52 protein-coding genes and 3 pseudogenes (1 of these 55 cut by a window edge) are annotated in these 57358 nt (G+C 71.1%); 23 read left to right on the top strand and 32 right to left on the bottom strand.

What is annotated here, in order from left to right; translation table 11 throughout:
• Positions 1-965 carry the 3' portion of a vWA domain-containing protein gene (locus G401_RS45745; protein ID WP_051366670.1) on the top strand. Its footprint begins 280 nt before the window's first position, so only the last 965 of its 1245 coding nucleotides appear in the window; its start codon lies off the left edge, out of view; the stop codon is at positions 963-965.
• A gap of 17 nt (positions 966-982) precedes the next feature.
• Here the strand turns inward: G401_RS45745 and G401_RS0114535 are convergent, their stop codons facing one another.
• A complete protein-coding gene (locus G401_RS0114535; RefSeq protein ID WP_051366669.1) occupies positions 983-2110 on the bottom strand; it encodes a DUF3103 family protein in 1128 nt (375 codons plus the stop codon).
• Between the two features lie 379 nt (positions 2111-2489).
• The gene (locus G401_RS0114530; RefSeq protein ID WP_027343067.1) at positions 2490-3200 is read right to left on the bottom strand and encodes a hypothetical protein; all 711 of its coding nucleotides are present in this window, start codon (positions 3198-3200) and stop codon (positions 2490-2492) included.
• Positions 3201-3313: 113 nt separating this feature from the next.
• Here G401_RS0114530 and G401_RS0114525 point away from each other — a divergent pair, with 113 nt between their 5' ends.
• Positions 3314-3781, top strand: coding sequence for a hypothetical protein (locus G401_RS0114525; RefSeq protein WP_027343066.1), 468 nt, complete (start codon positions 3314-3316; stop codon positions 3779-3781).
• A 45-nt stretch (positions 3782-3826) separates the two neighbouring features.
• Here the strand turns inward: G401_RS0114525 and G401_RS0114520 are convergent, their stop codons facing one another.
• The 4 genes from G401_RS0114520 to G401_RS0114505 all read right to left on the bottom strand — a co-directional run bounded on the left by G401_RS0114520 (position 3827) and on the right by G401_RS0114505 (position 7913).
• Entirely contained in the window at positions 3827-4861 is a 1035-nt protein-coding gene (locus tag G401_RS0114520; RefSeq protein ID WP_027343065.1) for an NAD(P)-dependent alcohol dehydrogenase, read from the bottom strand.
• Positions 4862-4924: 63 nt separating this feature from the next.
• Entirely contained in the window at positions 4925-5596 is a 672-nt protein-coding gene (locus tag G401_RS0114515; protein ID WP_051366668.1) for an HAD-IA family hydrolase, read from the bottom strand.
• Between the two features lie 104 nt (positions 5597-5700).
• Entirely contained in the window at positions 5701-6765 is a 1065-nt protein-coding gene (locus tag G401_RS0114510; RefSeq protein WP_027343063.1) for a Gfo/Idh/MocA family protein, read from the bottom strand.
• Positions 6762-7913 carry a DegT/DnrJ/EryC1/StrS family aminotransferase gene (locus tag G401_RS0114505; RefSeq protein WP_027343062.1) on the bottom strand — a complete coding sequence of 384 codons (1152 nt, stop codon included), beginning with the start codon at positions 7911-7913 and terminating at the stop codon, positions 6762-6764. The genes G401_RS0114510 and G401_RS0114505 overlap by 4 nt, the downstream gene beginning before the upstream one ends.
• A gap of 268 nt (positions 7914-8181) precedes the next feature.
• Between G401_RS0114505 and G401_RS0114500 the strand changes: the two genes are divergently transcribed.
• Positions 8182-8595, top strand: a complete 414-nt coding sequence (locus tag G401_RS0114500; protein WP_407636874.1) for a type II 3-dehydroquinate dehydratase — start codon at positions 8182-8184, stop codon at positions 8593-8595.
• A gap of 60 nt (positions 8596-8655) precedes the next feature.
• On the opposite strand, the gene G401_RS0114495 is transcribed toward G401_RS0114500, so the two are convergent.
• Positions 8656-10560 (bottom strand): hypothetical protein, encoded by a 1905-nt coding sequence (locus G401_RS0114495; RefSeq protein ID WP_027343060.1) that lies wholly within the window; start codon positions 10558-10560, stop codon positions 8656-8658.
• Between the two features lie 183 nt (positions 10561-10743).
• Here G401_RS0114495 and G401_RS52690 point away from each other — a divergent pair, with 183 nt between their 5' ends.
• Both G401_RS52690 and G401_RS52685 read left to right on the top strand, forming a co-directional pair.
• Positions 10744-11031 carry a hypothetical protein gene (locus G401_RS52690; protein ID WP_051366667.1) on the top strand — a complete coding sequence of 96 codons (288 nt, stop codon included), beginning with the start codon at positions 10744-10746 and terminating at the stop codon, positions 11029-11031.
• Between the two features lie 122 nt (positions 11032-11153).
• Positions 11154-11555, top strand: coding sequence for a Clp protease N-terminal domain-containing protein (locus G401_RS52685; protein WP_051366666.1), 402 nt, complete (start codon positions 11154-11156; stop codon positions 11553-11555).
• Here G401_RS52685 and G401_RS45735 read toward each other — a convergent pair.
• Positions 11502-11975 carry a hypothetical protein gene (locus G401_RS45735; RefSeq protein ID WP_034591700.1) on the bottom strand — a complete coding sequence of 158 codons (474 nt, stop codon included), beginning with the start codon at positions 11973-11975 and terminating at the stop codon, positions 11502-11504. The genes G401_RS52685 and G401_RS45735 overlap by 54 nt on opposite strands.
• A 55-nt stretch (positions 11976-12030) precedes the next feature.
• Here G401_RS45735 and G401_RS0114475 point away from each other — a divergent pair, with 55 nt between their 5' ends.
• Positions 12031-12387, top strand: a complete 357-nt coding sequence (locus tag G401_RS0114475; RefSeq protein WP_027343058.1) for a MerR family transcriptional regulator — start codon at positions 12031-12033, stop codon at positions 12385-12387.
• 15 nt (positions 12388-12402) lie between these two features.
• On the opposite strand, the gene G401_RS0114470 is transcribed toward G401_RS0114475, so the two are convergent.
• Complete coding sequence (locus G401_RS0114470; RefSeq protein WP_027343057.1) at positions 12403-13872, bottom strand: catalase; 1470 nt, start codon at positions 13870-13872, stop codon at positions 12403-12405.
• Positions 13873-14302: 430 nt separating this feature from the next.
• Between G401_RS0114470 and G401_RS45730 the strand changes: the two genes are divergently transcribed.
• Positions 14303-17377 carry a galactose-binding domain-containing protein gene (locus tag G401_RS45730; RefSeq protein WP_084557194.1) on the top strand — a complete coding sequence of 1025 codons (3075 nt, stop codon included), beginning with the start codon at positions 14303-14305 and terminating at the stop codon, positions 17375-17377.
• 133 nt (positions 17378-17510) lie between these two features.
• Here G401_RS45730 and G401_RS0114460 read toward each other — a convergent pair whose 3' ends face one another.
• Together G401_RS0114460 and G401_RS52680 are read right to left on the bottom strand one after the other, a co-directional pair.
• Positions 17511-18386 carry an ROK family protein gene (locus tag G401_RS0114460; RefSeq protein ID WP_027343056.1) on the bottom strand — a complete coding sequence of 292 codons (876 nt, stop codon included), beginning with the start codon at positions 18384-18386 and terminating at the stop codon, positions 17511-17513.
• Positions 18383-20839, bottom strand: coding sequence for a BTAD domain-containing putative transcriptional regulator (locus G401_RS52680; protein ID WP_027343055.1), 2457 nt, complete (start codon positions 20837-20839; stop codon positions 18383-18385). The genes G401_RS0114460 and G401_RS52680 overlap by 4 nt, the downstream gene beginning before the upstream one ends.
• 408 nt (positions 20840-21247) lie before the next feature.
• Between G401_RS52680 and G401_RS52675 the strand changes: the two genes are divergently transcribed.
• On the top strand, positions 21248-23380 hold the full coding sequence (locus G401_RS52675; protein WP_027343054.1) for a HelD family protein: 2133 nt from the start codon (positions 21248-21250) through the stop codon (positions 23378-23380).
• Here the strand turns inward: G401_RS52675 and G401_RS0114445 are convergent.
• Entirely contained in the window at positions 23358-23774 is a 417-nt protein-coding gene (locus tag G401_RS0114445; protein ID WP_027343053.1) for a hypothetical protein, read from the bottom strand. The genes G401_RS52675 and G401_RS0114445 overlap by 23 nt on opposite strands.
• Positions 23775-23784: 10 nt before the next feature.
• The gene (locus G401_RS0114440) at positions 23785-24687 is read right to left on the bottom strand and encodes a ParA family protein (protein WP_027343052.1); all 903 of its coding nucleotides are present in this window, start codon (positions 24685-24687) and stop codon (positions 23785-23787) included.
• A 289-nt stretch (positions 24688-24976) separates the two neighbouring features.
• Between G401_RS0114440 and G401_RS45715 the strand changes: the two genes are divergently transcribed.
• On the top strand, positions 24977-25168 hold the full coding sequence (locus tag G401_RS45715; RefSeq protein ID WP_051366665.1) for a hypothetical protein: 192 nt from the start codon (positions 24977-24979) through the stop codon (positions 25166-25168).
• Positions 25169-25386: 218 nt separating this feature from the next.
• Here G401_RS45715 and G401_RS0114430 read toward each other — a convergent pair whose 3' ends face one another.
• The 11 genes and pseudogenes from G401_RS0114430 to G401_RS0114380 form a co-directional block, all read right to left on the bottom strand.
• A complete protein-coding gene (locus tag G401_RS0114430; protein ID WP_034591791.1) occupies positions 25387-25797 on the bottom strand; it encodes a hypothetical protein in 411 nt (136 codons plus the stop codon).
• 76 nt (positions 25798-25873) lie between these two features.
• The gene (locus tag G401_RS0114425; protein ID WP_027343050.1) at positions 25874-26521 is read right to left on the bottom strand and encodes a response regulator; all 648 of its coding nucleotides are present in this window, start codon (positions 26519-26521) and stop codon (positions 25874-25876) included.
• Positions 26518-27621, bottom strand: coding sequence for a sensor histidine kinase (locus tag G401_RS0114420; RefSeq protein WP_034591790.1), 1104 nt, complete (start codon positions 27619-27621; stop codon positions 26518-26520). Before G401_RS0114420 ends, G401_RS0114425 begins: the two co-directional genes overlap by 4 nt.
• A 401-nt stretch (positions 27622-28022) precedes the next feature.
• On the bottom strand, positions 28023-29093 hold the full coding sequence (locus tag G401_RS0114415) for an IS110 family RNA-guided transposase (RefSeq protein WP_027343048.1): 1071 nt from the start codon (positions 29091-29093) through the stop codon (positions 28023-28025).
• 219 nt (positions 29094-29312) lie between these two features.
• Positions 29313-29558 carry a helix-turn-helix domain-containing protein gene (locus tag G401_RS56725; protein WP_027343047.1) on the bottom strand — a complete coding sequence of 82 codons (246 nt, stop codon included), beginning with the start codon at positions 29556-29558 and terminating at the stop codon, positions 29313-29315.
• A 558-nt stretch (positions 29559-30116) separates the two neighbouring features.
• The gene (locus G401_RS54090; RefSeq protein ID WP_064741766.1) at positions 30117-31526 is read right to left on the bottom strand and encodes a SigE family RNA polymerase sigma factor; all 1410 of its coding nucleotides are present in this window, start codon (positions 31524-31526) and stop codon (positions 30117-30119) included.
• Positions 31527-32151: 625 nt separating this feature from the next.
• Positions 32152-32346, bottom strand: a pseudogene (locus G401_RS57675) (barstar family protein); the annotation flags it as partial.
• Between the two features lie 360 nt (positions 32347-32706).
• Entirely contained in the window at positions 32707-33105 is a 399-nt protein-coding gene (locus G401_RS56720) for a site-specific integrase (RefSeq protein ID WP_211240740.1), read from the bottom strand.
• Positions 33106-33232: 127 nt separating this feature from the next.
• Positions 33233-33838 (bottom strand): dihydrofolate reductase family protein, encoded by a 606-nt coding sequence (locus G401_RS0114390; RefSeq protein ID WP_245601720.1) that lies wholly within the window; start codon positions 33836-33838, stop codon positions 33233-33235.
• Positions 33839-34325: 487 nt separating this feature from the next.
• Positions 34326-34766 (bottom strand): hypothetical protein, encoded by a 441-nt coding sequence (locus tag G401_RS0114385; RefSeq protein WP_027343044.1) that lies wholly within the window; start codon positions 34764-34766, stop codon positions 34326-34328.
• Positions 34767-34838: 72 nt separating this feature from the next.
• The gene (locus tag G401_RS0114380; RefSeq protein WP_027343043.1) at positions 34839-35789 is read right to left on the bottom strand and encodes a LysR family transcriptional regulator; all 951 of its coding nucleotides are present in this window, start codon (positions 35787-35789) and stop codon (positions 34839-34841) included.
• 130 nt (positions 35790-35919) lie between these two features.
• On the opposite strand from G401_RS0114380, the gene G401_RS45700 reads away from it, so the two are divergent.
• Both G401_RS45700 and G401_RS58310 read left to right on the top strand, forming a co-directional pair.
• On the top strand, positions 35920-37227 hold the full coding sequence (locus G401_RS45700; protein ID WP_051366664.1) for an MFS transporter: 1308 nt from the start codon (positions 35920-35922) through the stop codon (positions 37225-37227).
• 80 nt (positions 37228-37307) lie between these two features.
• A complete protein-coding gene (locus G401_RS58310; protein WP_281174176.1) occupies positions 37308-37430 on the top strand; it encodes a hypothetical protein in 123 nt (40 codons plus the stop codon).
• A 36-nt stretch (positions 37431-37466) separates the two neighbouring features.
• Here G401_RS58310 and G401_RS45695 read toward each other — a convergent pair whose 3' ends face one another.
• Both G401_RS45695 and G401_RS45690 read right to left on the bottom strand, forming a co-directional pair.
• Positions 37467-38741, bottom strand: coding sequence for a glycosyltransferase 87 family protein (locus tag G401_RS45695; RefSeq protein ID WP_051366663.1), 1275 nt, complete (start codon positions 38739-38741; stop codon positions 37467-37469).
• Between the two features lie 87 nt (positions 38742-38828).
• Positions 38829-40976: a SulP family inorganic anion transporter gene (locus tag G401_RS45690; protein WP_084557192.1), complete on the bottom strand. Its 2148-nt coding sequence runs from the start codon at positions 40974-40976 to the stop codon at positions 38829-38831.
• Positions 40977-41017: 41 nt separating this feature from the next.
• Here G401_RS45690 and G401_RS54700 point away from each other — a divergent pair.
• The 5 genes and pseudogenes from G401_RS54700 to G401_RS0114335 form a co-directional block, all read left to right on the top strand.
• Positions 41018-41134, top strand: a pseudogene (locus tag G401_RS54700) (macro domain-containing protein); the annotation flags it as partial.
• Between the two features lie 127 nt (positions 41135-41261).
• The gene (locus tag G401_RS54085; RefSeq protein WP_064741765.1) at positions 41262-43226 is read left to right on the top strand and encodes an SDR family NAD(P)-dependent oxidoreductase; all 1965 of its coding nucleotides are present in this window, start codon (positions 41262-41264) and stop codon (positions 43224-43226) included.
• Between the two features lie 37 nt (positions 43227-43263).
• On the top strand, positions 43264-43752 hold the full coding sequence (locus G401_RS45680; RefSeq protein WP_051366662.1) for an Hcp family type VI secretion system effector: 489 nt from the start codon (positions 43264-43266) through the stop codon (positions 43750-43752).
• Between the two features lie 16 nt (positions 43753-43768).
• Positions 43769-46315: an ATP-binding protein gene (locus tag G401_RS58305; RefSeq protein ID WP_051366661.1), complete on the top strand. Its 2547-nt coding sequence runs from the start codon at positions 43769-43771 to the stop codon at positions 46313-46315.
• 65 nt (positions 46316-46380) lie between these two features.
• Positions 46381-46632, top strand: coding sequence for a DUF4242 domain-containing protein (locus G401_RS0114335; protein ID WP_027343042.1), 252 nt, complete (start codon positions 46381-46383; stop codon positions 46630-46632).
• An 80-nt stretch (positions 46633-46712) separates the two neighbouring features.
• On the opposite strand, the gene G401_RS0114330 is transcribed toward G401_RS0114335, so the two are convergent.
• On the bottom strand, positions 46713-47087 hold the full coding sequence (locus G401_RS0114330) for a YchJ family protein (RefSeq protein WP_034591698.1): 375 nt from the start codon (positions 47085-47087) through the stop codon (positions 46713-46715).
• Between the two features lie 18 nt (positions 47088-47105).
• Here G401_RS0114330 and G401_RS0114325 point away from each other — a divergent pair, with 18 nt between their 5' ends.
• Positions 47106-47561, top strand: coding sequence for a hypothetical protein (locus G401_RS0114325; protein WP_027343041.1), 456 nt, complete (start codon positions 47106-47108; stop codon positions 47559-47561).
• Positions 47562-47674: 113 nt separating this feature from the next.
• On the opposite strand, the gene G401_RS55795 is transcribed toward G401_RS0114325, so the two are convergent.
• The 3 genes from G401_RS55795 to G401_RS45670 are packed head-to-tail and all read right to left on the bottom strand — an operon-like array spanning position 47675 to position 51264.
• The gene (locus tag G401_RS55795) at positions 47675-48538 is read right to left on the bottom strand and encodes a BadF/BadG/BcrA/BcrD ATPase family protein (RefSeq protein WP_034591697.1); all 864 of its coding nucleotides are present in this window, start codon (positions 48536-48538) and stop codon (positions 47675-47677) included.
• Positions 48535-49566 carry an SIS domain-containing protein gene (locus G401_RS55790; protein WP_027343039.1) on the bottom strand — a complete coding sequence of 344 codons (1032 nt, stop codon included), beginning with the start codon at positions 49564-49566 and terminating at the stop codon, positions 48535-48537. Before G401_RS55790 ends, G401_RS55795 begins: the two co-directional genes overlap by 4 nt.
• A 36-nt stretch (positions 49567-49602) precedes the next feature.
• Entirely contained in the window at positions 49603-51264 is a 1662-nt protein-coding gene (locus G401_RS45670) for a glycoside hydrolase family 9 protein (protein WP_051366660.1), read from the bottom strand.
• A gap of 64 nt (positions 51265-51328) precedes the next feature.
• Between G401_RS45670 and G401_RS0114305 the strand changes: the two genes are divergently transcribed.
• Positions 51329-52045 (top strand): GntR family transcriptional regulator, encoded by a 717-nt coding sequence (locus tag G401_RS0114305; protein WP_245601719.1) that lies wholly within the window; start codon positions 51329-51331, stop codon positions 52043-52045.
• Positions 52046-52239: 194 nt separating this feature from the next.
• Here the strand turns inward: G401_RS0114305 and G401_RS45665 are convergent, their stop codons facing one another.
• Entirely contained in the window at positions 52240-52830 is a 591-nt protein-coding gene (locus G401_RS45665; protein WP_084557248.1) for a GrpB family protein, read from the bottom strand.
• Between the two features lie 137 nt (positions 52831-52967).
• Here G401_RS45665 and G401_RS0114295 point away from each other — a divergent pair, with 137 nt between their 5' ends.
• The 3 genes from G401_RS0114295 (at position 52968) to G401_RS45655 (ending at position 55023) form a co-directional block, all read left to right on the top strand.
• Positions 52968-53759, top strand: coding sequence for an alpha/beta fold hydrolase (locus tag G401_RS0114295; RefSeq protein WP_157545710.1), 792 nt, complete (start codon positions 52968-52970; stop codon positions 53757-53759).
• On the top strand, positions 53756-54412 hold the full coding sequence (locus tag G401_RS45660; protein ID WP_051366658.1) for a DUF998 domain-containing protein: 657 nt from the start codon (positions 53756-53758) through the stop codon (positions 54410-54412). The genes G401_RS0114295 and G401_RS45660 overlap by 4 nt, the downstream gene beginning before the upstream one ends.
• 170 nt (positions 54413-54582) lie before the next feature.
• Positions 54583-55023, top strand: coding sequence for an ATP-binding protein (locus tag G401_RS45655; protein ID WP_064741764.1), 441 nt, complete (start codon positions 54583-54585; stop codon positions 55021-55023).
• Between the two features lie 106 nt (positions 55024-55129).
• Here the strand turns inward: G401_RS45655 and G401_RS0114280 are convergent, their stop codons facing one another.
• Entirely contained in the window at positions 55130-56209 is a 1080-nt protein-coding gene (locus tag G401_RS0114280) for a glycoside hydrolase family 18 protein (RefSeq protein ID WP_051366657.1), read from the bottom strand.
• A gap of 499 nt (positions 56210-56708) precedes the next feature.
• Between G401_RS0114280 and G401_RS45650 the strand changes: the two genes are divergently transcribed.
• Positions 56709-57212 carry a winged helix-turn-helix domain-containing protein gene (locus G401_RS45650; protein ID WP_051366656.1) on the top strand — a complete coding sequence of 168 codons (504 nt, stop codon included), beginning with the start codon at positions 56709-56711 and terminating at the stop codon, positions 57210-57212.
• Positions 57179-57358 (top strand): annotated as a pseudogene (locus G401_RS57085) (hypothetical protein); the annotation flags it as partial. The gene G401_RS45650 and the pseudogene G401_RS57085, both read left to right, overlap by 34 nt.

Below are 57358 nucleotides of genomic sequence, written 5' to 3'. Positions count from 1 at the left end.
CCCGCAGCGACCGGTACGCGGCCGCGCACGATCAGCATTCGCCGGCCGACCGGTTGCGGATGAACATCGCCGCGGACTGCGAGATCAACGACGACGTCTACGGCGAAGGGCTGACCCGGCCGGCCGGCGCCGTGCTGCCGTCGAGGCTGATGTTGCGCGACGACGAGCTGATGGAGGACTACCTGCGGCAGTTCCGGCTGGGCCGGCTGACGGCCGACTGGGCCTGGCTGGACTGCGGCAGCGGGGCCGACGGCGTGGACCGGCCCTGGGACCTCGGCCCGGACGGCGCGAACGGACTGTCCGAACAGGAGCGTGACGCCGTCCGGTTCCGGGTCGCGCAGGGCATCAACGCCGCGCCGGGCAGCGCGCCGGAGTCGTGGAAGCGCTGGGCGGAGCAGGCGTTCCACGCCCCGCAACCGTGGCGCGACCTACTCGGGGCGGCCGTACGCGCCGCCTCCTGCGCCGGGTCCGCGGACGACTACAGCTACGGCCGGCCGTCCCGGCGCTCGGCGGGCCTGCCCAAGGTGGTGCTGCCCAGCCTGCGCAGGAAGCCGCCGCAGGTGTGCGTCATCATCGACACGTCCGGCTCGGTCAGCGACGCCGAACTCGGTAGCGCCCTGCTCGAAGTGGCCGCGATCGGGCGGGCCGTCGGCGGCCGCCGGGACTGCGTACGCGTGATGTCGTGCGACGCGGCGGCCGGCCTCGCGTACACGCTGTGCCGGGCGGAGGACATCGAACTCGTCGGCGGCGGCGGCACCGACCTGCGAGAAGGGATGGACCGGGCGCGGCGGATGTCACCGCGCCCGGACGTCGTCGTGGTGCTCACCGACGGCTACACGCCGTGGCCGCCGGCATCACCGCCGTTCCGGACGGTGATCGGACTGTTCCCCCGGCCGGTCAAGACGCAGGAGGAGGAGCAGCGGCCGCGGCCGCCGGCCTGGGCCCGCGTGGTGTCCATCGGGTGAGGTTCATCGCGGAAGGCTCAGAGCGGCGCCACCCAGTACGGGCTGACCTCCATCCAGCCGTTGGCCGCCGCGCCGTTGAGGTGGCCGCTGCTGCTCGTGGACAGCGTGTACCAGGAGTCCACGTAGTCCGGGTCGTCGGTCCACCACGAGGTCGGGATCGCCGAGAGGATCGCGTTCACCAGCGGGATGTACGCGCCCTGGTCGGTGATGGTCAGCAGGATCGCCGCGATCGACTGCGCGAGCGCCTGGTAGTTGGTGTCGCCGTCGTCCTCCATCATCACGACGTCGGCGAGGTTGTACTTGTACGCAGAGAAGTGCACCAGCAGCTGGTTCGGGTAGTACGTCGTCCCGTCGTAGTCGAGGTACGGCATCTGCACGATGTCGATCTTCGGGTGGCCGTCCAGCCCGAAGCCGCCGACGATGCTGTAGATCTCGGCGGCACCCTTGATCCACGGCTCCTCGTCGTCGGAGAGGCGGACGGCGTTGACCTTGGTGGCCCAGTAACCGCCGTCGGCGAGCGACGCGACCGCCTGCCGCGCGGCGGACTCGTGGGCGGCGACCGCCTGGCGGACGATGTCGAGGCCGGCCGGCACGGTCTTCGCGGTGTCCACCTCGACGACCAGCACGGGCCGCGCCGGGGCCTGCTTCGCGTCCAGCCACACGACCTGCCCGCCGGGCGCGTACGCGAGGATGGTGGTGATCTTGTCGTCGTTCGGCGCGGCGGCGACGAGCGGCGCCTGACCTGCCGACAGCGCGGCCCGCATCTGCGGGAGGGCGAGCCGGACCTGGACGACGGCGCCGAGCGAGGCGGGCAGGCCCTTCGCGGCGAGCACGGCCTGGTCGGCGCCCGCGGCCGCCTGCCGCAGGCCCGGATCGCCCAGGCTCGCCAGCGGAGCGGGACCGGTGGCGACGGCGCGCCCGATCTCCGCCCGGGTACGCGGATCGGCCAGGCCGTCCGCGAGCCGCCGCGCGAGGGTGTCGAGAGTGGAGGCGACGGTCGCCCGGGGTGCGGCGGCCTGATCGCGGACCACGGGGGCGGCACCGGCAGGCGGTGCCGACAGACCGACGGCGAGCAGTGCCGAGGCAGCAGCGGCCGCGGTGACGGTGGCCGCACGTGCGAGGAAGGGGCTCCGGATGGGTGGCATGGCGGACTCCTCAGGGGTGTAGCGCCGCACGGTGGTACGGCGGTGACACAACGCCATATATAAATTGGCATGCATCACTGGAATCCACAACCATTCCGGCGACCCCGAGGCGTGAGCCCGCCGCCCGGGCCACGGCCCCGGCGAGCGGTGATCTTGCGCGAAGGTTCGGACCTCGATCCAGTGCCCGGATTCTGTAGTAGCGGATCTCCAGGGCATGATCAAGTTCCCTGGAGCTGCAGAATCGGCCCGTTTTCTGCAGGATCCGGGAGCTTGATCATGCTTTTCCCGTCGTGATCGAGCTACCCCGTCGAGCGAGCCACCCCGGGTGATCGTTTACAGCTATTACGGCAGTCCACGGCGGGGCCAGAGCGGGAAGCCCTCAGGCGTGGCAGCGCACCCGGGCGATCAGCGCGTCCGGCGGCGCCGCGTCGAGGTACGCGGCCAGCGCCCGGGCGTGGGCGGCCCAGCCGCGCTCGGCGGTGTACTCGGTGCACCAGTCCCCTTCGAGCGTCACGTACGCGTACGTCGCGAGCGCCTGGTCGCCGGCCTGGTCGACGTACGCCTCGCGGTCCCCGCCCAGCAGGGTCACGGGATCGGCCAGCAGGAGGTTGAAGGAGAAGTAGGGATGCCGCTGGGTGGCGGCGGCCTGGGCGACGGTCTGGACCGCGGGCTGGAGCAGGTACGCCCCCTGAGCCGCACCGGAATCGGCGTGCAGCCGGTCGAAATGTGCCCGGGGCAGCGCGCCGGGATGGGCCCGGGACACCTCCGCCCAGGCGTCCCAGGTGCCCGCCGCGTACTGCCTCGCCTCCGCGCGCATGGCGTCGAAGTCGACCGCGGCCAGCGGGGCGATGACCGGGACCGGGTCGCCGTCCTCCGGCTGCAGGAAGACCGCACCGGCACCCTCGGCGTGCGCCGGCCTCAGGGGCAGGGCGCCGGCCGGGACCAGGTTCCAGCGGTCCCAGGTCGCCCGCGGATCGTACGGCTCACGCTGGTAGTCGTTCGCGTCGAACGGGGCGAGGGCCGCGGTGAGGGCGGCCGGCGCCTGCTCCGGCGGCGAGGCGGGCAGGAAGACGGTCGTCACGAACTGCACGATCGCGGATCTTAAGCCCTCACCCGCTCCCGCGCTGACCCCCAGTCTCACGCCCGTCTCAATCCGCGCGGGCGGACTGTCCCGGAAGCCATCCATTGCTGACGATGGAGAGCATGACCCGACTCCTCACCGCACTCCTTCTCGCCGCCGCGGTCGCCATCGCGCCGGCGGCCCCCGCCCTCGCCGACGCGCCCGGCGACAGTCCGAACCCCTGCAACGCCCGCGCCGCTCTGGTCGTCATCAGCGACATCGGCTTCTTCCCGGCCGACGTCTCCGCCGGCAAGCCCTCCACCGTCGTGATGCGCGCCTGGAACTGCGCCGCGCCGCCGCTGCACGCCTTCGCGACGTGGACGGCGAAGTTCGTCAGCGACCCGTCCAGCTCCACCGTGCCCACCGGCTGCGCGACGATCGACCCCTTCGTGGACCCGCTGAGCTTCGGCAGCTTCGGCAGCGCGATCAGCGCGGAAACCTTCACCACGTCGGCCACCTGCACCGCGAATCAGCTGCGGGCCACCGTCACCATCACCAACGGCCTCGGCACGCTCGCGGTCCGCTCCACAGATCTGATCATCCACCACTGAGGAGTACGCCCCGCGGAGCATCGTGCCGCCGCGGGGCGTACCGGTTCAGGGGACGACGACGGCTCGGCCGCGTACCTGACCGTCGTGCAGGCGCGCGTACGCGGTCGGGGCGTCGTCGATGCCGTAGCGCTCGACCTCCACCGACACCGTGCCGAGCTTGGCCATCTCGACGAGATCGAGCAGTTCGCCGCGCGTACCCCAGTAGGGGGAGGCGACCCGGCACTCGAACGGCAGCGAGCCGAAGCCCACGGGCAGGGCGCCGCCGGCGATGCCGACGATGGTGATGTCGCTGTTGACGGCGGCGGCCGCGCCGGCGAGGGTCACGGTGGCCTGGGCGCCGACGAAGTCAAGCACCACGTCTGCGCCGACGCCGTTCGTGAGGTCGCGGATCTTCGCCGCCGCCTGGTCGTCGGAGACCATGGTGTCGTGCGCGCCGACCTCCTCGGCGAGCTTGAGCTTGTCGTCGTTGAGGTCGAGGGCGATGATGCGGGTCGCGGTCAGGGCCCGCAGCAGCTGGATGCCGACGTGGCCGAGGCCGCCGGCGCCGATGACCACGGTCGTGCTGCCGGGGCGCAGCTTGGGCAGCGACATGCCGATCGCGTGGTAGGGCGTCAGGCCCGCGTCGGTGAGCGGGACCGTCGCGACCGGATCGAGGTCGCCGATCGGGACGAGGTGCCGCACGTCGTCGACGATCATGTACTCGGCCAGCGCGCCGGGCGCGCCGAGGCCGGGCGGCCGGATTCCGCGGGCGGCCGCGTTGAGGCAGTAGTTCTCGCGGCCCTCGGCGCACTGGCGGCACAGGCCGCAGCCCCACGGGCCGTAGACGATGACGGAGTCGCCCTCGGCGACGTCGGTGACGCCCGCGCCGAGCTTGTGCACGACGCCCGCCCCCTCGTGGCCGAGGGTCAGCGGCAGGTCGAAGCCGCGCTGCTCGTCGGTCATGGCCATGACCGCGATGTCGGAGTGGCACAGTCCGGCGGCGGTCACCTTCAGCAGGACCTGGCCCGGACCGGGCTCCGGCGTCGGCACCTCCCGGACCTCGACGGGCTGACCGGTACGCAGATATTGGACGGCCTTCATCGGATATGCCCCCTTCCCCCGCCCAGCTTAGGCAGCCCGGGCCGGGGAAGGGGCAGGTTCGCGTCAGGCCGCCGGTACGCCCACCGGCGGGCACAGCTCCAGCAGATCGAGCGGCTTGCCCAGAACATGGTCGGGGCGGGCCGCGCGCAGTTCCTCCTCGGTCGTCGAGCCCCACACGGCCGCGATCGCCGTGACCGAGGCCGCCCGGGCGCTCGCGAGGTCGGTGACCGCGTCGCCGACCATGACGGCGTTGCGCGGGGCGATGTCCAGCCGGCGCAGCGCCTCGACGACGATGTCCGGCGCCGGCTTGGCCCGGGCCACCTCGTCGGAGCCGATCACGTGTTCGAACTGGTCGATCACGCCGAGCTGGGTCAGCAGCGCCCGGGCCCGCGCCCCGCTCTTGCCGGTGGCGACGGCCAGCTTGAGGCCGCGTGCGCGCAGCTCGTCGAGGAGTTCACGGACACCGTCGTAGAGCGGGACCTGGTGGGCGAGCCGGTAGCTCTCCCGGACGAACGGGGACTGCATGGCCTGCGGGAGACCCATGATCTTCATGATGTCCGGGAAGTACCGGCCGAGGTGACGGCAGTACTCCTCGAACGGGATCGGGCCGTCGCCGACGACCTCGCGGTACGCGATGCCGAAAGCCTCACGCATGACCTCGAGGCTGTCGACGAGCACGCCGTCGAGGTCGAACACGACCGCGCGGGGGTGTACGCGCAGAACGCTGGTGTACATGCTGACGCCTTTCCTTCGGTGGGGCGCGTTCAGACGGGTCCTACAGATGAGCCCTGGAGAAGAGTCCTGGAGAAGAGTCCTGGCGAAGAGTCCTGTTCGGACGGTCAAGCCGGCTGGGGCGTACGCGCCGACGCGTACAGCCGCTCGATGAGCGCGATCGTGGCGGCCGCCTGCTCGACGGCCCGGCCCCGGATCGCCGGGTCGGCCAGCAGGACGGGGATGTCGTCGAGCTGGCGGTCGTACTCGGCGCCGACCGCGTCGGCCGGCAGCTCGACGGGTTCGGTCCGGCCGTGCCGGGTGACGGTCAGGGCAGAGCCGCCGGCCCGGTTCGGACTGAAACCGAACGTGCAGGTCAGGAGGGCTTCCCCGGCGCCGCCGCTGACCCTGATCCGGGTCGAGTCGTAGGTCTCGTGCGACGCCCAACTGGCCCGCAGCGCGACCGAGACGCCGGTGTCGGTGACGAGGAACCCGCGGGCCGTGTCCTCCACGTCGATCGTCCCGTTCGCGGCCGCGTCACCGCGCCAGCCCGCCTCGGCCGACTTGGCGGCGATGAAGTCACCGGAGAACGACGCGGCGGCCTGCTCGATGACGGCCGGGCCGAGCAGCGGCCCGACCGTGTCCAGCAGGTGCCAGCCGAGATCGACCAGCGCGCCCCCGCCGGACCGGCTGCGATCGGTGAACCACCCGCCCGCCCCCGGTACGCCCTGCGCGCGTACCCATTCGGCTTCGAGGTGGCGCAGCGGGCCGAGGGTGGCGGCGAGGGCGTACAGGGCGCCGACGTCGCCGCGGTACCGGGCCGCGCTGCCCGCGAGCAGCACTCCCCCGCCCCGCTCGGCCGCCGCCAGCCGGTCCGCCTCGGCGGAGGTGAGGCAGACCGGCTTCTCGACGAACACCGCCAGGCCCCGGGCCAGCAGTCCACACGCTACGGTCGCGTGGAGGTGGTTGGGCACGGCGACGATCGCCAGGTCGACCGGCGGCAACTCGTCCACCGACGACACCACCGGTACGCCGGGGAACTCGGCCGCGGCGGCTTCGCGTACACCGGAATGGGGTTCGACCGCCGCGACGACCTGGTAGCGCGGGTGCCCCAGCAGGCGGGGCAGCCAGATGGCGCGCCCCGCCCAGCCGAGGCCGACGACGGCGGTCCGGATCGTGGCCACGGTCGTCATTCGCCCAGCGTCTCGGCGACGACCTCGGCGATCGCGTGCATCTGCGCCTCGGTGCCCAGCAGCGTGCGGTGGTGCAGCCAGATCGCGTCGCGGTAGACCTCCTCCGTCGCGGGGCAGGCCTTGGCCAGCGCCTCGACGGTCGTGTCGGGCGCGTTGTACTCCCAGAAGCCGTCGGTGCGGTAGATCGCCCGGAAGGCGATGAAGGCCGGCAGGCCGGCCGCCTTCAGCTCGTCGACGAGCTGGTTGCGGCGCTCCTCGCTGATGCCGGGGACGCGGAACATCGCCATGTAGTGCGGGTTGCGGTCGGCGCGGTCGTCGCCGGCCTGCGGCACGACGCCGGGGATGGCGGCGAGCAGGTCGCGCAGCAGCGGCCAGCGCTGCTCGCGGACGTCGATCTGGCCGTCGAGCCGGGCCAGCTGCGCCCGCAGGACGCTCGCGGAGAACTCGTTGAGCCGGAAGTTCGAACCGGAGGTCTTGTGCTTGTACTGCGTGTCGGTCGGCGGCCGGCCGCAGCTGTGCTTGAGGAAGCCCAGCTCCGCGAGCTCGGCGTCGGGGAACAGCACCGCGCCGCCCTCGCCCGCCGTCATCAGCTTGCCGTTCTGGAAACTGAGCGCCGCGACCGAACCCAGCTCGCCGACGCGCTTGCCCTGCCAGCGCGCGCCGTGCGCGTGCGCCGCGTCCTGCACCAGCGGTACGCCGGCGTCGGCGGACAGCTTCGCCAGCGCGTCCATGTCGGCGAAGAGCCCCGCCAGGTGCACCGGCATGATCGCCCTGGTCCGGTCGGTGACCGCCTTCTCGGCGGCCTCGACGCTGATGTTGTAGGTGTACGGGTCCACGTCGACCGGCACGGCCGTCGCCCCCAGCCGCTGGGCGGCCTGCGACGAGGAGATGAAGGTGAAGGCCGGCACGATGACCTCGTCGCCGGGGCCGACGCCGACCACTTCCAGGGCCAGCTCCAGGGCGTGCGTACCGTTGGTGACGGCGAGCGCGTGCGGAGCGCCGTGGTACGCCCCGAACTCCTCCTCGAACCGGTCGACCTCGCTGCCGCCGATCCGCCACCACTGGCCCTGCTCCAGAGCTCGAATGAGCCCCTCCCGCTCGGTCTCGTCGTACTGCGGCCAGACCGGGAAATTGAGATCTCGGGACATTTTCCGTCGCCTTTCACATAGCATTCTAGGCAATGCGTACACGGCGGTTCATCGTGGCGCACTAATGGTGCCGTCAGCGAAGTTACCGCAGGCAGAACGGCCCGTCATTCCCCTATCGAACCCCCTAGAACCCCCTATGTCGTACGCCTCACGAGCATTTCTCTTGACAGTGGACAGGTTCGGTTAGGCAAGCTGTTACGGCGTGTTGTGAAACACGTCTTTGCCGAAACTTTGCCGAAAGGACAACACCGTGCCGGACCTGTTGCTGATGAACGGTCCCAACCTGGGCATGCTCGGCCGCCGGGAGCCGGAGATCTACGGCACGGACACCCTCGCCGACATCGAGGACGCCGTACGCGACGAGGTCGCCGGACGCGGCTGGAAGGTGGTCGGCGTCCAGCACGAGTCCGAGGGCGAGCTGATCCACGCGCTGCAGGACAACTACGACACGATCGGTGCCATCGTGAATCCGGGCGCGCTGATGATCGCCGGCTGGAGCCTGCGGGACGCGTTCGCGAGCTACCCGCGCCCGTTCGTCGAGGTGCACATCTCGAACGTGTGGAAGCGGGAGTCGTTCCGGCACGACTCGGTGCTGGCGCCGCTCGCGTCCGGCATCATCGTCGGCCTCGGGACGCTCGGCTACCGGCTCGCCGCCCGAGCCCTGCTGACCCTCATCCCGTAACCCACATCCCCCGCCCGCTCCTTGATCCGGTGGGGATCAGGGAAATCACCCGCACCGGGGCTACTGCTGACGAGCTGACCGTTCGAGGGCGACTATCTCGTCGATCGCCGCCGCCTCGGCCGGGTGCTCCGATCGCAGCGCGTCGGCCAGCGGGCCGAGGCGCTCCAGGTTCGCCTGGATCACCCGGTCCCGCCGGGGCGGATCGATCCGGTCGAGCGGGATCAGGTGATCGTGGGCGCGTACGCCGGCCCGACCGAAGATCTTGTGCAGGCACTGGTCCAGCTTCGCCCGGTCGCCGGGGTGGACGCCGTTCTCCCAGCCCAGCGGGTTGAAGGTAGCCGTCGCGAAATGCTCGTAGGCGCCGTCGGCCTCGCTGACGGCCACCTTGACCTCGGCGGTGTAGCGCTCGCCGCCCCGGCCGGTGACCTGCAGTTCCCATGAGACCGGGTCGAGTATGAAGTCCACATTGAACTCGCCATCGGATGTGCCGATCGCGATGTTGCCCGACCAGGTACCGGCGGGAATCGTCGTGCCGCCGACGGTCCACGTCACCTTCGGCGCCTTCACCTCCGGAATGCCGGACCCGCCGTACCCGACGGCGGTCGGCGTGAAAGTCATGCGGGTGGCGATCGTGGAGAAGCCGGTGCGGATGAGGTCGCCACAGGGCGTGACGCCCAGCCCGTTCCACGTCTCGGCGAGGACCACGTCTTCGCGATGAATGTCGACATGCACCGTCCGGTCGAACGCGCTGTCGATCTCCAGGTCCACCCACCGCTGCTGCGGGTCGGCGGCGACGACGCGTACGACCACCGTGGACGCGGCTACCGCCAGGTCGCTGTCCAGCTCCACGGGGACGTTGATGTGGCCGCGGTACCAGGGGCGTACGCCCGCGTTGGCCGCCGAGGTGAGCGTGTGCGCGACGACACCCACCCGGGCGAGGTCGGTGCCGCCCTCGTCGAGGCCCGCGTCCCAGCCGGACCGGTCGCGGTACTCCAGGTAGACGCGACCCTCACCGCTCGCGGGCTCGCCGGCCGGATGGATCGCGATCAGTCGCGTCCCGTGCTCGCGGGCATTCGCGGCCTGGAGGCGTACGCGCACCGGCGCCGCGTTCAGCGTCGGCATCGGCAGGTGGCGGACGTCGGCCTCGGGGATGGCCTTCGGCTCCCAGAGGTGGATGTGCGCCCGAGCCGGGGCCGGACCCATTCCGATGACCGAGTCGGTCGGCGCGTAGTGCGGCCCCCGCCCCAGGTACGCCGAGTCCGGCAGCCGCGACGGCCGACCCGGTGTCCACCAGCCCGCCGGCGGGGCGGTGAAGAAGACCGGACTGCCCCAGTAGGTCGAGACGGTCGGGTCGGAGCGCGTCCCGAACGAGGCCGAGCTCATGACATCGTAAGGATCGCCATAGACGAAGTCGGCCTCGTGCGGCGCCTTGCCGTCCCAGTCGACGCCGTTGTTGAGCAGCCCATAGCTGTGCTCGAAACCGAGGCCGTGGCCCGACTCGTGAAACATGAAGGTCAGGTCGGACGACTCGTAGTTGACCGCGCAGGCCGGCTTGCCGTTCGGCGCGGCCGTGGCCCCGCCGTCGGTGAAGTCGGTCCAGATCCGGTCCGGCTGCTTGAACTGCCCGGCCATCGGGTTGGGGACCCACATCGCCCCCGGATAGATCAGCACCACATAAGAGTCGTACGCCGAGAGATCGTCGCCGAGCTGCGCGCGTACGGCCGCGACGGCATCGGCCACCAGTTGAGCGCGCGCGTTCTTCGGCGTCGCGTACGCCGGGATGTCGACCCAGGGGAACACCGCGCTGCCGAGGAAGTCGAGCCAGCCCTCGGTGACCGTTTGCCAGTAGTGCAGGACCGAGCGGGGCCCGGTCATGAACAGCTGGTTGCAGGCGGCGTCGGGGATCTTCGCCAGTGACGGGTCGTGCCGCGCCCGCACGAACGCGATCTTCCAGCTCCTGCCCATGGCCGCCCTCCGAGTCTGAGAGTCTCCTCAGCGTAAGGTGAACGCGCCAGGGCGCGGGAGAAAACCCCCGAGCGGTGGACGGGTCGTCCCCGCCCATCGCTACAGCCTGCGGCGGCGGTCTTGCGATCGCGGGCGGCCCGGGTTCACACTGCGTACATCGATCGGTGCGCGCGGGGAGGCCACATGGGACAGGCGATCATCCACCGGCCGCGGCTGGCCTGGGACGCCGCCCAGGCGTTCGTCACGTCCGTCGAGCACGGCCGGTACCGGTGGCTGCGCGACCGGGTAGCCCTCTATCTCGGCGACGAGTACGCCGACCGGGTCACCGACACCGAGGTCCGGCTGCGGATGAACCCCGAGGCCGCCAACGCCGAGATGGGACTGTGGCGGGTGGTGCTCGACGAGCTGATCTTCACCGACCCGCGGGTGGTCCCGGTGCTCACCGAGATCGTCCAGGCCGCCCGGACCTGAGGACCCCGGAACATGCTCCGGCGACCGAGCCCGGCGTTCGAGGCCATCCTTGAGCGCGCGTACCGGCGGGCGGTCCGGATCGGGGCGGCGGAGGTCGGCACGGATCTCGTCCTCCACTACGCGTGACACTGACGGAACCGGCGCGCCGCTGGAACCAGGCGGACGTCGTCCTGTCCCGGTACGCGCTGCGGTGGCCGGACGCCTTCCGCGCGGCCGCCCCGCAGCAGGACGGGCCGGCCGAGGACGATCTCGCCGGCCTGCCGCAGCGCGGCTGGCCGGCGCTCCACGAACGCCCAGGCCGACCACGGATGGGACGGTCCGCGCTGACGGCGTTGCGGACGGCCAGCCACACCGCCCGCGATCTCGGCCATCCGTACGCCGGGACGACGCACCTCCTGGTGACGTTGCTGGACGATCCCGCGGGACCGGTCGGGCGGCTGCTCGCCGTGCTCGACGTGGACTTCGACGCGCTACGCGCGGACGCCGTGCGGGTCCTGGGCGCCTTCCCCGAGGCCGCCGACTGATCTTCCATCCGGGCCCGGGGCGCCCGTGCGTCGGCGGAGCCACGGGAGGAACTGGGCGAGGCCGAACACCACCTCGCCCGCGAAGAACACCCAGATCAGCCGGGAGACTCCGTGCGCGAGCGCGTACGCCTGCCAGGACGCGAAGAGCACCCGGGCCGCGCCGTCGAACAGGCCGTGCACGGGATCCGGGCGCAGCAGCCGCAGCAGCGCCCAGACGACGACGACCGAGCCCAGGAGGTCGGCGTACAGCGTCTGCATGGGATCGAGGTCGGGCAGGCGGCCGAGGCCCAGCGTGTCGCCGAGCGCGGACAGTCCGTCGTGGAGGATCGCGTAGGTCCACGGTGTCGCGAAGCCCGCGGTGACGACGAGGTCGTACCAGGCGCTCGCCCGGACGATGCGAAGGTAGCCAGAGGTGTTCACGGGGCGACGCTAAACCCCGGAGTACGCTCCAAGGTCAAGTCTGCGGGAGGGTGTCATGCGCATCGGGGAACTGGCCGCCCAGGCGGGCATCAGCACGGACACGGTCCGGTTCTACGAGCGGATCGGCCTGGTCGAGGGGCGGCGCAAGGCCAACGGCTACCGCGACTTCGGGCCGGAGATGCTGCCGTGGCTGCGGTATGTGCGTACGGCGCAGGGGCTCGGGTTCAGCCTCGCGGAGATCGCCCGCACCGGCGAGGAACTGCGCGGCGCGCCGGACTCCGCGGCCGCGCTGTCGGCGCTGTTCGCCGCGAAGATCGAGGTCGTCGACGCGCGGATCGCCGAGCTGGCGGCGCTGCGGGCCGACCTGGTGGAGCGGGCCGGCACGGACTGTCCCCTCCAGCCCGCCGGCTGAAGGGGACGGGTGCGGCTACTGCTTCGCGCGTACGCCTGCCTCGATCCGGTCGCCGAGCCCCTTGTCGACGTTGTGCCAGTACTCGAACGCGCGCACGAGGACGGGCTCGCTGACGCCGTCGAGCAGGTGGCCGACGATGTTGTCCACCAGGCGCGTACGCGCGTCGTCGTCGAGGACCTCGCGGACGAGCGTGCCGGCCTGCCCCCAGTCGTCGTCCTCGGGATGCAGCGTGTACGCCGAGCGCACCATCTCGCCGTCGGCGTACCAGAGCCCGCCGTCGTCGGTCTGGTCCGGCCGGGCCTGCGGGCCGCCTTTGGAGTTCGGCGCGTACACCGGGTCGGTGGCGTTGCGTACGCGCATCGCCCCGTCCTTGCTGTAGCTGTGCACGTCGACGTGCGGCGCGTTGACCGGGATCTGCCGGTAGTTGACGCCGAGCCGGGCGCGGTGGGCGTCGGCGTAGCTGAAGCCGCGGGCGAGCAGCATCTTGTCGGGTGACAGCCCGGTGCCCGGTACGAGGTTGTTGGGCTCGAACGCGGCCTGCTCGATCTCGGTGTGGTAGTCGGTGACGTTGCGGTCCAGCGTCATCCGGCCGACCTCGTGCAGCGGGTAGTCGGCGTGCGGCCACACCTTGGTCAGGTCGAACGGGTTGAAGCGGTAGGTCCGGGCGTCCTCGAACGGCATGATCTGCACGTGCAGCGTCCAGCTGGGATGCTGCCCGGCCGCGATGTGCTCGTACAGGTCGCGCTGGTGGTAGTCGCCGTCGGCGGACGCCATCTGGTCGCCCTCGGCCTGGGTGAGGAACTCGACGCCCTGGTCGGTCTTGAAGTGGTACTTGACCCAGAACCGCTCGCCGGCGGCGTTGATCCACATGTAGGTGTGGCTGCCGTAGCCGTTCATGTGCCGCCAGCTGCGCGGGATCCCCCGGTCCCCCATCAGCCAGGTGACCTGGTGGGCCGACTCCGGTGACAGCGTCCAGAAGTCCCACTGCATGTCGTGGTCGCGCAGGTTGTTGTCGGCGCGCCGCTTCTGCGAGCGGATGAAGTGCTGGAACTTCAGCGGGTCGCGGATGAAGAACACGGGCGTGTTGTTGCCGACGAGGTCGAAGTTGCCCTCCGTGGTGTAGAACTTCACCGCGAACCCCCGCGGATCCCGCCACGTGTCGGGGCTGCCCCGCTCGCCCGCGACCGTCGAGAACCGCACGAGGGTGTCCGTACGCGTACCGGGCTGGAAAACGGCCGCCCGCGTGTACGCGCTCACGTCCTGGGTGACCTCGAAGAAGCCGAACGCTCCGCCGCCCTTCGCGTGCGGCTGGCGCTCGGGGATGCGTTCGCGGTTGAAGTTGGCCATCTGCTCCAGCAGGTAGTGGTCCTGCAGCAGCAGCGGGCCGTCCGGGCCGACCGTCAGCGAATGCTCATCGCTGGCGACCGGGATCCCGGCGTCGGTCGTCGTCGGCGGGCGGTCGTTGTGCGGGCGATCCGATGGCATGGCGGCGGTACCTCCTCGGGCACGATGAACGGGCAGCTCAGCTCCGCTTACCCCAGTCTTGCCGGTACACACGGCCGCGCGCCGGGTTTCCGCGCAGCCGGACCGGCGTCGCGACTCAGTCCGCGGGCCAGCGGGTCGACGATGGCTCTTGACGCCCCGGTAACCATGGAGTTTCATCTTTCTCACGAGCGATCGTCATTTTTTCGACTTCCTTGAGCAAGTTTGCAACCGCCCCGATCAGGCGATCGCCCGGCACGACCCGCTCAGCACGACCCGCTCCGCTCGGCGCCGGCTGCCGCGTGCTCCCGCGGCCGCTTCCGCCTGCCCGTCTCCGGCCGGGAACTCCCACGCCCGGCCGGAGATCCGCCCGCCTCCGCCAGACCCGCCCGGCCCGGCGGAGGAGAACGCTCAGCTTCCAAGGAGGAGCTCGATGCGCAACAGAACCGGCCGCCTGCGTCTCGGTGGCCTGACCCTCGCCGCGCTACTCACCGGCACCGTACTGTCCGTTGTGGACGCCGGGCCGGCCTCGGCCGACACCGCCGGCGCCACCCTGCCGTTCACCAGCTACGAGGCCGAGGCCGGCACGCTGTCCGGCGGCGCCACGACCGTCGCGCTCACCGCCGCGCCCACCACCCAGTACTCCAGCGCCCCGCTGGAGGCGTCCGGGCACGCGTACGTGCAGCTGACCGCGACCGGCCAGGGGGTGCAGTGGACCAACACCACCGGCCACGCGCTCAGCGCCGTCAACGTGCGCGCCAGCATCCCCGACAACGCGGCCGGCACCGGCACCACCGCCACGCTCGACCTCTACGTCGACGGCACGTTCCGCCAGGCGATCAACCTCAACTCCAAGCAGACCTGGCTGTACGAGAACAGCGGCAACTACAACGGCAACAGCCAGAACCCCGGCGACGGCAACCCGCGCGTCTTCTTCGACGAGTCGCGTACCTTCGTCACGGGTACGCCGATCGCGGCCGGCAGCACGTTCGCCCTCAAGCGGGGCAGCTCGAACACCGCGTCGTTCTACTATGTGGACGTCGTGGACGTGGAGAACCCGGTCGCGCTGACCCAGCCGGCCAACTCGATCTCGATCACAAGCTGCGGCGCGGTCGCCGACAACACCCCGACCAACGGCGCGGCCGACCCGGCGTCGACCGACAGCCGCACGGCGATCCAGAACTGCATCAACCAGGCGCAGTCGCAGGGCAAGATCCTGTGGATCCCGGCCGGCACCTTCTACGTGAAGGGTACGCAGGGCCTGTCCGCGCAGGGCATCACGATCGCCGGAGCGGGCGTCTGGTACAGCACGATCTACCGGGACGTGCCGCTGCCCAACAGCACCCCGCTGCCGGCGCTGTTCAACCTGACCTCGTGCACGGTGCAGAACTTCCACGTCGACTCGAACGCGACCAGCCGGGCCACGGAGGGCGGCGCCGGCGGTTCGATGGACACCACCGGGACGAACTGGGTGGCCGACGGCATCTGGACGCAGCACACGCTGTCCGGCTTCTGGGCCTCCGGCACCGGCGGCACTGTCCGCAACAGCCGCCTGACCGCCATCTGGGCCGACGGCATCAACCTCAACAACGTCTCGCTGAACAACTCGGTCGGCAACAACCTGACCGCCACCAACAACTTCGTCCGCGGCACCGGCGACGACGGCATGGCGATCAACTCGGTGAACTACAACACCGACGGCGCCGGCAACAAGACGTTCTACACGCCGATGTCGTCGATCAACTTCAACCACAACACGGTCATCGCGCCGTGGGGCGGCAAGGGCATCGGCATCTACGGCGGCAGCGGCCAGGACGTGCAGTGGAACTACATCTCCGACACCGCCCGCTACATCGGTCTGGGCTCGGGCCGCTTCGGCGTCAACGGCAACGACCTGCTGTCGGCGACGGTCAGCAACAACACCGTCGTACGCTCCGGCGGGAACGCGTACAGCCAGGGGCAGCCGGCGTTCCACATCGGCAACGGCGGCGACGGGCAGAACACCGGCGTCGTCGACCACGTGACGGCCGCCAACAACACGATCGCCGACGCGGTCTACGACGGCATCGGGTTCTCGACGTCGACGAACACCCTGCTGCAGAACAACACCGTGACGTCGCCGTGGCGCAACGGCATCGCGGTCTCGCCCTCGTTCTACCCCGCCCCGACCGGTTCGGCGACGATCACCGGCAACACGGTCAGCGGGCTGAAGGCGGGCGCGACGGCGTACGTCAACAACTCGTCCGGGTTCACCGCGACGCTGAGCGGCAACAGCTGGCAGAGCGGCCCGCCGCCCACCTCCGGCCCCTACGGCGGTACGCCGGCCGCGGTCCCCGGCACCGTCCAGGCGGAGAACTACGACACCGGCGGCGCCGGATCGGGCTACTTCGTGAACACGGTCAACGGGAACGCCAACGGCTACCGGGCCGACGGCGTCGATCTGGAGTCCACGTCGGACACCGGCGGCGGGTACAACGTCGGCTGGACGAGCACCGGGCAGTGGTTCAAGTACACGGTGAACGTGGCCACCGCCGGGGCGTACACGGTGGGCCTGCGGGTGGCGGCGCCGAGCGCGGTGACGAACGCGCTGCACATCGCGAACGCGTCGGGCACGAACCTGAGCGGCGCGGTGAGCCTGCCGGCGACCGGCGGATGGCAGACCTGGACGACGGTGAACACGCAGGTCACGCTGCCGGCCGGACAGCAGGTCCTGACGGTGTACCAGGACAACGGCGGCTGGAACGTCAACAGCCTCCAGTTCGCCGCCACCGGCAGCGGATCGGCCACCCTGACCGCCACACCGACCTCGCTGACCTTCGGCAGCCAGACGGTCAACACGACCAGCGTGGCGCAGGCGGTGACCGTCCGCAACACGGGCACCGTGGCGGCGACCGTCAGCGGGGTGACGGCGACGGGCGACTTCCACCAGACGAACACGTGCGGCTCGTCGATCGCGGCCGGCGCCACGTGCACCGTCTCGGTCACGTTCACCCCCACCGCCACCGGTACGCGTACCGGAGCGGTCACGGTGACCAGCTCGGCGACCAACAGCCCGACGACGGTCTCGGCGACCGGAACCGGCGCCGGAACGACGAACACCAACCTGGCCGCGGGCAAGCCGACCGGCGAGTCCTCGCACAACGACGTGTACCCGTCGGGCAACGTGACCGACGGCAACCAGGGCAGCTACTGGGAGTCGGCGAACAACGCGTTCCCGCAGTGGGTCCAGGTCGACCTCGGCTCGGCGCAGTCGGCCGGCCGGGTCGTGCTGCAGCTGCCCACCGGCTGGGGCGCGCGCACCGAAACCCTGTCGCTGCTGGGTTCCACGGACGGGAGCACGTTCAGCACCGTCAAGGCGTCGGCGGCGTACACGTTCGACCCGGCGTCGGGGAACACGGTGACGATCACCTTCACGGCCGCGTCGCAGCGGTACTGGCGGGTCAACGTCACCGCGAACACCGGCTGGCCGGCGGCCCAGATCTCCGAGTTCCAGATCTGGGCGTCCTAACTGGATGATCCAGTAGCAGCCCCATGATCCCGTTTGGATCAGGGAAATCACCCGAATCTTGGGCCAAGATTACGTGGGTTTCCCTGATCCAAACGGGATCTTCAGTGCGGGCGAGCGGCCCGGCGGGGCAGGGTCAGAGGGCGGCGAGCAGGACCGCGCCGTGCAGGGACGACAGGCCGCCGAGCAGGGCCGGTTCGATCGGCGGTGCCGGGTGGCCGGGGCGGTTCCAGGCCGCGGCCTTCGTCGCGACCCGATGGGCGAAGCCCGGCAGGCCGGCCGCGAACCCGCCGCCGATGATCGCCACCGACGGCCGGAGCACCTCGGACAGGCTCACCACCGCGATCGCCACCGCCTCGCACGCCTCGTCCAGGGCGCGGACGGCCCACGGTTCGTCGAGGTTGCCTTGGAGCTCCTCGTAGGAGACCTCGCCTCCCCGGTACTCCGACGCGCGGCGCAGGGTGGCCGGGCCGGACGCGTAGGCCTGGACGCAGCCGCGACGGCCGCACGTGCACACCGGGCCGGTCCGGTCGATCACCATGTGGCCGATCTCCGCCGAACCGCGCCGCGTCCCGGGCACCGGCTCGCCGGCCAGGACCACGCCGCCGCCCACCCCGGTCCCGATGCCGAGGTAGATCACGTCCGTGGCGCCGACCGCGCGCGCCTCGGCCAGCGCGGCCAGATCGCCGTCGTCCGCGACGCGTACCCGGGCATGGGGAAGCGTGTCACGCAGCGCGCCCGGGAAGTCCAGGCCGTCCCACCCGGGGCGGGAAGGCCAGGTCACCACGCGGCCGTTCGGGTCGAGGGAGGCCGGCATGGCCACGCCCGCGGCGACGATGGGCTCACCCCACTCCGCCTGTACGCGCACCAGGCACTCGCGCAGTTCGCCGAGGTCGCGGCGGGCGTCGCCGGCGGCGGGCCAGCGGAAGGCGGTCTGGTACGCGGCGCGCGCGTCCCCCTCGACGCGGACGGCGACCTTGGTGCCGCCGATGTCGATGCCGAGCCTGCTCACGCGATCGCCGCCCGTTCGAGGGTCCGCAGCCGGCCGACCTCGGCGGCGCGCTGCTTGAGCCAGGCGGCCGCGCGGCGGTGGCGTTCGGCGCGTTCGCGGCGCGGCAGCTGGGCGTACGCGACCTCGCGGATCCACGTGTGCCGGAAGCGGTAGCTGGTGCCGCGGTCGTCCGCGGCGTGCAACGGCATGCGCTGCAGCATCTCGCGGCGTTCCAGGACCCGCAGGTGGTCGGCCACCTCGCCGCGGTCGCGACCGGACACCGCGGCGACCTCGACCTCGTAGACCTCGTCGCCGAGGATGGAGGCCGCCTGCAGCACCGCCTTCTCCTCGGCCCGCAGGGTGTCGATGCGGGCCGCGATGACCCGGTGGATCGTGCGGGGCAGCGCCAGTCCGGCGTCGCCGCGCAGCTCGCGGACGCATTCCTGGGCGAAGTACGGGTTGCCGCCCGCCCGGCGGACCAGATGCCGGCGCTCCTCCCCCGGCCGGACGCCCTCCCGCGCGGGCTGCCGCTCACCGTCCCGGAGAGACTGCCGCTCACCGTCCAGAAGGGACTGGAGGAGGATCTCCATCGCCTCGTCGGGCAGCGGTTCCAGCCGGATGGTGGTGGAGTTGGCCCGCGCGACCGCCCAGGTCGGGCGGCGGTCGAGCAGCTCGCTGCGGGCCGTGGCGACCACCAGCAGCGGCAACGGCGGCTCCGGGCGGATGAGATCCTCGACGAAGTCGAGCAGGGCATCGTCGGCGCGGTGCACGTCCTCGACCACGACGATCAGCGGGCCGGACTCGGCGGCCCGGAACACCGCGTCACGCGTACGCGCGCACAGCTCCCGCAGGTCCAGCCGGCCACCCGTACCGGGCTGGAGGGCCTGGCCGAGCGAACAGGTCAACGCGGCGGCCACCGCCCGGACCGGTTCGTACCCGAACGACGGCGTCCGCAGCACGACGCAGCGTACGCGGTTGTCGACGACGGCCGGCGCGGCGGCGTACTCGGCGACGAGGCGGCTCTTGCCCATGCCGGGCTCGCCGAGCACGGTGGCCAGCCGTGGATGCCCGTCCCGCACGACGTCGTAGAGCATCGCCGACAGCTGCTGGAGTTCCCGCCCCCGGCCGACGAACGGGACGGCCGAACCCGGCGTACGCGGGGCCGAGGAGCACAGCCGCCACGTCTGCCCGGCGCACCGCTCGTACGCGAACGCGCCCGAGGTGACCGCCCGGGTCGTGTCGCAGACGGTGATGGTGTCGGCGGGCACGGTCGCCAGCTGGGCCAGGCACTGGTCGAGCAGCCCGCCGGTCACCTCCGTACGCGCGCCGTCCCCGAACGCCGCCACGAGGGCCTCCCCGGTCGTGAGGGCGATGTGGACGCTGACCGGTTCGGCCGCGTCCCCGGCGATGCACCGGCGGATCTCGGCGGCGGCCAGCAGCGCCCGCTCGACGTCGTCCTCCCGCGTACGCGGCACCCCGAACTGGACCGTCCACACGGGACCGGCGTCGTAGGGGCGCAGCACGCCGCCGAGGTGGCCGACGACGGACGCGATCGCGCCGGTGAGCCGCTGCCAGATGTCGCGCAGGTCCTCCGGGTCGCGTTCGGGCCCGGTGGGGGTGCCGACGCGGACCATCAGGACCGTGACGGGCTTGCGCTCGACGACCGGGGCGGCCGGGGCGGCCTGCTCGGACGACTGCACGGGTTCGGCGCCGGCCAGCCGCGGATCATGGGCGAGGATCGCGCGTTCGAGATCCTGCAGTTCCCGGCTGGGATCGAGGCCGAGCTCCTCCACCAGCGTCGTGCGCGTACGCCGGTAGACGCTCAGCGCGTCGGCCTGCCGGCCGGCCCGGTAGAGGGCGATCATCAGCTGGGCGAGCATCCGCTCCCGGCAGGCGAAGACGCCCTCGGCGAGCACGGTCTCCAGCCGCTCGATGACCTCGTGGTAGCGGTTGAGCGTCAGCTGCGCGTCGGCATACTCCTCCAGGACCGCGAGCATGCTGTTGTCCAGGGCGGCGGTCTCCGGCCACGCGATGCCGGCCTCGGCGAGGTCGGCGAGCACCGGCCCGCGCCACAGCCGCAGCGCCGCGTCGAACGACCGGACGGCCCGGTCGTGCTCGCCGCGCGCCAGATGGTCGCGCCCGGCGGCGGCCAGCGCGTGGAACCGGCACACGTCCACCGTCTCGGGATCGGTCCGCAGCAGGTAGCCCGGCGAATGGGTGACGAGTTCGGTGCCCGGATCGAGGCCGCCGGCCCGCAGCGCCGCACGGACGCCCGCCACCGCGTTCTGCAGCATCTTGCGCGCGGTCGCCGGCGGTTCGCCCGGCCACATCGTCCTGATCAGCTGGTTGGTCGACACGACCTTGTTGGCGTTCAGCGCCAGCGCGCCGAGCGTCGCACGCTGCAACACCCCCCGCAGCACCACCGGGCCACCGCCGGATTCGACCTCCAGCGCACCCAGCACCCTGAACAGCATCTTCGAGCCCCCATCCAGCGCCGTCACCCCCGTGACCGGCTCGCGCGCGCTCCCCCTTGAGCGGCGGGCCGTGGATCTCGCGCCCTTCCCGATCCCGCCCCGGCCGGCCCCGGCGAAGATCGTGACGTGAACAAGACCATGACAAGAATCATTATGTTCCGCACGAGATTATCTTGCGCTTCACCCAAACCGCGACCGGTGGAACCACCTTTCTGGAACGACACGCGATCTTCCGCCGCGGTTCGGCGACACGACCAGCGCTGTTACAGCACCGTCATCTAATATTTTTACGTCCGTCAATCTTTTGTCTCGGCAACATCCTCATCGGCGTACGCTCGGACTGATCATCCGGACCGGCTGCCCGATCGCCCGGCCCGCATCGCCCGGGCACCGGAATACCGTGGGGCGATGGAGTCCAAGGCCGCGGAGATCGTCGCGGAGCAGGCGTACTTCGACCGCGCTCACCAGGCCCAGGAGGACAGCCGCACCGCCCTCGGCGAAGCCGCCGCAGCGGCCGGGAACGCCGCGGCCGCACGCCATCTGCGTACCCAGGGTCAGGCGCACGCCGACCGGCTGGGCGGCCCCGGGGATGCCGTGGCGTTCGGCCGCATCGACTTCGAGGACAAGGACCTCACCCTCTACGTAGGGCACGCGCTGATCTCGCAGGGTGGCGAGACCCTCGTCGTCAGCTGGAAGGCGCCCGCGGCGCAGCCGTACTACCAGGCCGGCCCCAAGGAGCCCCTCGGCCTGGCCCGCAAGCGCACGTTCACCTGCACCGGCAACGTGATCGACGACTTCGCCGACGTGGACTTCCGCACGCTCGTCGAACTGCTCGAAGGTCCCGACGCGGCGCTGCTGCGCGACCTCGCCCAGGGGCGTACCGGGCGGATGCGCGACATCGTGGCCACGATCCAGGCCGCCCAGTACGACATCATCCAGGCCGCCCTCAACCGCCTCCTCGTGGTCGAAGGCGGGCCGGGCACCGGCAAGACGGCCGTCGCCCTGCACCGCGCGTCCTGGCTGCTGGCCAACCACGACGGCCTCGCCGGCGCCGACATCCTCGTCGTCGGCCCGCACCCGACCTTCACGCACTACATCCGCGACGTCCTGCCCGGCCTCGGCGACGACGACGTACGCCAGCTCGACGTCACCCGCCTCGCCCCGGACAGGCTGCGCCGGGGGCGTACCGAAGACCCCGAGACCGCCCGGCTCAAAGGCGACGTACGGATGGCCGGCTTCCTGCGGCGCGCCCTGCAGGCCCGGATCGGCAGCCCCGAGCCGGCCGAGCGGCTGCAGATCGACGGCCGCTACGTGACCCTCCCAGGCGCCGACCTGGCCGACGCGATCACCGCCTGCCGGACCCTCGACGCCCCGTACGCCGACCGCCGCGCGCGGCTGCGCGTACTGGTCACCGACCTCGCCGCCGCCCGGCTCGGCGGTCTGCCGGCCGGCCGCCACGCCGCCCTCGACAACCTGGTCGAGCGCCTGTGGCCGCAGCAGACCCCGGCGTCGTTCCTGCAGAACCTGCTCGGCTCCCGGGACCGGCTGTCCGCCGCCGCCGGTGACGAACTCACCGCGGCCGAAGCGACGCTGCTGCGCCGCCGCGGCGCCGACCGGCTCACCGACGAGATCTGGAGCCGCGACGACCTGCCCCTCCTCGACGAACTGGACGAACTGATCAACGGCGTCCGGGAGCGGTTCCGGCACATCATCGTCGACGAGGCGCAGGACCTGTCCCCGATGCAGCTGCGCTCGGTCGCCCGCCGCTCCTCGACCGGCTCGATCACCGTCCTCGGCGACCTGGCCCAGTCCACCGGCGCCTGGGCCCGCGACACCTGGGACAACGTGCTCGCGTACCTGCCGGACAGCCAGCCCCGCGAGATCGTCACCCTCCGCTACGGCTACCGGGTTCCCCGCCCGATCTACGAGTACGCTGCCCGCCTCCTGCCGATCGCCGCCCCCGGACTGGTCGCGCCGGAGGTCGTCCGCGACGGCCCCGCCGAACCCGGCATCCACCGCGTCGAACCCGCCGAACGAGCCGGCCGCGCGGTCGACCTCGCCCTCCAGCACACCGACGCCGGCCGGCTCGTCGGCATCGTCTGCCCGCCCGGCCTGCGTACGCAGCTCGAAGCGGCCCTCGCCGCCAACGGCCTGCGCTGGAGCAGCGCCGACCGGGGCGAACTCGGCGAGGCGATCAACCTGGTCAGCCCCACCGAGACCAAAGGCCTCGAATTCGACACGGTCATCGTCGTCGAACCCGAGGACATCGTCGCCGGAGACCGGCGCGGACACCGGCTGCTGTACGTGGCGCTGACCCGGGCGACGGCGTACCTGGAGATCGTCTGCACAGGATCGCCGCTGCCCTTCGGACCGGTACAGCTGCGCCCGGAAGGATCAGGCGGCACCAAGCCTGTAGCTGTTCCCGGGGTGGCGGAGGCGGTCGCCGACCGGCTCCGCGCCCAGGTTCCACCGGACCAGTGGCACTCCGTGCTGGCGGAGGTGCAGGCGCTACTCGGAGTCAGCGGGGCAGACGGCCCATGATCGCGTCGTCCACGAGACGGCTGCCGACCTTCTGCGCCACGATCGCGTCCCGGATCGCCGCGGCGGTCGCGCTCGCCTTGACCGGCACGCCCAGATCCTGCGCCAGCGCAACGATCTGCGGCTTCTTGAGCTTGAGATCGTCGATCATCCGGGCGGCCGCGGCCCGGTCGTCGAGCTTCGCCAGATCGGCCCCGATCTGCGCGGCGTCCACCGGCGCCACGGCCTTCGCCGCCGGCCGGGCGGCCGCGGGGCCGGCGATCCGCGCGCCCTTCGGAACGATCTCCAGCCGCGCCTCACCGGCCAGCAGCTCGTCGACCTTGTCCGGCGAGAGTTTCTTCAGGAACTCGGCCACCCGCAGCAGCAGCTCGGACGAACGGTCGGCCACGTCGCTCACGTGATGCTCCTCAAATCCGGGTCTTGGCGATGAACTCGCTGGTCAGCTGATAAAGGTCGTACGCCACGTTCGCCGGCAGGCCGCTGTGCAACGCCGCCGGCACTCCGCCGTCCCCCGAATTCGCGAACACGGCCTTGCTCTCGCGCAGCATCGCGTCGAACGTCGGCACCTCGATCTCCTTCAGCTGAGCGATATATTGCCTCAGCTTCACCAGGAGATCCGCACCGGCGTACTGCACCATGGTGAAGACGACGCCGACGATCACCGGATTGATCCACTCCGCACCGGTCACGCCGTTGTACTCGTTCGTCAGCTTCCCCAGCCGCTCGCGCAGGTAGCGAATGCCCAGCGTGGACAGGTAGTCCGGCTTCGCGGGAACAACCAGGTAGTCACTGGCCACCACCGCCGTGCGGGTCACCATGTTGAAATTCGGCGGGCAGTCGATCAGGATCACGTCGTACTGCCGGAACTCGTCCGCCGCCAGCGCGTTCGCGAGCAGCCGGTAGAGCTTCACGTAGTCCGGGTGCATGACCTGATGCCGGTTGCCGCCGAGAATCGCGGCGAGATCGAGTTCCACGTCGACGAGCGCCAGGTCCGAGGCGATCAGGTCCAACCGCCCGCCGTTCGCCTGCACCAGCTTGTTGATCGTGGGCGGCGTCGTCACCAGCGGAAACAGCTCCTTCATCTGGTACGCCCAGGTGAAGGAGTCGTACCAGTGGCGGATCGTTCTCGACGGGGCGAGGTCCCGGGCCCACTCGTCCGCGCTGTAGAAGGTGAACGTCAGGCTCGACTGAGGATCGAGGTCGATCAGCAGCACCTTCTGCCCCCGGTTCGCGAGATCCGCACCGAGGTTGGCGGTCAGCGTCGTCTTCCCGACCCCGCCTTTGTAGTTGAGGACCGACACCACACTCACCCCGCGAGCCTTCCACCGGGAAGGCGGTACGCACCTCCCCCGACCGGGCCGAGGGTGCGTACCGAGGTGCTGGCGATCGGGTGCCGACGGCCGGTACCGACCACACGACCCGCTCGATCGACCAACACCCCCTTCGAACATCGGGACTGCCGCGGCGCGGATCGGCGAGCAGGTATCCCTGCGCAAATGACTTGATCAACACGGTCGTGACCGACACGATGGCAAGGTGAGCGATCTTCGATGGGACGAAATCTTCAGGCCCTAGAGTCCCGCAGAGATCCTCGGCGACGTGAGCCTGTTTGAGCTGCAAGGACAGGAGCGCTTGGACAAGTTCTGCACTATCCTGCGCCAACTGGGACAGGCCCTGGGCAAACGAGTCGCCATGTACGCAGAAGGAACTGACGAGCGTTACCCTCCCATACTCGCCTACGAGGTGGACCAGGACCGGGTGGTGTTCCTCGCCGGTCCGTGGCGAGTCTGATCTCGACCGTCGCCGCATGCACCCACGAGACGTGCGTCGCACGCTTCTGCCGCGTTGTGCGCGCTGCGCGGTGGTGCGCTGAGGTTGGACGGGCGGGCATGGATCCCGGCAACGACGGCGAGCTGGGTGCGAACCTGGGCCCGTTCAGCATCCATCCATTTCAGCCGATTGCATAACCTCTCAGACGACCATCCGTCCAGGTTAACCGAGCTGCTGGGTCACGCGTGACGGTGGCCGTGGTGGTAGTAGTCGCCACGCCGCCAGATCATCGCCGCCAACATCGCCGGGAACATGAGCACGTGACCGCCCATCATGAGGCCGTCGGCGGACAGAACCCCGAGCGCGTATGGGATGAGGAGGAGGACGAAGGGGGCGTACATGGCGGCGCACATCTCGGCGATGCGGGGCCAGGAGTGGCCTCGGAGCGCCATCCACGCAGCCATACCGGCGGACATGTCGGTCGCCATCACCATCGCCCCGGCCGCCGGGTAGTCCGCGAGACCCGGGAGGGCGAATGTCCACACCGGACCGAGCGCGAACATGCCGACGAACATCGCGACGACCATCTCGACGTAGTGCACGGCGAACCGCAGATGGGCCCTGATCGGCGTACTAGTGGGAATTGTCATGAGTGGCAGTCTGCGGCGAGTGACCCGGCCGCGGGGAGTGCCGGAAGTCATGCCCGGGGTCATGTCCGGGTCATGATCAGAGCAGGCCGAGCGCGCGGGCCCGCAGCGCCGCTTGGGTCCGGTCGTGGGCGCCGAGCTTGGTCAGCACGCTGGTGACGTGGTTCTTGACCGTGCCTTCGGCCAGAAACAGGGCCGCGGCGATCTCGCGGTTGCTGTTGCCCGCGGCCAGGAGCCGGACCACCTCACGCTCCCGTTCGGACAGCGGGACCGCCGGTTCGGGCTCCTCGGGCGGCAGCTGCGCGAACCGCGCAACGACCTTGGCCGCCACCGACGGCTGCAAGACCGACTCGCCCCGGGCCGCGGCGAGCACGGCCTCGACCAGCCGGGCCGACGACACGTCCTTGAGCAGGTAGCCGACCGCGCCCGCGCGCAGCGCCGCGAACACGTCGGCGTCGTCGTCGAAGGTGGTCAGGGCGATGACCTTCGTCTCCGGATAATCGGCGCTCATCCGCCGGGTGGCGGCGATGCCGTCCAGGACCGGCATGCGCAGATCCATCAGCACGACGTCGGGCGCGAGGTCCGCGACGCGGCGCACGGCCGCGGCGCCGTCGCCCGCCTCCCCCACCACCTCGATGTCGTCGCGCACGCTGAGCAGCGTCGCCAGGGCCTCCCGGAACAAACCTTGATCATCCACCAGGAGTACGCGCACCGCCGCGCTCGTCATCCGGGAACCTCCACCCGCAGGATGCAGCCGCCGGCCGCTACCGACTCGAATGTCATCCGGCCGCCGACTCCGATCGCGCGCTCGCGTACGCCCACCAGCCCGAAGCCGGCCTCGGTCCCGTCCGTCCGGCCGGCGCCGTCGTCGCGGACCTCGATGCGTACCTTCGCCGGCCACGAGTAGTCGAGGACCAACTCGGCCCGGGTCGCGCGCGCATGCTTGCGGACGTTCGTCAGCCCCTCCTGAGCCGCCCGGAACAGCGTCTCCTCCGCCTCCGCCCCGAGCGACCGGGCGGCCCCGCTCACGTCCACCTCCGTCGGTACGCCCGCCGCCGAAGTCTCCGCGGCCAAGGCGCGCAACGCTTCCGGCAGGGGCAGACTGGTCGGACGATCCCGGAGGGCGCTCACCGAACGGCGTACCTCCCGCAGGGCTTCTTCCGCCTGATCCTGCGCCTTCGCCAGCACCGCGTCGGCCCGCCCGGGTTCGGCTCCGAGGACCGCCCGCGCGGCTTTGACCTGCATCTGCACGACAGTGAGCGCATGCCCGAGACCGTCGTGGATGTCGCGGGCGACCCGGTTGCGTTCCTGGACGGCGGCGAGATGCTCGGCCTGGCGAGCGTACCGCCGAAGTTGGTCGTTGGCCTCGGCGAGCGCGGCCCGGGCCTCCTGCTCGCGGACCAGCAGCTTGGTCACAGCCGCCGCGAAGACGGCGGAGGCGAGGAGCCCCAGCCCCTCCCGCAGCCCGGCCGACCACGCCATTCCCATGTGGAACAACGGCAGCGTCACGACGACCACCACGACGGCAGCGAGCGGCAGCAGCAGGACGGTCTGACTGACCAGCACGACAAGCAGAAGCGTCGCCCCGACGGAGGCGCCCGACGCGCCGAACACGGCCCCGCCGAGCGCATACAACACCCCCACGTACGCCCACCGCCACCACCGATCAGCATTCGACCGCCGTTCCACCCAGCCGAAGCCGACGGTGGCCACGAGCAGGAAAGCCGTCCCGGACAGCAGCGAGATCCACGGCCGCGCGCCGCCCGCGACATCCACCACGAGCGTCAGGTACGCCGCCACGGTCAGGGCGGCCAGGGCCAGCTTCACGCCACCACTGTGGGCGTTGCGGCGGTCGCCGGTCAATCGCGGCCGGCGGTCCCAAGGAGCTTCCAGTTCTGCAGATGGGCGATGACGCGTTCGACGCCGGCTCGGCGGGAAGCGATTTTGCGGTTGTGGTCGCGGGCGTTTCGGTCAGAGGCTGGCCTTGGGGTTTGCGGTCAGGTACGCACAGTCCGGTGCCGGTGTAGGCGGTGTCGGCGAAACCTCCTGGTCCGCCGTCAGCATGCATGCGGCCTTCGAACGTTGCGCCAGACCGGACTCTCGCCACGCTTTCGCGTCGTGCATTGAGCCGGGCCTCGGATTGCCGGTCAACACCAGCGGTGCCGTGCCAGGAGCCGACGACCTGGATGTTGAAACCGCAAGCGTGGCGCTTGATGCCCCTATGGTTGTCAAGTCGCTGTAGGCGTGGACGTTGCGATAATGATCTTGTAGATCGTGCGGGCCAGATATCGTTTCAAGCAGCGGATGACTTCCCTCTTGGACATGCCCTCGGTGGTACGGCGACGCAGGTACTCCTGGGTTGCTGTATCCCAGCGCAGTCGGGTGAGCACGGCTCGGTAGAGGGCGGCGTTGGCGCTTCGGTTCCCGCCGCGATTGAGTCGAAGGCGCTGTGTCTTGCCGGAGGACGCTTCGACGGGGCTGACGCCACAGACTGCGGCAAAGGATGCCTCGCTGGTGAGGCGATGAGGATTGTCGCCGGCGGCTATGAGTAACGCCGCGGCCGAGTCGAGGCCGATGCCGCTGACCTCCAGTAGCGCAGGCGTGCTCGCCTTGATCTCGACGGTGATGCGGGCTTGCAGGTCCAGGATCTCGCTCGCCAGGTACTGGATGCGTCGGGCGAGCTGGCGCAGGGTATGCAGTGTTGCGGCCATGACGCCGTCGTGATCTGTGGCGTCCAGTTCGGCGCACCGGGCGACGAGCCGGCGGGTACTGAGCCCGGACAGCGACTCGCGTAGCTCGGGATCGGCGCTGACGATGACAGACTTGAGCTGGTTGACCGCCTGCACGCGGGCTTTCGTCGCCGAGTCCTTGGCGACTTTGAGTACGCGCATCGCCTCAACCGGGCCGTTGAGGGTCTTCGGTAGGGCCGTCGCGGATCCGGAGATGACTGCGCGTGCCGCAGCCTCGGCATCGACGGTGTCGCTCTTGCCCTTGCGCCGCCGAGTCGACCGATCCGGACAGTTGACCTCGATGACGTCGACGCCTTCGGCGAGCAGTGCACGCGTCAGCGCCGCCCCGTACGAGCCGGTGCCCTCGACACCGACGCGACGAACCGTGCCAAGGGACCTCGCCCAGGTGAGCAGCTCGTCGTATCCGCGAGCGGTCGTCGGGAAGCCACGGCTGTCCAATACGGCGCCGAGGGATGACAATGCCACTACTACATGGACGTCCTTGTGTGTGTCCACTCCAAGAACGATGTCCTGATCGCTCTGGCGGCGGGGCTTGCGGGTTACGGGCACGGCTACGAATCTCCTGGCTGCTCGGCATCAGAACGGCCGCCTCGGCCAGTAGAGTGGTCAGGACTGTGACGGCGCGCAAGGCAAAGCCCCTATCGGGACACACGCACTGGTCCGGCGGCAACCACGCCGTCGCGAGACCCGGTCGACAGATCAAACGCAAGGCACCGAGGGCCAACCAGAGTACGAGTCAAACCGGTGCCCGCGACGGCATGCCCATCTTCACAACCGGAGTACATGCCCGAGGTGAACGTGTTCTTGCGCCAGTTGCCCGTGGGGGACGAGAAACCCGTCGACACGCACGATGGAGCGCAGGTCCCGCTTGGCCGCGGCGTCGGCAGTCGGGGTCAGCGCGGCGGTGATGATCGGCATGATCCGGCCGATCAGCCGCGAGACAGTGGGCTGGGAACAGCCGAACAGCTCGGCAATCAGCGCCTGGGACACATTGTGGCGCAGCTTTAGCAGCACGACCAGGACCGCGCGGTACGCGCCGACCGCACGGCTACGCGCCGGATCCAGGCCCCCGCCGGCATATACGTCCGCACGTGCCGGTCGACTTGATCGCTGGCCAGGCCCGTCATAATCTCTACCCGCGACGGCCAGTCGGCGAGGATCTCTGTTGTTGTCATAGACCAGGTGATCTACGCCCGCTCGGCCGTCGTGTCCACTTGAGACATCACGAGTCGATCAACCTAGGGTTCGGGCATCTCACCGAGCAGCGTCGAGTAACGAACTTGAGGTGCGCATAGACCTTGAGCGGTTTCGTGGGTACTTCCTGAGCGACATCGCCATCACCGTCACCAGCGGGCCAGCACGGCGCGCATCACGCTGGTCGCCGCCGGTGGGCGGGTCCCGGGGGTCTACCGACCAGCCGTGCGGGAACACAGACCTTGTCCCCGCACGGCTGGTCGCAAGCCTCGATCCGAGCAGCAGAGACGGTCTTCACGCCGGCTCGGGCCAGGGCGTCGTACAAAGTCCGACTCGGCGAGAGCCAGGACTCGTCTGCATCCCCCGCGATGGGTCTTTTCACGTCTGTAAGTATGCGTACCAGTCGCCGGACATGAACTGCGGAACCAGCGCGATAGTAATCTGGCGGTCCTCCGTGAGGCTCAGGCCCGCCCTCCGGGCATCTGCCGGTGTGAGGTCCCAGAACCACGAGCCTTGCCGGTAGTCCCACCAGGACAGCAGACCCACCTCGACTCCGTCGACGATGACGTGCAGCGTGCCGGGCGTCTGACTACGCGCCTTCACGACCAAACCGCCCTCCCACATGACCTCTGTCGAGTGTGGACCAGACGCCGTCACCATCGTCCCGCTGGCGGAGAGTTCGTTGATCGGAGTGTGCTCCAGCGGCTTGAGGTTCTTCGGGCGGGCGGGCAATGGGTATTGGTCCAACGGCACGGCGACACCTACGGCGACGGCCATCGTGCCCCGCGTGGGCAGCGGACCCTCACTGTCGTACAAGACCAGCGTTCCGGTCACCTCGTCGCCGACCGCATAGCGGTGGTCTGCCAGAAAGCCCGTCAACGGATAGTCGGCCTGTCCCGGCCCGGGTCCCGGAGTGTCGCCGCACTCAGCGCCGCCGATGCGCGACTCCTCGATCTCCAACGCCACGAAGACGCGCGTGGCCTTTGGGTTCAGCTGGCAGAAGTAACGCAGAACGTAGTCTAGAGACTCCAGGCGCCAGGTGATCGTGACTCGGCCCGTTTCGGAGAGCGGCGCGGACTTCATCGCCACAATGTGGTAGCCGCGTTCGTACTCGGAGAACACGCCGATCTTCCGCTCGGCTGGTGGCAAACTCCTATGGAAGACGTCCGGGGCGAGGGCGTACCCGAGGATGAGGGCGAGTACGACAGCGCAGGCCGCACCGATCGTGAGGACTCGAGCCCGGCGGCGCTGCGAGATCCGCTCACGGACGGCAACCACTCGTTCGGTCCCCGCCGGCGCCGTCTCCGGCAGCGCGGTCAGGCTGGGGTCCAGCCGCAGCCGGGCCAGTGCTCGCGAGGAGTGCGTCTTGACCGCCCCCGGTGTGATTCCGAGCAACTCGGCGGTCTGGGCCTCGCTCAAATCTTCGAGGAATCGCAGTACCACGACGGCTCGCTGTTGACGCGGCAACCGCAGCAACGCCCGCCGGACTTCGTCGCGGTCCTCGACGGCGGACGGCGGCCCGGCGGCGACGCGTTCAGGCAAGGTCTCCGTGGGTAGTTCGCCGCGCCAACGTCGGCCCCACCAGCTGTTGAACGTATTGACAAGCACACGCCGGACGTAGGGTTCCGGATCGCCGTTCACCCGCCGCCACGCCGACCACGATCGCGCCAGCGCGGTCTGCAGCAGATCCTCGGCCAGAGCGTGATCCCCCGTCAGCGCGTAGGCCAGCCGCAGCAAGTGGTGTGAGCGTGTGCGCACGAACTCCTCGAACTCCACACCGTCAGCCATGAACCCTCCCCACGTCGACCTCACGAGAAGGTACCGGCTGGCCGCGGCCCCCGGTTGACACGGAATTTCGTTGGCCTCCCGATACGCTGATCACCGTTCCCGAGCAGCTAATCGCCACCTTGCTGAGCATGTACCACTGGCCACCGGCTACCTCCGCCTGCTGTCCGACTTGCCTGCCACCCTCGCCGTGATCACCAACCTGGAGATCCATCGGACATCGACGTAGGTCACCTGAATGTCACTCGAAGTCTTCGACCTTGTACCACGTCGTCCGTTGGTTAGTGCGAGACCAGAACGCGTCACTGCGGGCAGCGACTCCAGACGCGACTACACGCTCTGCAACGCCCGATTCACCCGGCCGATGAGCGCGTCGTCCTCGAACACGCCACCCGCCCGCGCCAAGCCGCCACCGAGTGAACCCTGAGCGCCGCTGTTCACTCGGCGATTGTCGCAGTATCCGGATCTCGGCAGAAGCGAGCGGGTTCTCGAACGATCGGACGGCCTTACAGGAGTTCGTAGGTGAAGCGGTCGGTCCAACCCCAAGTCGCGTCCTGGTCGGCGACCGCTCGCAGGATACGGTCGATTCGGTCGAAAGCCGTTGTTCCCATGGCGCGGCGGCTCTCGTGAGCGCAGCCCAGATCAGGTGCACCGGACGGGGGACATCAGTGCTCAGCCGGTCCCACAATGCATCCAAGTTATGCCCGTAGTAGGGGCCGAAGTCCAGAAGCGCCGCGACGTGCCGATGGAAATCGGCTTCCGTGCGGATCTGGGTCCCGTCGAGCTGCACGCGCACTATTTGACAATAGCCGCGCGACCGCATCGTACGATCATCGACACGTGAGAGCGGTTCATGTGCCGGTGGCCATGAATGCGGTGAGGATGTAGTTGGGGTGGCGGTCGAGGTTTTGCGGGCTCGGTCGTAGCGCATGATGGTTTTGGGGTCGGCCTGGCGGGCGGCGATCTGGACGTCGCGGAGACGGACGCTGGATTCCCCCGAGCATGGTGGTCACGAAGGTGTGGCGCAGCATGTGCGGGTGCAGCCGCGGCATGCGGACTCCGGCCGTAGCGGCGAGGGCCCGGAGCCTCCGGGTGGCGCAGTGGCGGTCCATGCGGGTACCCAGGAGGCTGAGCAGGATCGGCCCGCAGGCGCGGTCACCAACGGCCGTGTCGATGGCTCGGCCTACCGCTGGCGGCAGTGGCATGAGGGCGACTCTCCGCCTTTGCCGCGGACGCGCAGGACGCGGTGTCCGTGTTCATCGCCGAGGTCGGCGATGTCGCTGCCGCATGCTTCGAAGATCTGCGAGCCGAGCAGGCCCAGCATCGCGACGAGTGCGAAGTCGTGCTGGTTCTGCGACGTGCGCCCGGCGACGATCATCGCTTCGAACTGCAGATGCGACAGGCCCAGAGTGGGAGACTCGGCCGGGGCGGAGGGTCGGCGCACGTACGCGGCCGGCGACGACTCCAGCACGGTATCGATCACACAGGTGCGATAGAAGCACCTCACCACCGACACCCGCCGCGACAATGTGGAAGGCTTGAACTGGCGAACCCCCTGCAGCCAGCGCACGAACAGCTCCACATCTACCCGCCGGGCACCCAGCGGCTCGATATTCCGCTCGGCGCACCCTGCCCCACCACGCGACACACGGCAGATCCGCGCGCGCCGAAGCGAGCGCAGGTCGGTGATCTGAGCGCGAGGACACCCGTCAGCGGGCAGTCGGGCGATAGATGAGTTCCTGGGTATGGCCATCGAGCGTCCGGCTCTCGAGCAGATCGAGGTCGAAGTCGCCCGCGCCCCCGAGAATGGGGCTCGTCCCGGTCCGTCCGGAGATGACGGGGAAGATGGTCACCTGGAGGCGGTCGACCAGCCCGGCGGCCATCAGCGCCCAGTTCAGCGAAAGGCTGGCCTGTGAGCGGAGCGGCACGTCCGACTGTTCCTTGAGCCGGCCGACGATGTCCACCGCGTCGCCGCTCACGATGGTCGCGTCCGGCCAGCCGAGTGTGTCCTGCAACGTGGAGGAGATGACCGTCGCTGGCATGCGCATCGTCCGGACGTTCCATTCGTCGAGCGCGTTGGGGTCGACGCCCGAGGACATGATCTCAGCCATCTCCCGGAAGCTGGTGGCCCCGTAAACCATCCGCTGCTGCGTGTCGAACAGGGCAGCGCGGTGTTCGAGCAACTCGGGGCCTTGCTTGCCCCAATAGCCGCCCCAGTCGGCACCCTCGGCGAACGAGCCGTAGCCATCGAGGGTGGAGAAGACGTCCCAGGTGTAGATGGCGGTCATGGCAGTGCCCTCCTGCTTCGCGGTCATAGTGGCTTTCACCTCTACTACGAAGGACTCGTCCCGGATCCGACACGCCCAGAACAATTCTCTGGGGATCCGCGAAAGCGCGCACGATCATTGGCAGATCCGGACACGCTGGTCTTGATCGGTGCCTTCCGGCGAGCAGTCACCGACCGTAACGGCCGCCTGCTGCTTGATCGGCTCAGCCGGCGCCACTACTCGTTCCCGATCGGAGCCGCCAGAGATCGACTTGTGCAGCCGGAACCCGCTCCCAAAGCCAGAAACGCCAACCCCAACCGGCATTGGCCCAACGCCGGTCGCTGCCCAGCCGCCATCGCCAGGCGATCAGTACGAGGCGGTCCGAACACACTCAATCTGCCACGAGTCGTTCGGCTGTGCCATCCACTGAGCCGCTGCGGGTTGCCCAGTGGATGTTGGCAGGCGGGTCGTTTGGTCCAAGTCACGACGATGGCCTGTTGAGCGCGTTGCGTACGTCCGGCTGACAGGTCACCGGTCAGCGGCGGCCGGCGGCCAGGGCGACGAGAAACTGGCCACCGCCGGCCTCGACGCTCGCGGTCACCGGCAGTCCGGGCACCAGCCGAGAGAATCGGTCCACCAGCCAGTCCGCAGTCTCCTGGGCGTCCTTCCGGCTCGGACAGCGGGCGACCAGCTCGCGACCGCCCTTGCGTTCCAGACGCTCCGCAACGGCGATCAGCGGCGCGGGCTCCACCACGTGCAGACGGTCCGGCCATGCGATGACCACCTTGACCGCCCCCTTGCGGGTGTTGCAGGCACGGTGCGCGAGCCGCTCGACGACCTTGGCCTTCCGGTCGGCGGTACGACTGTCGACGCTGGGACCACGCGGGTCGTTCACCGACATGTCGGCATCGACCGGCTCGTCGCACACCCAGCATCGCCAGCCGTCACGCTTCGCCACATCATCAAGAAGACTCATCCCAGCAAATTAGCCTGTCAGCCCTCGACCGATGACAGCCCGGCCGCCGAAACGTCGCCGGCCCGAACAGCTTCACGAAGTTGGAGCTGGACGCTGTGCCCACGTCGGCATCCACACCTTCTCCTCGGTTGCTTCCGCCCGTGCGGAGCCGAGGTAGTCGCGAAGGCTGCTGAGTGCGGGATGCGGGTTGTCGTCGCGCCAGATCAGTGAAATGGGGTAGACCGGTGCCGGGTCGCGTACCGGTATGCGTCGCAGGTCGTAGCTGTCCGGCCACAAGTATCGCGAGCGTTCGCCGACCAACGTCGCCAATCGGGGGGACTCGGCGATCTCGGCCATCAACGCCTCGTTTCCGAAGACCGGCCCGACGAGGTCGATCGTGAGGCCGAACGCGGCGGCGAGTTCGTCATAGTAGGCGGCCCACTCGGTGCCGACGGCCATGCCGGGCATCCAGATGCGGTGGTCGGCAAGCTGTGCGGGCGTGACGGTGCGGGCGCCGGCGAGCGGATGGCGTGGCCCGACGAGGATCTCGTGGTGCTCATCGATCACGCGGGCGGCGCTGATCCCGTCTGGTAGCTGGCGCGCGGGGACGGTGACGGCGTGGAAGGTGGCGTCGACCGCGCCCGCCTCGACGGCGGCGGTCGCGGCATGGACGTCGGCATCGAGGGTCACCACATCGAGCTCGATGCGCGGATGCGCCCGGTGGAAGTCCTGCAGTAACACCGCCGACGCGATCCGTCGACTATGGACGTCGATGCGGAGCGCTCGCCGACCGGGGCGCACGGAAGCGTCGGCGCGCGCTTCCACCCGGAGCAGTTCCCGGGCGTGGGGTAGGAATGCCTGGCCGTCGATCGTGAGTTGGGCGCCGCGGGCCGTACGGGCGAACAGCCGTACTTCCAGGTCCTTCTCCAGCGCGGCGATGCGTTTGGACACGGCCTGCTGGGTGATCGTCAGTGCGGCGGCGGCGTCTTGGAACTGGCCGGCATCCGCGGCGGCGATGAAGGTGCGTACGGCATCGAGATCCACACACCGGAGCCTATTGCAACAACCGTTGGTTGTGGCTCGCGGATCGCTCAGTTGTTTGATCCGCGATACCTGCCCTTGCTTTGATCACCGCGATCAACGGTGAGTTGTTCTCAGCGGGAGGTGTGGGGGCGTGGCGAGACGATCCCTGGGTCGGCAGTTCGGATGGCTGTGGGCGGCGTACGCGGTCAGCGCCTATGGCTCTGGGCTGGGGTTCGGCGCGTTGCCGCTGATCGCCGTGCTGGTGCTGCGGGTCAGCCCCGCTCAGGTGTCCGCGCTGTCCGCGGTGGGTCCGGCCGTGGGTGCGCTGATCGCGCTGCCGCTCGGGCCGTGGGTGGAGTTTCACCGCAAGCGGCCGGTGATGATCGCGATGGACCTGGCCCGGTTCGCGGTCATGCTGACGATCCCCATCGCGTACGCCGTCGGGCGGCTGACCTTCGTGCAGTTGCTGGTCGTCTCGGCCGTGGTCGCCGCTGCGAAGATCGCCTTCAACGCGGCCGGCGGCACCTACGTCAAGGCACTCGTCCGGGCGGATGAACTGCTCCTGGCCAGCGCACGGTTCGAGGCGACCACGTGGAGCTCCATCGCGGTCGGGCCGCCGCTGGGCGGGGCCGTGGTCGGCCTGTTCGGGCCGGTAGCCACCATCGTGGCCGACGGGTTCAGCTACCTGCTCTCCGCGCTGGGCATCACCGCGATCCGTGGAGGTGAGGAACATCCGCGGCGCACCGACAAGCACCGGGTCGGGCTTGGCGAGCTGCTCGAGGGCTGGCGGCATCTCCTGACTCATCCCGGCCTGCGGGCGCTGTACCTCAACCAGCTGGTCGTCGGCGGGCTGATCATGGCCACTGAACCGCTGTTGGCCGTGCTACTGCTCGGCGAACTCGACTTCCGACCCTGGCAGTACGGCCTGGCGTTCGCTGCCCCGTGCATCGGCGGACTCATCGGCTCGCGCCTGGCACCTCGTGTCGTGTCCCGGTACGGCCAATACCGCGTCCTCCGTACCGTCGGTACGCTGCGCGCGGTCTGGCTGATCGGCCTCGCCTTCGTCCGGCCCAGCGTTATCGGTCTCATCACAGTGATCGCGGTCGAGTTCGCGATCATTGTCAGCATGAGCCTGTACAACCCAGTGCTCACGACCTACCGGCTGGAACACACACCCGAAGACCGCACCGCCCGCACCCTGTCCGCCTGGTCGGTCAGCAGCAGCGCTTCCATCGCCATCCTCAGCGCGCTCGGCGGACTGCTCGCCGAAATCACCAGTGCACGCACGGCCCTCGCGGTCGCGGGACTGCTCATCCTCGCCAGCCCGCTGCTGCTTCCCCGCCGCCCGGATTCGGCACCCCTACCCGCGTTTGATCTGGCGACGGCCGGCGCCCATCCGCAGGCAGGCGTTCCACTCGACGCCAAGCAGGGAGGCTACCGACAGCCGGCCGACGCATAGACCCACGACAGCAACAGCAATAGCACCGAGCCACACATCAGATGCCGCGGTCGAACCGCCGCTACCGAGAGGCAGAATCCATGACTGTCACCGCCCTTGACCCGACCACCGCGCTGGTGATCATCGACCTGCAGAACGCCGTCGTCCTGGAGTCAACCGCCAACGAAATCATCGAGATGCTCGCCATTGCCCACACCTCATGACTTCACCGACGCGAACCACGTACTCGGACTGACGGATTACAGGGCGGCCGGCACCTTCTCCACGGTCGAGGAGCCCGACGATGCCGAGGAGGCCGGTACGCGCCCCGCCAGGCTCGTGTCGGAGCGCAGCGTCCAGCCCAGGTACCCCAGGAACGCCACTCCCGCCAGCAGGTAGCTGTTGGCGATGAGCGTGATCAGCCCGTGCGGACCGTACTCGCCGGGACCGCCGTCGTGCGGGGTGAACCACATCGGCGCGAGCGCGTACACGAGGAATCCGAGCGCCGCCCAGCGGTGGGCGCCGCGCAGGAGCAGGACGAGCAGGGCGGGCACGACCCAGATCCAGTGGTGGGTCCAGGAGATCGGCGAGACGAGCAGGCCGGTGACGCCGGTGGCGACCGCGGCGGTGAGCCAGTCGCCGCGCCGCAGGTACGCGCGGGCGACGAGCAGGCCGCCGAGGCCGAAGAACAGCGGGATCGCCAGGTACCAGGAGCCGACGTGCATGTCGAGGAGGCGGTTGAGCGCGCCGAACGGGGACTGGTTGCCGATGTAGGAGGCGCCGACGCGGGTGGTGTCGCGGAACAGGCCGGACCAGTAGAGGCGGGAGGCGGCGGGGGCGGCGAGGTACGCGACCAGTCCACATGCGACGAAGGTCGACGAGGCGATCGCGGCGGCCCGGTAGCGGCGGCCGAGGAGCAGGAAGACGATGAAGATGGCGGGGGTCAGTTTGATCGCGGCGGCCGCGCCGATGAGGAAGCCGCCGCAGCGGCCGCGGGACACCAGCCAGACGTCGGTGAGGATGAGCGCGAGCAGGAACAGGTTGACCTGGCCGAGGAAGAGGGTGTGCCAGACCGGCTCCAGGATCAGCGCCGCCGCCAGCAGCGGCACGACCGGCAGTTGCCGGCCCGCGAGCCGGCCCGCCACGACGATCACCCAGGCCAGTGCGGCGACGCAGGCCAGTTCCCAGGCGACGCGTACGCCGAGGAAGGGCAGGGCCGACAGCGGGTCGAAGAGGATCGCGGCGAAGGGCGGGTAGGTGAACCAGTGCTCGGCCTGCTGCTGGGTGTAGAGGGTGGCGTCATCGCCGACCGCGCGGCCGCCGAGCACGTAGATCCACAGGTCGAGCGGCCGCCACGCGAACGCGAAGCAGGTGACCGCGAGAACCTCGAGGGCGAGTACCGCCGCGGCGACGCGGCCCGGGAACGTCTTGATCTGCACCCGATCGAAGCTGCCCGGCCGGGGCCGCACCGACATCGGACCACGGACCACAGTGGAGACGCGCCGCTGGCCGGCGGTCGTACGCCGTGCGGCCACAGGGAAAACCCCGGTTGACAATCGGCGTACCGGCGGCTGGGGACCCGCCCGCCGGACCGGGTGGTCCGGCGGGCGTACGCCCGTGGGCTATGCGGCCACCGCGGCGAACCGGCCGGTCACCGGGTCGAGCACGTGGATGCGGCTGGTGGCCAGGTCGAAGTACATCCCGACCAGGTGCAGGTCGCCGCGCGCGAGCCGGGCCGCCACCGCGGGGTAGCCGCGCAGGTTCTCCAGCTGCTGCAGCACGTTGTGCTGGCCGGGCAGCACGCCGCCGCCGCGCGCGTGGCGTACGTGGTCGAGCCAGCGCAGCAGGCCCGCCGTCGGTGCGCTGCGCCGGCCCGCCGCCTGCACCGCGCCGCAGTGCGAATGGCCGCACACCGTGATCGTGCTGACGTTCAGCACGTCGAGGGCATAGTCCAGCGCCGCGTGCATCGACGGGTCCGCGGCGGGCTGGGCGTACCGGGCCACGACGTTGCCGATGTTGCGCACCGTGAAGAGGTCGCCCGGCGCGGTCGCCGTGATCAGGTTCGGCACCACGCGCGAGTCCGCGCACGCGATGAACAGGTGGGCCGGTCGCTGCCCGGCGTCGGCGAGGTCCGCGAGAAGCTTCGCGACATGCGTACGCGCGTGCCGGTGGAACGCGTGCGCGCCCCGGATCAGATCGTCGGGCGTACGCGAGGGCGCGGCCGGCCGCCGGTGCACGTCCAGCGGGGCGGGCGCGGTGACCGCCGTCGGCAGGTGCCGCCCGGCGACGGCGTCGCGGTACCAGGCGTGGTGCACCTCGTGGATCGCGACCTGGCCGCCGGACCGTTCGTGGGCGGTGTGCCAGTCGTGCAGGGCGGTGACCGCGGCGTGGTCGAGGTAGTAGGCGTGCAGCTCGACGTCGACCGGTACGCCCGGCGGGATCGCCCGCAGCGCCCGGTTCAACGCCGGCACCGACAGGAACGTCAGCAGGCCGCCGACGGACATCCGCCACGTGCCGTCGTGTTCCTCCACGACCGGGCGTACGCGGGTGAGCCGCCACAGGGCCAGCAGGACGGCCGCGATCACGCCGGCGAGGACGCCCTCCAGCAGCCCGAAGGCGACCACGGCCGCGCCGGTCGCCACGTAGATGAGCGTCTCGCGGTGCTTGCGTACCTGGCGAGCGTGGGCGAGGTCGATCATGCGGACCCCGGTGTAGACGAGCAGGGCCGCGAGACTCGGCAGCGGTACCAGTTCCAGGATCGGCCGGGCGAAGGTCACCAGCAGCAGGATCCAGGCCCCGTGGAAGATCGCCGACCAGCGCGTACGCGCACCCGCCCGGACGTTGGTCGTCGAGCGGACGATGACCCCGGCGACGGGCAGACCGCCGGCGAGACCGGTGACGACGTTGGCGCTCCCCTGCCCGATCAGCTCCCGGTTCAGATTCGTCCGCGGTCCCGAATGCAGCCGGTCGACGGCCACCGCGCACATGAGCGACTCGACGCTGCCGACCAGGGCGATGCTGACCGCCGCGACGGCCGCACCGGCGAGGTCGGACGGCCACGCCGGCCAGGCGACGGTGAAGATCTGCCCCGTCAGGCGTACCCGGGCGATGTCGAGATCCAGGAGCGCGGCGGCCGCGGTGGCGACGGCGATGGCGGCCAGCGGCGCGGGCAGGATCGTGCCGGCGCGGGGAACACGCCGCCAGAGCAGCAGGACCACCAGCGTCAGTACGCCGACCGCGACGGCCTGGCCGTGGTGGCGCATGATCTGGTCCGGCAGGCGGCGCAGGTTGACCAGCGGCGAGGCCTCGGGCGTAGCGCCGAGGACGATGTGGATCTGCGCGAGGACGATGACCGCGCCGAGGCCGGCGAGCATGCCGTGCACCACCGCGGGCGAGACGATCATGGCGATCGGCGCGACGCGCAGGAGACCGAGCGCGAGCTGGACGAGCCCGGCGCCGACGACGATCGCGCACGTGGCGGGCCACCCGAAGGTGACGACGGTCTGGGCGATGATCACGGTCAGGCTGGCGGACGGCCCGCTGACCTGGACGGCCGAGCCGCCGACCGCGCCGGCGACCAGGCCGCCGACGATCGCGGCGACGAGACCGGCGGCGGGCGGCGCGCCCGAGGCGACCGCGATCCCGAGGGACAATGGCAGGGCGACCAGGACGACCACCAGGGACGCCGGGAGATCTCCCCTGGCCGGCCACCGGCGGGCCGTACGCGAGCCGGGCGGATCGTGGTCATGGAGTTCTACGGTTGCGTTCATGATCCGTCTAACGATCATCGACTGAGAGGACACTGGGAGCGGTGGACATCGAAATCGTTCGTGGCGACATCACCCGTGAGCAGGTCGACGCCATCGTCACCGCCGCCAACGAGGCGCTGCTCGGCGGCGGCGGAGTCGACGGCGCGATCCATCGCGCAAGATCCCGTTTGGATCAGGGTTTGGCACGTCATCTTGGCCCAAGATTCGGGTGATTTCCCCGATCCGAACGGGATCTCGGGCCGACGGAGGCTCGCCGCGCTGGGCGGGGGTTGCGACAATCCCCGCATGGCCAACCCCCTCAAGGTCGCCGCGGGCATCGCGATCCGGGGCGTCTCCGACGCCGCGCTGGCGAAAGCGGTGCAGGGAAAGATCATCCTCGTGACCGGCGCCTCGGAGGGGATCGGCGCCGCGACCGCCCGCCGCCTGGGCCGCGCGGGCGCGACCGTGCTGCTCGCCGCCCGGACCCGTGACCGCCTGGACGAGGTGGCGATGGAGATCCGACGAACGGGCGGAACCGCCCACGTCTACGCCGTCGATCTGTCCCGGCCGGAGCAGGCCGAGCGGCTGGGAATGGACATCCTCCGCGAGCATCGGCGGGTCGACGTGGTCGTGTCCAACGCCGGGCGGTCGATCCGCCGCTCCGTCGCCGACACCGCCGACCGGTTCCACGACGTCGTACGCACGGCCGACCTGAACTATCTCGGTCCTGTGCAGCTGCTGCTGACGTTGCTGCCGGCGATGCGTACGGCGGGGGCGGGCCACATCGTCAACGTGTCGACGGCCGGGGTGTTCACGCCCGCCCCGAACTGGTCGGCCTATCTGGCCTCGAAGACGGCGTTCGACGTGTGGCTGCGCTGCGCGGTTCCGGAACTGCGGCGGGACGGCGTCACCGTCAGCACCTTCTACAGTGGACTCGTACGCACCCGGATGAGCGCCCCGACGGCGTACCTGGGCCGGATGCCCGCGATGTCGGCGGAGGAGGCGGCCGGGGCGGTCTGCCGCGCGATCGCCCGGCGGCCCCGGACGTTGCAGGCGTGGTGGACGCGGCCCGGCGAGGTGATCGCCCACGCGTTCAAGGGTACGGTCGAGCGCCTGCTGTCCTGGCAGCCCGCGCGGCCGCCAACGGGTCCCGTGCGGCTGGCCCGGCTGCTGCTCGCGAGCCGCCGCTACGGCTGGACGCTCGCCGCCGCGCTCGCGAGCGGCCGGGACCGCGAGGTCGCCCTCATCGACCGGTTCGGCACGCTCACCCGGGGCGAGCTGCGGGCCGCCGCCCGGGACTGCGCGGGCGGGCTGGTCGAGACGTTCGGCATCCAGGAACGCGACCGGGTGGGCATCCGGTGCGGCAGCCACCGCGGCCTGGTGGTCGCCGCGGCCGCCGCCGGGCTCCTCGGCGCCGACGCGGTGCTCCTCCCCCGCGGTTCGGCTGCCCTGCGGCACGCCTCCGGCGGGACCGGTGCCGCCGACTCGATGTCATCGCCGGACCACCACACCGACGTGCCGGTCGTCGCGGACGATCAGACCTGGTCCACGCTGCACGGTCCGGCACCCGAGCGGCCCCGGGTCCCCGGCCGCCTGACGGTGCTCACCTCGGGGACGACCCGCACCCCGCGAGGCGTACGCGCGGACGTCTCCTGGAGTTCCGTCATCGGCCCGGCCCTGGCCCACCTGCGGCACATCCCGATCCGGCGCGGCCGGCCGATCCTGGTCGCCACGCCCGCCTACCACGGTTACGGGCTGACGTACCTGGCCGCCGGGCTGGCGCTCGGGGCACCCGTCATCCTGGCGCCGGGCAACGATCTCGCGGGCGCGCTCGCCCTCGCGGTCGAGCACGAGCCGACCGCGTTCTTCGCCCTTCCGGAGCAGCTCGCGGTGCTGGCGGCGCTGCCGGGCGCCGACCGGCTGCCCGCGCGTACGCGGATCGTCACGGGCGCCGAGCCGCTGACGGCGGAACTGTCGGCGCGGTTGCTGGAGGTGTTCGGGGACCGGGTGTTCAACCTGTTCGGCTCGACCGAGGCGGGCTGGGCCGCGATGGCGACGCCCGCGGATCTGCGGGCCGCGCCGGGCACCGTGGGCCGGGCGCCGCGGGGCATCCGGCTGGCCGTGCTGGATCAGCGGGGTGACCGGCTGCCGCCGGGCGAGGTCGGCGCCGTCCACGTGGGAGGGTGGCAGCCGGGCGGCGCGCTCGTGCCGACCGGGGACCTCGGGCATTTCGACCGGGCGGGGCGGCTGATGCTCGACGGCCGGGCATGAGACCTGCCGAATTCCCGCGATGATCGTTTCACCGGGTATGAGAACTCTGTACCGGCTGGTCGCGACCGCCGCGCTCGCCCTGGCCACCGTCGTCACGCCCGCCCTGCCCGCCGCGGCGGCGCCCCGGCCCACCGTCTTCCTCAAGATCGACGGCATTCCCGGCTCCTCGGCCGACGCCCGGCACAAGGGCGAGATCGAGATCCTGTCGTACTCGTTCGGTGTCGCCAACTCCGGCTCGAGCACGGGTGGGGGCGGCGGCGCGGGGAAGGCCGTCTTCCAGGACCTGCACGTCACGAAGCACGTGGACGTGGCGAGCCCGAAACTGTTCCTCGCCACCGCGAACGGCACGCACCTCGACCACGTCGTGCTGACCGTCGAACGGGCCCGGCGTACCGGGCAGCCGCTGCTGCAGGTCACGCTGGAGAACGTGCTCGTGTCCTCGTTCGCCAACGGCGGCGGCGCCGGGGCGGAGCCCGTCGAGCAGGTGTCGTTCACCTATCAGCAGATCACGTACAACCGGTTCTGAGGCGCACAATGGGCCGGTGCTGCTCGATCGCGAGGCGCCCCTCGCCTCCCTGGCCGACTACGCCGCCGACGCCGCCCGCGGCGAGGGCCGCCTGGTGCTCGTGTCGGGTGAGGCGGGCGTCGGCAAGTCCGCGCTGATCGAGCGGTTCGCCGAACTGCACGGCGGGGCGTGGTTCTGGTCCGCGTGCGACGGACTGTTCACGCCCCGCCCGCTCGGCCCGCTGTTCGACCTCGCCGAGCAGTTCGGCGGCGAGCTGCTGGCGGCGTGCCGGGCCCGGGCGCCGCGCGAGGAGCTGTTCGGCGCGCTGCTGAGACAGCTCACCGCGACGGTCGTCGTGGAGGACGTGCACTGGGCCGACGAGGCCACGATCGACCTGCTGCGCTTCCTCGGGCGGCGGCTGCGGCAGCTGGGCGTCCTGCTGCTGGTGACCTATCGGGACGACGCGCTGCCGGTCACGCACCCGCTGCGGGTCGCCCTCGGGGAGCTGGCCGGGCAGCGCTCGACCCGGCGGATCGGGCTCGCTCCCCTGTCCCCCGCGGCGGTCGCCGAGCTGGCCGCCGGCAGCGGCGTCGACGGCGCCGAACTCTTCCGGCTCACCAGCGGCAACTCCTTCTTCGTCACCGAGGCGCTGCGGGCCGGCCTGCACGCCGTCCCGCCGTCCGCCCGCGACGCCGTCCTCGCCCGCGTCGCGCCGTTGCGCCCCGAGGCCCGCGCGACGCTCGAGATCGCGGCCCTCATGGGCACCCGGGTCGCGCTGCGCGAGCTGGCCGCGGGCTCCACACTGGACGATCTCGTCGACGCCGGCCTGCTGCGCGCCGACGCTCCCGTGGCCGGCACAGCCACGGCGGGCTTCCGGCACGAGCTCGCCCGCCGCGCCGTCGAGGACTCGATCGCCGGTCACCGCCGGCCGGCGCTGCACGCCCGCATCCTCGCCACGCTGCGCGAGGTGGGCTGCGACGACGACGCCCGGCTCGCGTTCCACGCCGAAGGTGCCGAAGATCCCCACACGCTCGTGTACGCGCAGCGGGCCGCGACGCGCGCCCGGGAACTCTCCTCGCACCGGGAAGCCGCCGCGCAGCTCGAACGGGCCCTGCGCTGGGCGGACGGGAGAGAAGCCGCGGACCGGGCCCGGCTGGGCGACGCGTACGCCGAGGAACTGGCGCTCGTGGACCGCTGGGACGACGCGGCCGCCGCCGGCGAACGGGCACTGGAACTGTGGCGCGAAGTGGGCGACCGGCGGCGCGAAGGGGACACGCTGCGCCGCCTGTCGCGGGCCTACTGGCGGCTGTGCCGGCGCGCGGCGGCGCTGGACGCGGCCTGTCGGGCGGTGGCCGTGCTGGAGCCGCTCGGCCCGGGCCCCGAACTCGCCTGGGCGTACGCGAACCTCGCCAACCAGCACGCCCTCGACCGGGACAACCTGGCGGCCCGACAACTCGCCCGATCGGCCGTCGACCTCGGTACGCGGCTGCGCCTGCCGGCGGTGCTGAGCGACGCGTACAACTCGGCGGCCTGCGCGGCGGCGGCGCTCGGCGAGGACTGGATCGACGACCTGCGCCACTCCCTCGACCTGGCGCTCGACCACGATCTGCCGGCGGCGGCCGGACGGGCGTACACCAACCTGCACAGCCTCCTCGCCGCCGAACGCCGCTTCGCCGACGCGGAGAAGATCCGCGACGAGGGGTACGCCTACTGCGCCGAGCGCGATCTCGCCGTCTACACGACGTGCCTGCTGGGCGAGGAGACAAGCGTCCTGGAGAAGACGGGCCGCTGGCCGGAGGCCGCGACGCTGGCCACCGGCCTCCTCGCCCGGGTCGCCTCCCCTATCAACCGGATCAACGCGCTCACGAGCCTCGGCCTGGTACGCGCCCGGCTCGGCGAGGACGGCGCCGCGGAATGCCTCGACGAGGCGGCGGCCGGCGCGGCGGGATCAGGCGAACCCGAGTGGCTCGCGACCGTCGGGCTCGCCCGGGTGGAGGCGTTCTGGCTGGCCGGTCGCGACGGCGACGCCCGCCGGACCGCCGAGGAACTCGCCGCCGCCGACGCCACCCGCTACGACGCCTGGGAACGGGGTGCCCTCGCCGTGTGGCTGGCCCGCACCGGCTCCGCCGACACCGTCCCCGGCCCGTACGCGCACGCGTACACCCTGATGCTCGCAGGCGATCCGACGCGGGCCGCGCGCCGGTGGACCGACCTGGGCTGCCCCGGCGACGCCGCCTGGGCCCTGTACGACAGCACGGCGGAGGCCGACCTGCGCGCGGCGCTGGAGCTGTTCACGGAGTTGGGCAGCGAACCTGCCGCCCGGCTGACCCGGCGGCGCATGCGCGGCCTCGGCATCACCTCGATACCGGCGGGCGCCCGCGCGGCGACCCGGGCCGACCCGCGCGGCCTGACCCGGCGCGAGCGCGAGGTCCTCGGCCTGATCCGCGCCGGCCGCAGCAACGCCGAGATCGCCGCCGAGCTGGTCATCGCCGTGAAGACGGTCGACCACCATGTCTCCGCGGTCCTCGCCAAGCTCGGCGCGGCCACCCGGACGGAAGCAGCCCGGTTACCGGAAACTAGGTAGCCCCGGGCGCAATATGGGGAACCGTTCCCGATGGCCGGGCGCGCCGCGGCTCATAGCGTGAAGTCATGCCGCTTTACATGGACATCCACACGATCGCCGACGGCGTGAAGATCGACGACGTCGCCCAGGCGCACAAGGCCGACCTGCAGAAGCAGGGCGAGCACGACGTCAACTACCTGCGGTACTGGGTGAACGAGGCCGAGGGCAAGGTCTTCTGCCTCGTCGAGGCGCCGAGCGCCGAGGCCGCCGCCACGGTCCACCGCGAGGCTCACGGCCTGGTCGCCGACGAGATCTTCCCGGTGCAGGAAGGCTCCTGACGCTGCTCAAAGGTCTTTTCCGGGGGGTATGAGAAGGGGGCGCGGTCCCGTAGCCGCGTCCCCTTCATGTTCCGGCGCCGCTACTTTCCGGCTTCGCCGACGTAGAGCCACTCCCCGTTCTCCCGGACGAAGGTGGAGTGCTCCTTCACCGCACCGGGGCGGCCGTCCATCGTGTAGTGCGCCTCGAAGAGGACCGTGCCCTTGCTGTCGAACAGCGAGCCCTGGGCCGTGCGCTGGACGTCGAGGCGTACCCAGCGCAGGTTCGCCTCGAAGTCCACGTGCTTCGGCCGGGTCGACGGGTGCCACGTCCGCAGCAGGTACGCCTCGTCCCGCCGCGCGTACGCGCTGTACCGCGAGCGCATCAGCGTCTCCGCGGTCGGGGCGCCGGACAGCCCGGCGTGCAGGGGGCCGCAGCAGTCGGCGTACGGCCGGTCGGATCCGCAGGGACACTTCATGGGGCCTATTCTCGCTGGGTGCAGCTTCCCTCCGCCGCCCGGGCCCTGGCCGGGGCCGTCGACTCCGCCGTGACCGCCGCCCGCGACTCCGATGCCGAGGCGCTGCGGTCGGCCGCCGCCGAACTCGCCCCGTACGAGGCGACGACCCTGCTGGGCGAGATCGTCCGGCTCCTGCTGGAGGAGGGGCACCCGGACGGCCTCGACGGTGACGACGTCCGGGCCGTGCTCGACGGCTGTACGCGTACCGCGCTGGCCTGGCTGCCGGAGACGTCGCCGGAGGTGCTGCTCGTCCTCGTGGCGGGGGCGCTCGGCATCCATCCCGAGGAGGCGGACGGGATCGACCGGCCGTCGCCGGCCGCGGTGGCGCTGCACGCGCCGCTGCTGATCGCGTACCTGCTGCGGCGGCCGCTGGCGGGGTACGTGACGGCGGCGTTCATGGAGATCGCCCGCGCCGAGACGATGGAAGCCCCCTGACCCCAAGATCCTGTTTGGATCACGGTTGCCACCCGAATCTTGGTCCAAGATTCGGGTGATTTCCCTGATCCAAACGGGATCGAGGGGCGGCCGGGGCGGCGGTGCGGGCGGGGTTAGAGGGTGGCGGCCAGGCGGATCGCGCCGGTGACCGGGGGCTCGGTGAGCAGTCGCGGTCGCGCGTCGGGGTACTCGGCGAGCAGCCGGTCCCGGATCGCCGCCCAGTAGGACGCCACCTTCGTCACCAGTCCCCCGGCGAACACCACGTCCTCGACCGGCAGTCCGCGGCCGGCCAGCGTACGCACGAGGTCCACGATGGCGTCCGCTCCCGCGGCCAGGATGGCGGCCGCGTCGGGCGATCCCTCGGCGGCGGCCGCGGTCACGACGGGCGCCAGGTCGCCCCAGCGTTCCGGCGCCGATCCCCAGCTCAGGGCGAGGGCGAGGTCGCCCGGGGTGTCGACGCCCACGGCCGCCAGCAGCCGCCGGGCCAGCGCGGTCGGCGGGCGGCCCCGGTCGGCGGCGGCGAGGACCGACCTGGCTGCCTCGCGGACGAGGGCGGACGCGCTGCCGTCGTCGCCGAGGATCCAGCCCCAGCCGCCGGCCCGGGTGATGCCGCCGGAGCCGTCGTCGTGGAAGGCGATCGAGCCCGTGCCGACGACCACGGCGATGCCCGAGCGCAGTCCGGCGGCCGGCAGGAGCAGCTGGGCGTCGTTGACGACGAGGACCGGGATGCCCAGCCGGGCCGACAGCTCGGCCCGCAGGGCGGCGCAGTGCGCCGGTTCCTCCGCCCCCTGCGCCCCGACGACCAGCGCGGTCAGGTCCTCGGAGACCGTACCGGCGAGCCGCTCGACGATCCACGACCCTCCCGCCGCGAGCGACCAGCCCTCCGACGGGAAGACCCGGTCGGCGACGACGAGGTCGGGCGGGGCGGCGACGCGTACGTGGGTCTTGGTGCCGCCGATGTCGACGCCCGCGATCACGGCCGGGCTCCGCCGAGCGCGAAGTCCGCCGGGTCGACGCCGCCTTCCTTCGTGTCGTGGTTGGCGAACACGAACGCCTCGGCCGCGATGCCGCGCTCCTGGGCCAGGACGGCCGCGAGTTCCTGCGCCACCACCGTCTCCAGCACGACGAGCACGGCCGGTTCGACCATGGGCAGGCGTACGACGCCGAGGTTCGGGCCGGGCTCGACGGCCGCGGTCGTGACGAGCAGCGTCAGGTGTCCGGCGTTCGCCAGGGTCCAGGCCAGCTCGACCTCGCGGCCCGCGCCGAAGATCACGTGCAGCGTGTCGCCTGCCGACTCCATCTCGCCGTGCAGGTAGGTCCGGGTCGCCGAGGCGGCGGCGGGCACGCGCGGCACCTCGCGCAGCAGCAGCGCCGTCTCCTCCGCCGCGGCCCGCGACGCCCCGGCGGCCACCGCGTCCGCCGCCACGCAGCCCGCCGCGCGGCCGGCGATCGTCGCGAGGACGTCGTCGGCGGCCTGCCGCGCCCGGGTGGTCAGGGCTTCGATCGTGGCCCATTTCGCGTACGCGCCGGAGTCGCCGGCCAGCTCGGCGGCCAGGATGTCCAGGGCGAGCACGGTGCCGGTGAAGCCGACGGTCGACGCGTACGAGTCGGGTTCGTCGCCGAGGTCCACGGTCAGTTCGGCGAGCTCGGCCAGCGGCGAGAGGCTGACGTTGACCAGCGCCAGCCGGGGCATCGACGTGCTGTGGAACGCGGCCAGCGTCTCGGCGCTGCGGCCGCTCTGGGAGACGCCGATGAGCAGGTCGTCGGCGAAGGCGGCCGGATGGTCTGCGACCTCCCCCGCCGTCACCCGGTACGCCGGGACGCCCCGCCCGCGCAGGATCTCGACCGGCACGGCGAGGGCGGCGTACGAGGCGCCGATGCCGCAGAACAGCGGCCGGGCGACGGGCCGCGGGCCGAGCAGCGGGCGGCCGACGACGTGCGCCGCGATGCGTTCGAGGGCGGCCGGCTGGGCGTCGCGCCCGGCGGCGAAGGAGATGCGGGTCATGTCCGTCCTCAGGGGAGAGTGCGCAGGGCAGGGTGTTCAGCGTGGCGCGGCGGCGACGGCCAACAGGAACCAGCCGGTGTGCGGGATCCACTGCTCCACCCAACGCCACGCGTCGCCTTCCGGTACGCCGTCCGGCCGGAACGCGACGTCGTGCTCGTCGGTCCAGCCGGAGGTGACGCCGTTGACGATGCCGCCGGGGATGTTGGGGAAGGCCGACTCGTAGTCGACGTTGTTCCGGCCCCGCCCCTGCAGCATCGACACGTCGAACGGGTTGCGCCCGCAGATCCAGGCCAGCTGGTCGTCCCCGAACTCCGTCAGCCGCAGCCGTTCGGCGGCGGTGACGCCGGAAAGCCCCGCGCAGGCGTACGCGGCCGCGGCCAGGGAGGCGATCGTCGCGTTCTCGCCCTGCCACCAGTAGCCGGTGTCGTTGTCGTGCGGGAAGAAGAACGCGTCGGCCGGTACGCCGCCGGTCGGCTGCACCCGCTGGCGGGCGTACCCGAACGGATTCGGGACGGCCGCCGTGCGGTCCAGCACGTCGGTCATCGCCCGCAGCGCGAGTTCGCGGGCGGGCGCCGAGCCGGTGACCTCGGCGTACCGCAGCAGGGCCAGGATCGGCAGGCCGGCCTCGGCGGCGTGGAAGAACGGGCGTCCGGTCGCGTCGGCGACGAACCATCCGGGGGCGCCCGGAACGTGGCGGCCGAGCAGGTTCGCGTAGCGGCGGTCGGCGGCCGGGCGGGCCCGGTCGTAGCCCGACGCGACGAGCTCGGTCGCGGCGAGCAGCGCGCAGTAATCGTCCACGATGGACTCGACCCCGTCGTGCAGGTACGCGAGGTTGTGCTCCTCCAGGTGCTCGAACGCCTCCACCGCCACGGCGAGGTACCGGTCGCGGCCGAACTCCCCGTCGTCGTCGAGCCGGGCGGCGGCCGCCAGCGCGGCGATCGCGAGCCCGCCGCCCTGCCGATACCCGGCCTGATACCGGTCGGTGCGTACGCAGTCCGGCAGCGGCGCGGTCACGAACCGCTCGTCGAGGTTCTTGGTCAGCGCGTCGAAGATGCCGGTGTAGAAGTAGCCCTCGGGGGCACGGAACCGCACGAGGAAGTCCGCGCCCCACAACGCCTCGTCGCGGACGCGTACCGCGAGGGGGTGTGGGAGGTCGTGGCGCAGCGCGGTCGCCATCGCCCACGCGCACAGCGGGATCTGCTGGGGACTCATCGTCGCCGTATAGGTGAGGTGGCTCAGGAACTTGCTCGTGTCCCCGCTCGCGTCGAGCCAGCCCCCGCGCGCGTCGACCGTGCGCCCGCCGGTGCCGCCCCACAGCGCCGCGCGCCGGTCCTTGCGGTCGATCTCACCGCTGGAGCGCATCGCCTTGAAGTAGGCCAGCACGTCGGACAGCGTCTGGCGGAGCAGCCGCTCCTCGGCGACCTCGAAGGGCGGCGAGCCGACCTCGGCCCCCGTTTCCAGGACCACGCGTACCGCATAGGTGCCTGGAGCGAGGTCGGCGGGCAGCGGGACGCGGCAGTACGGACCGCGGTGCCATCGGTCGACCGCGACCACCGGACCCGGGGTGAGGGCGACGGCGCCGGCCGGGGTCACGAGGGTGACCTCGCGCGGCGCGCGCCCGTCGGACAGCTCGACGACCACGGCCTTGCTCGCGCGCAGGCTGAGGCCGAGGTGCGGAACGAGGACCCGGTGCGTCACGCGGACACGGTAACCCGCTGGTATGCGGTGGTGTCAAACTGGTCTGCGGTGGTATTTTCCTGGGGTGTCCGAACCTCTGTGGGCCGAGACGGCGCAGCGCGTGCTCGACCGCGCCGCCGCCGACGGCCTGACCCCCGGCCGGCGGCTGCCGGGTGAGCGCGACCTCTGCCAGGAGCTGGGCGTCTCGCGGGTCACGCTGCGCCGCGCCCTCACGCACCTGCTGGAGCGCGGCCTGGTCAGCTCCGCGCACGGCCGCGGCTGGTACCTCGCCAGCCCCCCGGCCACCCGCGACTGGCCGCAGGAACTGGAGTCCTTCACGGTCACCGCGCGCCGCAAGGGAATGCGCGCCCGCTCCGACGTCGTACGCCACGAGGTGCGCCCGGCGACGCACGACGAAGGCGACCGGCTGCGCGTACCGGCCGGAACACCGCTCGTCGACCTCGAACGGGTCCGCCACCTCAACGACATCCGGGTCGCCCACGACCGGACGCTGATCCCCGAGCATCTCTCGGCCGGCCTCACCGCGGCCGACTTCCGGACGGCGTCGCTGTTCGAAATGCTCACCGAAGCGGGCGTACGCCTCGGCCGGTCGGTGGTGTCGATCGAGGCCCGGGCGGCGTCGGCGGCGGTCGCGGGGTACCTCGACATCGCGGCGGGCAGCCCGATCCTGGTCCTGGACCAGGTGATCCACACGGCCGGCGGTGATCCCGCGCTGCTGTCCACCGTCCAGTACGTCGGCGACCGCTACCGCCTCCGCACGACCTTCACCCCGGCGTTCTGACCCCCGGCCGCCCCGCCCCCGGCCGCCCCCGGCCGCCCCCGGCCGCCCCCGGCCGCCCTCAAGATTGGGTTTGGATCAGGGAAATCCACGTAATCTTGGGCCAAGATTCGGGTGATTTCCCTGATCCAAGCGGGATCTTGGGGGGCAGCCGGCCGGGTGCGGCGGGAGCGGTGGGGTTCCGCCCCGGGTTCGGATCAGGTGAGACCGGCGCGGCGGAGGATGGCGAGGACGACGTCGCCCTTGGCCGCCACGTAGCCCGCCATCGACATCGAGTGCTCCGCCGCCGCCCGGTGCTTGGCGGACGCGTACAGGTCGCGGTCGTCGGGGTGCTCGCGCAACCAGTCGCGGAAGATCACATGCCGCAGGTACTCGTCGCAGTCCGGTCCGAACACGTGCAGGTTCACATCGTGGTCCGGCGTCCACAGGCAACGGTGCTCGTACCAGTGCGGTTCGCGGGTCTTCAGCGCGTACCCGGCCGCTTCCAGGTCCGGCACGTACGCGTCCTCGTCCGCCGGGTCGGCCACGATCAGGTCGATGTCCAGCCGGTCCTTGGCCGCAAGGCCGGGCACCGCGGTCGAGCCGACGTGCTCGACGACCAGCGCCCGGTCGCCGAGCGCCGCGCGGATCCGGCCGGCGTGGTACGCGTACCGCTGCGGCCAGCCGGGGTCGTAGGAGCTGATCGTGATCGGCCGGGCCACCTCGACCGGGCGGTCCCCGACGGCTCGGGCGGCCAGCTGCTCGGGAGTCAACCGGACGGGCGCGGGCGGCAACGGCGGCGTACGCATGATCCAGCAGGCTACCGGCGGCCGGCCGGTCGTGGGGGGCGCGACGCTGATCACACACGGCTCGGCTGGCCGGGGTTTTGTCACAGCCGGTGGAGACTATGCCGGGCGACACACCACCGGCGTGAGAGGACATGGCGATGCTGAGTTACACCGTGCGCGGCTCCGGCCTGCCGATCCTGGCCGTCCACGGCTGGACGCCCGACCACCGGCTGATGCTCGGCTGCCTCGAACCGCTGTTCGCCGACCGGCCGGGCTACCGCCGCGTCTACCCCGACCTGCCGGGCATGGGCCGGTCGGCCGCGCCCGAGTCGATCGCGAGCTCCGACGACGTCCACGCCGCGCTGCTGGAGTTCGTCGACACGACCATCGGACAGGAGCCGTTCCTGCTCGTCGGCGAGTCCTACGGCGGCTACCAGGCCCGCGCCCTCACCAGGGCCCGCCCCGACCAGGTACGCGGTCTCGCGCTCATCTGCCCGATCGGGACCGCGGTCGAGCACGCGTACCGGCGGCGGCCGGAACACGTCGTCCTGCGGCCCGACCCGGAGCTGATGGCCGGGCTGGACGAGCGTACCGCCGCGGACTACGGCGAACTCGCCGTCGTGCAGTCGGCCGAGACGCTGCGCCGGTTCCACGAGGACGTCCAGCCCGGACTCGACCTCGCCGACGAGACCGCGATGGCCCGCATCCGGCAGCGCTGGACGCTCAGCGAGAACCCGGAGTCCGGCCCGGCGTACACGGGTCCGACGCTGATCCTCACCGGGCGGCAGGACGACAGCGTCGGCTACGAGGACCAGTACGACCTGCTGCCGCACTATCCCCGGGCGACCTTCGCGGTCCTCGACGTCGCCGGGCACAACCTGCAGATCGAGCAGCCCGTCCTGTTCGGCGCGCTCATGCACGAGTGGCTCGACCGCGTGGCCGCCGAGTGAGCACGACCGCCCGGCCGTGGGCCTGGGCGGCGGTCGCGCTCGGCGTCCTGGGCGGGCTGGCCGTCGGCGTGGCGTCCGTCCGCAACGGACTCGCCGGTTCCGGCAACGGGTCCGGCGGCTCCGGCCTCGGCGGCTACGTCAGCGAGGCGGGCGTACCCGGGCGGCCGTTCGCCGGGCTCTACCGGGCCGGCATCCTGGGCCTGGCCGGGGCGGCGGCCGCGCTGGCCGTCGCGTACCGGTCGGTCTTGGTGGTGGCGGTGCCGCTCGCGCTGGCGACCCCGGCGATGCTCGTCTCCGGCACGGTCACCTGTACGCCCGGCTGCCCGCTGCCCCCGTACGAGACCACGACGACCGGGGACCTCGTGCACGCCGTGGGCAGCATCGCCGGAGTCGGCCTGTGCGCGCTGGCGATGGGCGCGCTGGCCTGGACCGGCACCGGGCCGGCCCGGCGGGCGTCGTGGGTGGCCGTCGCGGTCGGCTGGCCGCTGCTGGTCGGCACCGCGGTCGCGATCGCGGCGGTCGGGCGGTCGTCGCTGACCGGCTGGCTGGAGCGGCTCGGCCTGCTCGCCTGCGTGGCGTGGCTGATCGCGGCGGCGCTCGGCCGGGCGATTCCGGCACAGGACCGTGTCCATCGACACAGTCCGCTTGCATGATCGCCACAGTCAATACGCGACCAGGAAAAACACCCTGTTAATTCTTGGTTTCGCCCCACCGTCCGGTGACACCACAGTGGACCGATCGCCTAGACTCGCCCCAGTGACACAACCGTGACAGCGGCGTCGCGGAGATCCTCGGCAGATCGGATCACATGGGCGAAGTCAGGGTGGATGTCGACATTCCGTGGGGGCCGGAAGCACCGACCGCAGCCCGCAAGGCGCTGCGCGCGGTGCTGTCGGGCTGGGGCCTGGCCGATCGCGATTGGCTGGACAACGCCGAACTCGTCGTGAGCGAACTCGTCTCGAACGCGCTCACCCACGGCGACGGCTGCCACGGCGTCACCGTCGAACATCACCACGGTCAGGTCATCATCAGCGTCGCCGACGGCAGCGAGATCGCGCCCACCCGCGCGGCGCACCTGGGCGGCCTGGGCATGCGAATGGTGGTGCAGCTGTCGGCCCGATGGGGTGTCGACCGGCTGTTCCACGGCGGCAAGAGGGTGTGGGTGCAACTGCCACCCTGCCCTCCTAGCGTGCGGCAGCGGGAAGGCCCGGTACGCCACCGGCCGACCGGCCGCCGCAGTACGACCGACAGCATCACTTCATGAGACGCCACCCCGAAACAAGGTGTGGCTCCCGGGCCGGTGCCTGCCCGGGAGCCAGGAGACGACAGGGGGCCGTGGAAAGCCTCCCGCCGGCTCGTCGTGCCGCGCCTCAGCTCTGCCGCAGAGCCGGCAGCGGAATCGGAATGTTGAACGTGCTCGCGGCCACGCCCATGCCGCCTTCGCAGGTGTTCGGCGGCGCAGTGGTCACACCCCGCGTGGACGGCTTCTCGGCCGCCCAGAACATGTAGCCCAGCAACCCGGCCGTGCTGCCCGCCCCGTTGGGCGCGGCGGTCTGCACCCACGAGCTCGTGGTGTTCTGCAGCGACGCGGCGAAGTTGTTGCACTCGGCATGGACCCGGCTGCCTTCGGCCACGTACAGGCTGCCGGTGAACTTGGCCGGTGCGAGCGGCGGGATCGGCGGGCTGTACTGCGCCTTGCCGTCCAGGTGCTCCTGCCAGTTCGCCTCCGCCGACGACGTCGACGGCTGCTTCGACGGGACCATCGCGTTGGCGAAGTCCAGCACCGGCGTGTCGGTACGCAGCCAGTCCGCGGTCGCCTTGCGGCCGATGTCGATCAGCCACCGGTCGCCGGCGGCCAGATCGATCGTCAGCCGCGCCGTCGGATCGGTGCCCGCCGCGTTGTACGGGTGCACCGCCCGGTACGCGGTGACGAAGTTCTGCAGCCCGGTGAGGTTCGCGCCGGTGTTGGCCTCGTAGTCGATCTCGATGCCGACGCCGAGCTGGGTGGCGACCGCGGCCGCCCGCTGACCGAGCAGCGTCCCGTTCTGGTTGAGGGCCGTGGTCCAGTCGTCGGTGTAGGTGATACCGCCGATCGACAGCATCACGCGTACGCCGTGCGACGTGAAGTAGTTGACGATGTCGCTCGTCATCCCCCGAGGTACGCCGTTGAGGTCGCCGGCGTCGGTGGTCTGGTTGAGCAGCCGTAGCGGGTTGACGAAACTGAGCACGACCAGGTTGACGCTCGGCTGCCCGTTGCCGCGGTCGATCAGCCAATGGTTCTGGCTGTCGAACTCGGCCACGGTCCGCACCGCCGACCAGGTACAGGCGTCGTTGCTGCAGTGCCACGCGCCGTAGACCTGGATCGGGGTCGGTGCCGCCACAGCGGTCGTCGCGGGGGCCAGAGCGGTGGCACCGAGCAGCAGCGCGCACAGCGTTGCCAGCCGTCGCATGTGGACCTTCCTTCCGGTGGATCGGTAGCTCAGCTGGGCCAGGGCTTCACCAGCGGCCCGGCGCGGGGGTGCGCCGGCTCCTACCGATCACAGCGCCGCCTCCCCGCAAAACATCACCGGAACTCAAATTCAAGATCTTCATTTCCCGGGTTCGTCGATCTCACCTCCGCTCCTCGCGCGGGAGACCGTTCCGGCGCAGGGCGCCTCCACTGCCAGCACAGTGGGGCGAAGCATCATCCGCCGCGGTTCGGTCACCGTTTCACCCAACCCCACCGGGCCTTTGTGCCGACTGTCCGATTCGGGCTTGACGATTGTGCCCGGGAGTTTCGGGAATCGGTAAGGCAGGCCACGGTAGCCGGTAGCCAGGACAGCGGCGCACCCGCCGTTGCTGGCGGGCGCCAGCGCCGCTAGACACCTTTCGGGGTGGGGGTCTGGGTCGAGTCCACTTTGAGGCTTTTGGGTGATCGCGTGTGTCGTCGTGGTGGGGTCTGCTGGTGGCATGCGATACGGCGACGGCGGTGGGATGGACCAGGCGGAACGGGCCCGGCGTGAGCGGGTCCGGTTGCAGGCGGCGGAGCTGTTCGCTCAGGACCGCTCCGCGGTCGAAGTCGCGGCGGCGTTGGAAGTGTCGACCAAGGCTGCCTATCAGTGGCGGCGGGCGTGGCTGGCCGGTGGTGTGCAGGCGTTGGCTTCCAGGGGTGCTGCGGGTCCGGAGCCGAAGTTGTCCGATGAGCAGTTGGCCAGGTTGAAGGCGCGGTTGGAGCTGGGTCCGGCGGCGGCCGGGCATGGCGAGGACCAACGCTGGACCCTGGCGCGTATTGGTGACCTGATCGCGGTCATGTTCCATGTCCGGGTGGGTGTCACCACGGTGTGGCAGGCGATGCGGCGGCTGGGTTATCCCCCGCAGCAGCCGATCCACCGGGCGATCGAACGCGACGAGCAGGCCATCGCCCGGTGGCGCCGCTATCAGTGGCCGGCGCTAAAAGAGTCGCGACACGGCTGAACGCCTGGATCTGCTTCGCTGACGAGTGCGGTCAGACGCTGCGGGCGGCCAAGGCCACGACCTGGGCACCGCGTGGCGTGACGCCGGTGGTGAAGGTGACCGCGGCCGGTAACGCGCGGGTGTCGGTGGCCGGGATGGTCTGCTAC

The organism is Hamadaea tsunoensis DSM 44101 (assembly GCF_000428945.1).
In the GTDB taxonomy this organism is placed as follows: domain Bacteria; phylum Actinomycetota; class Actinomycetes; order Mycobacteriales; family Micromonosporaceae; genus Hamadaea; species Hamadaea tsunoensis.
The sequence above is the reverse complement of the archived record's forward strand: the minus strand, read 5'-3'. Positions and strand labels throughout refer to the sequence as shown.

Coding starts and splice junctions, on each gene's coding strand:
- G401_RS45730 (WP_084557194.1), top strand. CDS start 14,303: ATGCGCAACAGAACCGGCCGCCTGCGTCTCGGTGGCCTGACCCTCGCC.
- G401_RS55790 (WP_027343039.1), bottom strand. CDS start 49,566: ATGACCCGCATCTCCTTCGCCGCCGGGCGCGACGCCCAGCCGGCCGCC.
- G401_RS0114500 (WP_407636874.1), top strand. CDS start 8,182: ATGAACGGTCCCAACCTGGGCATGCTCGGCCGCCGGGAGCCGGAGATC.
- G401_RS0114385 (WP_027343044.1), bottom strand. CDS start 34,766: ATGAGTCTTCTTGATGATGTGGCGAAGCGTGACGGCTGGCGATGCTGG.
- G401_RS45680 (WP_051366662.1), top strand. CDS start 43,264: ATGAGAACTCTGTACCGGCTGGTCGCGACCGCCGCGCTCGCCCTGGCC.
- G401_RS0114510 (WP_027343063.1), bottom strand. CDS start 6,765: ATGACGACCGTGGCCACGATCCGGACCGCCGTCGTCGGCCTCGGCTGG.
- G401_RS0114475 (WP_027343058.1), top strand. CDS start 12,031: ATGCGCATCGGGGAACTGGCCGCCCAGGCGGGCATCAGCACGGACACG.
- G401_RS0114525 (WP_027343066.1), top strand. CDS start 3,314: ATGACCCGACTCCTCACCGCACTCCTTCTCGCCGCCGCGGTCGCCATC.
- G401_RS0114520 (WP_027343065.1), bottom strand. CDS start 4,861: ATGAAGGCCGTCCAATATCTGCGTACCGGTCAGCCCGTCGAGGTCCGG.
- G401_RS0114425 (WP_027343050.1), bottom strand. CDS start 26,521: ATGACGAGCGCGGCGGTGCGCGTACTCCTGGTGGATGATCAAGGTTTG.
- G401_RS0114390 (WP_245601720.1), bottom strand. CDS start 33,838: ATGACCGCGAAGCAGGAGGGCACTGCCATGACCGCCATCTACACCTGG.
- G401_RS52680 (WP_027343055.1), bottom strand. CDS start 20,839: ATGCTGTTCAGGGTGCTGGGTGCGCTGGAGGTCGAATCCGGCGGTGGC.
- G401_RS0114515 (WP_051366668.1), bottom strand. CDS start 5,596: ATGTACACCAGCGTTCTGCGCGTACACCCCCGCGCGGTCGTGTTCGAC.
- G401_RS45690 (WP_084557192.1), bottom strand. CDS start 40,976: ATGAACGCAACCGTAGAACTCCATGACCACGATCCGCCCGGCTCGCGT.
- G401_RS54085 (WP_064741765.1), top strand. CDS start 41,262: ATGGCCAACCCCCTCAAGGTCGCCGCGGGCATCGCGATCCGGGGCGTC.
- G401_RS0114430 (WP_034591791.1), bottom strand. CDS start 25,797: ATGACAATTCCCACTAGTACGCCGATCAGGGCCCATCTGCGGTTCGCC.
- G401_RS45650 (WP_051366656.1), top strand. CDS start 56,709: ATGCGATACGGCGACGGCGGTGGGATGGACCAGGCGGAACGGGCCCGG.
- G401_RS0114335 (WP_027343042.1), top strand. CDS start 46,381: ATGCCGCTTTACATGGACATCCACACGATCGCCGACGGCGTGAAGATC.
- G401_RS0114535 (WP_051366669.1), bottom strand. CDS start 2,110: ATGCCACCCATCCGGAGCCCCTTCCTCGCACGTGCGGCCACCGTCACC.
- G401_RS45665 (WP_084557248.1), bottom strand. CDS start 52,830: ATGCGTACGCCGCCGTTGCCGCCCGCGCCCGTCCGGTTGACTCCCGAG.
- G401_RS0114280 (WP_051366657.1), bottom strand. CDS start 56,209: ATGCGACGGCTGGCAACGCTGTGCGCGCTGCTGCTCGGTGCCACCGCT.
- G401_RS58310 (WP_281174176.1), top strand. CDS start 37,308: ATGACTGTCACCGCCCTTGACCCGACCACCGCGCTGGTGATCATCGAC.
- G401_RS52675 (WP_027343054.1), top strand. CDS start 21,248: ATGGAGTCCAAGGCCGCGGAGATCGTCGCGGAGCAGGCGTACTTCGAC.
- G401_RS52690 (WP_051366667.1), top strand. CDS start 10,744: ATGGGACAGGCGATCATCCACCGGCCGCGGCTGGCCTGGGACGCCGCC.
- G401_RS54090 (WP_064741766.1), bottom strand. CDS start 31,526: ATGGCTGACGGTGTGGAGTTCGAGGAGTTCGTGCGCACACGCTCACAC.
- G401_RS0114470 (WP_027343057.1), bottom strand. CDS start 13,872: ATGCCATCGGATCGCCCGCACAACGACCGCCCGCCGACGACGACCGAC.
- G401_RS0114330 (WP_034591698.1), bottom strand. CDS start 47,087: ATGAAGTGTCCCTGCGGATCCGACCGGCCGTACGCCGACTGCTGCGGC.
- G401_RS0114295 (WP_157545710.1), top strand. CDS start 52,968: ATGCTGAGTTACACCGTGCGCGGCTCCGGCCTGCCGATCCTGGCCGTC.
- G401_RS0114495 (WP_027343060.1), bottom strand. CDS start 10,560: ATGGGCAGGAGCTGGAAGATCGCGTTCGTGCGGGCGCGGCACGACCCG.
- G401_RS0114505 (WP_027343062.1), bottom strand. CDS start 7,913: ATGTCCCGAGATCTCAATTTCCCGGTCTGGCCGCAGTACGACGAGACC.